Raw genomic sequence first — 55621 nt, 5'->3', positions numbered from 1 at the left:
TTCAAGACCGCCTTTGGCACCGGGCGGCAGCATCGATTTGCCCTGTCGGCCTGATCGCACGAAAACCCCAATCCCTCTCTGGTGATAGCGGGCGCGGCCCTGTAGGGTCGCGCCATGTCTATGCCCCCCGTGACCTTTTCCGAAGATCAGGCCGACGCCTATGACAGCATTGCCGAGATGCTGCGATCAGCCGGTGTTGACCTGGACGATGACGCCCTTCTGAAGCTGCCGGGGGCGGGGAAATCCGGTGTCATGGCGGTGATCGGCAAGGCGGGATCAGGCAAAACCTTGCTGCTGGCCGAGCTGTACAAGGCATTGGCCGAAACCGGGGCGCAAATCGTCTCGGGTGATTTCGAAAGCCGCAAGGCGAAGGAAAAGCGCAGTCTTGCAATTCTGGCACCCACCAACAAAGCGGCCAGCGTTTTGCGCCTGCGCGGCGTGCCTGCGACGACCATTCACCGCATCCTTTACACGCCGGTTTATGACCCGGAATACGAACGCATTGCCGAATGGCTGGCGGGTAACGACGAACGCCCCGAGATCGAAGGTCTGACGGATGAGGCGCTGGACCGCGCGGCGGCGTTTTATGAAAATAACAAATCTATCCCGGGTGCGCTGGCCGCTGCTGGTTTGCGCGGCTCGGATTTCATCACCGGCTGGAAACGCCGGGATGAGCCCTTGGATATCGGCTTCGTCGATGAGGCCTCGATGCTTGATGACCGCCAGTTCGAGGACCTGCAGGAAATCTTTCCGACTCTGCTGCTGTTTGGCGACCCGGCCCAGCTGGCCCCGGTCAACCAATCCGGTAGCATGGTGTTTGAGGCTCTGCCCGAGCCGCGCAAGCAGATCCTACATCGGGTTCACCGGCAGGACGCGGATAACCCGATCCTTGATCTTGCCCACGCGCTGGCCGACCCGCAAATGGGGTTTGAGGATTTCGAACGCCTGATCGAACAAACCGCCCGGCAGGACGACCGCGTGATCTGGGGCCAGCGGGTCGAGGTTGATCTGATGGCGCGCAGCCCGGTTCTGGTCTGGCGCAACGCGACACGCATCCGCTTGATTCAGGCGTTCCGGCATGTCCACGGCGCGCCGGATACCGAGTTGCTGGAAGGCGAGCCGCTGATCTGCGACGGAATCGAATTGCCTCTGAAACACCGTAAGAAACGGTTGGATCTTGAGGCGCGCGGGCTGATCAAGGGCGCCCAAGTCATCTATCTGGGGCCGGGGCGCAAGCCGGGGTTTTCGCGCCTGCACGTGATGGGGGCCGAAGACCCGCAGGTCAGCGCCGCCTCCATCGTCAAGATCGAGAAGCCGGATGAGGAAGAACCCTTTATCCCTTTTGCCGCCCGCATGGGCGCGACCTTTCTGCATGGCGCAGCGGTGACCATCCACAAGGCGCAGGGCTCGCAATGGGATACGGTGCAGGTGTTTGCGCCGGACATTTACGCCGCCGCCCGCATGGGTCGGACCGAGGCCGGACAGCCGCTGTGGAAGCGCTTGGCCTATGTGGCCATCACCCGCGCACAAGAGCGCCTGATATGGGTGGTGCGCAACCGTCTGGCTAAACCTACCCATCCATTGCGGGTGGACGACCTGCGCGCCGTCCCGGCGGCATCGTTGACTTTGGAGGCCGAAGAGACATGAGCACCATCATCGTAACCGGCGCAAGCTCGGGCATCGGGCGGGCCACGGCGGAACTGTTCCTGGCCGAGGGCTGGACGGTTGGTCTGCTGGCCCGTAGTGCGGATAAACTGCACCAGATGGCCTCTGGCCACGACACTGCCGTCCCGCTGGTTGCGGATGTGACCGATCCGGATGCGGTTCAGACCGCGTTCCAAACCTTTCAGGACAAGAACGGACGTCTGGACGTTCTGTTCAACAATGCAGGCATTTTCGCGCCCGGTGGCACGATTGATGAGATTGCGCTAGAGGACTGGTATCAAAGCGTCAACGTCAACCTGAACGGCATGTTCCTGAGCGCGCGCGAGGCGTTTCGGATCATGCGCCACCAGTCGCCCCAAGGTGGGCGCATCATCAACAACGGCTCGATTGCTGCCTATGTGCCGCGGCCAAACTCGGTGCATTACTCGGCCACGAAACATGCCATCACCGGTCTGACACGCAGCCTGTCTCTGGACGGGCGCGACTTCGGTATCGCCTGTGGTCAGATTGATATCGGCAATGCGCGCACGCAAATGGTACAGGGGTTGGTGGATGCAGCCGTCGAGGCCGGGCAGCAACCCGACCCGACCATGGCCGTCGAGGACGCGGCACGCTCGGTGCTGCATATGGCTAACCTGCCGCCCGAGGCCAATGTGCAGTTCATGACCGTGATGGCCACGACGATGCCCTATATCGGCCGCGGGTAGGCGTCAGTTTTCGCGCAGCAGTCGGAATGCGGTGGACGCGCCCCAACCGGCTGCAATGGCAATAACCAGTGACATCAGCCCGTACCAGACCGGTTGCTGGCGGGACAGGTTATAGAGGAACCTCTCCAACCCCACCTTGCGCACGTCGATTGTAGTCTCGAACTGCGAGACGACCTCTCTGCCGCGGGTCAGGAAAATACGCGCCTTGTAGTCGCCCTCGGTCAGGTCGGCGGGCATTGCGATCGAAGTACGGAACAGGGTCTGTTCGTCCACCGCCACGGTGTTTTCGCGGATCGAATACAGCCCCTCATCCTCGCGGATACGCACTACGGCGTCCGCGAAAGACTGTGCGCCACGGATATGCATTGCCGCCCCGACCGAGCGGATGGCCCGTTCAATTGAAATGCGATAGCGCAGGTCCTCGGTATCCGAGAGGATATCGTCCAGCGGCCCGCTGGTGGCTACGGCGTAAAAGCTGGGCGCAAGGTCGACCAGAACGCTATCGGTATTGACCCAGATCCCAAGTTTGCGAGCCTTGCGCCGGACCATCACCGGGCTGGACGGCCCAGCTACGGCCACGATCACCTCAAGCGGCGGGCCGGGCGGAATGGGTGTTTCCCGTTTGACGGCCCCAAAGATCAGAATTTCCGAGCCATCAAAGGTCGCGGTGATGGCAACGCGATCCTGGCTAAGACCCAGCACAACCTGCTCGTCCACCGCAAGGGCAGGGGTGCAGCACAGGACCAGCAGGGCAATCAGGCGTTTCAGCATGATCAGTGCCCCCCTTCGCTGCCGAGGGAATAGAGCTCGGACGGTTCAATCAGCAGGTCCAGCGCCAGCTTGCCGCAGACCACCAGAACCAAAGCTGCCAGAAGTACCCGCAGTTGCTCGGCCGGCATCCGCGCGCCGATCACCGTGCCGATCTGTGCGCCCACGACGCCCCCGACCAGCAGCAGAACCGCAAGAACGATATCGACCGTATAGTTCGTGGTGGCGTGCAGCATGGTGGTGAAAGCCGTCACGAAGATGATCTGAAACAGCGAGGTGCCAACCACGACCTTGGTGGGCATGCCCAGCAGGTAGATCATCGCAGGTACCATGATAAAGCCGCCGCCGACCCCCATGATCGCCGAAAGCACACCGACGCACAGCCCGACCATCATCGGCGGAATAACCGAGATATAGAGGCCTGAGGTGCGAAAGCGCATCTTGAACGGCATGGCATGAACCCAGCCGCGCTGACGTCGTTTTGCGGGCGCACCGCCGCCCTTTTTGGCCTTACGCAGCGCGCGCAGGCTTTCGATGAACATCAGGCTGCCGACCACACCAAGGAAGACGACGTAACACAGCGTCACCAGCAGATCGACCTGGCCCAGGCTTTTTAGATAGTTGAACACCACCACGCCAAGGGCCGCGCCCATTAACCCCCCGGTTAACAGGACAGTGCCCATTCTCAGGTCCACCGTCCTTCGTCGGAAATGTGCCAAGACACCGGAAAAGGATGAGGCAACGATCTGGTTGGCTTCGGTTGCGACGGCGACGGCTGGGGGGATGCCGATGAAAAACAGCAGCGGCGTCATCAGGAATCCGCCGCCCACGCCGAACATGCCGGACAGGATGCCGACCATCCCGCCTAGCCCCAACAGCAGAAAGGCATTGACGGAGACTTCGGCGATAGGAAGGTAAATCTGCATATGGAATTACCGGATGAGACCGGACGCGCCACCTTGGGTGACCCGGACTGTCTCAAACCATTGGGGTGAGGCGTTTATGCGGCGCACCGGGGACAAACCCCACGGCCACATGGCGAATATCGTACGCTCGGGTAGACACCCGAATTTCCGATTTGGCTGAAGAATAGGAAGACACCCGGAAGGCGGGCGTTCTTGTGTTTCCGGCACCCTGATGTGGGAAGATCCGATCTGGGCTATCAAAGGAAACACACTCATACCCCTTTAGAGCGGTTGCCGCATGCAAAATCAACTCTGCATGCGGCACTGCGGCGAACTGGACCGACAGGTGTTCGGAACTGGACCTGTCAGCGCTCTTTCACATATGGCTCGCCACCGGCGCGCGGTGGCACGGCTTTGCCGACGAACCCGGCCAGAATGACCACGGTCAGGATATAGGGCAAGGCGTCCATGACCTGAACCGGGATGACCACGCCGCCCAGATCGATGTTCTGGAACCGCAGCGCAATCGCCTGCAGCAGACCGAACAGAAGACAAGCCCACATCGCGTGCCATGGCCGCCACTTTGCAAAGATCAGCGCGGCCAGGGCGATGAACCCGCGACCGGCAGTCATTTCCTTGACGAAACCGGCCTGCAGGGCGGTAGCCAGATAGGCCCCCGCGATCCCGCACAGCACGCCGCAAATGGCGACGGCGGCAAAGCGCAGACCGACGACGGACACACCGGCGGTATCCACGGCTGCCGGGTTTTCTCCAACGGCACGAAGACGCAGGCCGAACCGGGTGCGGTACAGAATCCACCATGTCAACGGGACCATAAGGAAGGCCACGTAGACCAGAATGGAATGGCCCGAGAGCAGCTCGGAATAGATCGGGCCGATCACCGGGGCGTCGCTCAGCGCCTCGGCAAAGGGGAAGTTGATCGGCTCAAACCGGCCTCCGCCAAACAATGACGGGGTTCGACCGCCCTGTTTGAACCAACTTTGCGCGACCAGCACCGTCAGGCCCGAGGCCAGAAAATTGATGGCAACGCCCGAAATCAGCTGATTGCCGCGGAAAGTGATCGAGGCCACCCCATGCAACGCAGACAGGAGCAGCGACGCCCCGATCCCGGCCAGCAGCCCTAGCCAGACCGATCCGGTCACGGCGGCTACCGCAGCCGAGAAAAACGCCGACATAAGCATCTTGCCTTCAAGGCCAATGTCGAAAATGCCCGCGCGTTCGGAATACAACCCCGCCAGACAGGCCAGCAGCAGCGGCGTGGCCAGACGGATGGTTGAATCGAGGACCTGGATGAGTGTAATGAAGAACTCCATCACTCTGCCCCCTTCCGCAGGCTCAGGAACAGCTTTTCAAGCGGCATCCTGACCATGTTGTCCAACGCTCCGGTAAACAGGATCACCAGCGCCTGAATGACCACGATCAATTCACGCGGGATTGAGGTCCACAACGCCAGCTCGGCGCCGCCCTGATAGAGGAACCCGAACAGCAGCGCCGCCAGGAATACGCCAAACGGATGCGACCGCCCCATCAGCGCCACAGCGATGCCGATAAAGCCCGCGCCTTCGGTGGAATTGAGAACCAGCCGTTCGGCCTCGCCCATTACGTTGTTGATGGCCATCATGCCTGCCAGAGCGCCCGAGATCAGCATGGCGACGATGGTGATGCGAACCGGTGAAATCCCGGCATAGACGGCCCCGGTTTCCGAATGGCCATAGGCACGTATTTCATAGCCCAGCCGCGTTCGCCAGATCAGTGCCCAGACGACGAAACAGGCCAGAACCGCCACGAAGAACGAGATATTTGCAGGCGCACCCCGGAACACCACGTTTTCGGCGGTCGAGAACATCGACTGGAAGGTCGGAAGGTGCACCGCCTCGGGGAAACGTGCCGTTGCGGGGTCTTGCGAGCCTTGCGGGCGCATCACGTTGACCAGCATATAGTTCAGGAAGGCCGCCGCGATGAAGTTGAACATGATCGTAGTGATCACGATATGGCTGCCGCGTTTGGCCTGCAAATAGGCCGGGATCGCGGCCCAAGCGGCACCGAAAAGAGCTGCTGCAAGCCCGGCGCCAAGCAAGGCAATGCTCCAATGCGGCCACGGGATGTAGAGGCAGACCATGGCAACGCCAAGCCCGCCCAGCATCGCCTGACCTTCACCACCGATGTTAAACAGGCGGGCGTGGAAGGCCACGGCCACCGCAAGCCCGGTAAACATGAAGTTGGTCGCGTAATAGAGCGTATACCCCCAGCCATAGGTCGACCCCAACGCGCCGGTGACCATCAGGTTCACCGCCTCGACCGGGTTCTCACCGATGGCGAGGATCACCAGCGCTGAAAGGATTGTGGCCAGAATCAAGCTGATCAGCGGGATCAGAACGACATCGGCCCATTTGGGCATTTTATCCATGTTACGCGGCCTCTCCCGCAACACCGGCCATCAGCAGGCCCAGTTCTTTTTCATCTGTCTCATGAGGCAGGCGTTCGCCCATGATATGTCCGTCAAACATCACCGCGATCCGGTCGGACAGCGAGAAGATTTCCTCAAGCTCCACCGAGACCAGCAGGATCGCCTTGCCCTGATCGCGCAAGGCGACGATCTGTTTGTGAATGAACTCGATCGCGCCGATGTCCACACCACGGGTGGGCTGGCCGACCAGCAACAGGTCCGGGTTGCGTTCAATTTCGCGCGCGACGACGATTTTCTGCTGGTTGCCGCCCGAGAAGCTTTTGGCGGTCAGCCAGCCATTGGGCGGGCGCACATCGAATTTCTCGATTTTGGCTTCGGTGTCGGCGCGCAGGGCGGCGTTGTCCATGAAGATACCGCGCTGATAGGCGGGGTCGCGGTGATAACCGAAGGCCACGTTCTCCCACGCGTGGAAGTCCATGATCAGCCCTTCGCGCTGGCGATCTTCAGGCACGTGGGCGATGTGTTGCGCGCGGCGGGCCTGTCCGTCAGACCCGTGCCCGCTGAGCGCCAGAGGCGCGCCGTTCAGCTTGATCGAGCCCTGACCCGGACGCATCCCGCCCAGAACTTCCAGCAGTTCCGACTGGCCATTGCCTGCAACACCCGCAATGCCGACGATTTCACCGGCACGGACGCTCAGATCGATGCCCTTGACCCGCTCGACGCCTGCCTGATCGAAGACGCGCAGGTTTTCGACCTCAAGAATGGGTTTGCCGGGCTTCGCAGGCACCTTGTCCACCTGCAGCAGAACCTTGCGGCCGACCATCAGTTCGGCCAGCTCTTCGGGGCTGGTCTCAGCCGTCTTGACCGTCGCCGTCATCTGTCCGCGCCGCATGACCGAGACGGTGTCAGTGTTTTCCATGATCTCGCGCAGTTTATGCGTGATCACGATGATCGTTTTCCCTTCGGCCCGCAGCCGGTCGAGGATGCGGAACAATTGATCCGCCTCGGCCGGGGTTAGCACGCCGGTGGGTTCATCAAGGATCAGGATCTCGGCCTTGCGGTACAGCGCCTTCAGGATCTCGACCCGCTGTTGCATCCCCACGCCGATCTCGTCGATGCGTTTGTCGGGGTCGACGAACAGCTCGTATTCTTCTTCCAGTTCTTTCAGCTCTTTACGGGCCTTGGCCAGAGACGGGGCCAGCAGCCCGCCGTCCTCGGCACCCAGAACGATGTTTTCCAGAACGGTGAAATTCTCGACCAGTTTGAAATGCTGGAACACCATCCCGATGCCAGCCGCAATCGCGGCCTGACTGTCAGGGATATCGGTCTTGGTGCCGTTGATCCAGATCTCGCCTTTATCGGCTTTGTAAAACCCGTAGAGAATGCTCATCAGCGTTGATTTGCCCGCACCGTTTTCACCGATGATCCCGTGGATCGTGCCGGGGGCGACGCTGATGGAAATGTCTTTGTTGGCCTGAACCGGCCCAAAGGCTTTGGAAATCCCTTTGAGCTCAATGGCGGGGACGGTCATGTCTTGTCCTCAGATTGCCGAAGGGCCGCGCGAACCGCGCAGCAGAGTGGATGCGAGGCGGAGGTCAAACCCCCGCCCCGCGCGATATCAGAACTGCAGTGCCGGGCAGCTGTCGTTCTCGTAATAGCTGACAACGCTGACGTTGCCGTCGATGATGTCCTGACGGGCTTTTTCAACGGCTGCTTTCATCTCATCCGAGACCAGCGCGGCGTTGTTTTCGTCCATCGCGACACCAACACCGTCTTCGGCCAGACCCATGGCGAATACGCCGGTTTCCAGATTGTCACCTGCGTTCATCGCGTCGTAGACGGCGACGTCAACGCGTTTCAGCATCGAGGTCAGAACCTTGCCCGGGTGCAGGTGGTTCTGGTTGCTGTCCACGCCGATCGACAGGATACCTTCGTCGGCTGCGGTTTGCAGAACACCAACGCCGGTGCCGCCAGCCGCGGCATAGACCACGTCAGCGCCCTGGCTGATCTGCGCCTTGGTCAGCTCGGAACCCTTAACCGGGTCATTCCATGCGGCCGGGGTGGTGCCGGTCATGTTTGCAACCACGTTGATATCCGGGTTCACCGCTTTGGCGCCTTGCGCGTAGCCGCAGCCGAAGTGGCGGATCAGCGGAACATCCATACCGCCGATGAAACCAATGGTGCCGGATTCCGAGGCCATGGCGGCCATCATGCCGACCAGATACGAGCCTTCATGCTCGGCAAAGCCAACCTGACGCAGGTTCGGTGCGTCCAGCCAGTTCACGTCGACCACGACAAATTTCGTGTCGGGGTAATCAGCTACAACCGTGCTGAGCGGATCGGCCATTGCGAAACCCATGGTGATGATCGGGCTCAGACCAGCCTCGGCAAAGCGGCGCAGGGCCTGCTCGCGCTGGGCTTCAGACTGCAGTTCGATCTCACGGTAGGTGCCGCCTGTTTCTTCGGCCCAACGCGACGCGCCGTTATGCGCGGCTTCGTTGAACGACTTGTCGAACTTTCCGCCCAGGTCAAAGATCAGGGCCGGTTCGGCCAGCGCCGCACCAGCAGTCAGCGCGACGGCGGCGGCAGCGCCCATCAAGGATTTCATCAGGGTCATTTCATACTCCCGTTTGTTATTGTCGGTCGGGGCCAAGATAGCCCCGTTTACCCACTGTGAGCGAGCATAACTGTTGTGATGGCGGGAATTAAGGGCGTTTGCAACCGGTGCGGTCAACTGATTTTTGACCGAATGGTCGAAAAAATACAGCCTTGGCGCTCAGACCAGGTTGCATTCCATGACGATGGCGTCGATTTTTTCAGCGTTTTCCCGTAAATAGTAGCCCTTGCGCAGGCCGCAGGGCGTGTATCCACACCGCTCATACAGGGCAATGGCGGGGTAATTGTTTGACGCGACGTCCAGAAAGGCGCGGGTTGCGCCCAGATTACGGGCCTTCGCGTGCCATTCTCTTATTGATTTCAGCGCCAGACCCTGCCGTTGATGGCTGGGATGGGTCGCGATTGTCAGTAGTTCCGCCTCATCCGCTATGACTTGGAACAAGGCAAAAGATTCAGTGTTCCCAACAACATGGTTGAACCGGTTGTCCAGCAGATCGGCGAATTCCCGATCCGTCCAAGGGCGCGACTGGGTAAAGGCCGCCGCGTGGGTATGGGCCAGGTCCTGCGGGGTCATCCGTCCAGCAATGCGGGGGGCGTGTCTTTCGACGGGGCCGCATCCGCAGGCCGCACATACAGCGGGGCCGGGGGAGTTGTGACGCTCTGCCAGTTTTGCGCCGCCAGCCGGGCGATGGCCCGCACCTGAGCGTCTGCATCGTCGTTCAGGATCAGGTCCCCGAGTGATTCTGCCTGCTCCTGCGCTATTAGCGCCGGATCTTGCCCGTGCAGCGCGACATAGAACTGTTCGCGCGGGGCGCGGATTGCGGGCAGCCCGTCCCCGGTTGCGGCCAACGCGTCGAAGCCCGAAACTCCTACGGCCGGAATTCCAAGACCCAAGGCCAATCCCCGCGCGGCAGAGACCGAGATACGGATGCCGGTGAAATTCCCCGGACCGATCCCAACGCCAATGGCCGTCAGGTCGCGCCAGGTGCAGTCCGCTTCGGCCAGAACCTCTTCCAACAGCGGCATCAGCCGTTCGGCCTGACCGCGCGACATGGACTCGGTGCGGGACACAAGGATGCTGTCACCCCGCAACAAAGCGGCCGCGCAATGCGCGGCCGATGTATCAAACGCCAGAATCAGTGGATCAGACGGCAACGGGGCGCACCTCGGTCACCTCTGGGATGTAGTGGCGCAGCAGGTTCTCGATCCCCATTTTCAGCGTCAGGGTCGAGGACGGGCAGCCCGCACAGGCACCCTGCATGTGCAGGTAAACAACACCCCGGTCGAATCCGTGGAAGGTGATGTCACCCCCATCCTGAGCCACCGCTGGACGCACGCGGCTGTCCAGCAGATCTTTGATCTGATTGACGATTTCCGCGTCTTCACCAGTGTGTTCGGCATGACCCGATGCAGCCTGAGCGTCCGAGCCCAGAACTGGCTGACCGGACTGGAAATGCTCCATCACTGCGCCCAGAATGGCGGGTTTGATGTGATCCCACTGAACGTCGTCAGATTTGGTCACGGTCACAAAGTCATTGCCCAGGAAAACGCCGGTCACACCGTTGACTGCGAAGATGCGCTTGGCCAGGGGCGATCTCTCGCCGGCTTCCGCCGAAGGGAAGTCTGCGGTTCCGGCCTCCAGAACGATCTGGCCGGGCAGGAATTTCAGCGTTGCGGGGTTCGGCGTGGATTCGGTCTGGATGAACATGTCACGGCTCCGTTTCAGTTGTGACTGATATGCGGGCCCGCGCCGGGGAAGTCAAGATTTGGAACCGTTCTAAATTTCGCCCGCCAGTTGCATGGCTTCATCCAGCCGATCATCGCCCCAGAACAGTTCGTCCCCCACCAGAAAGCTGGGTGCCCCGAAAATCCCCTTGGTCTGGGCCGTCTTTGTCTGTTCAATCAGGGCCGCCTTGATGTCCGGGTCCTGACAGCGGGCCAGTGTTTCGGCCGGCAGGCTGGCCTGCGACAGGCAATCGACCAGCACATCGTCGTCCGAGATGTTCAGACCATCGACAAATTCCGCGGCATAGACGGCACGTACAAACGCAGCCCTTTGCGGTTGGGCATCCATCGACAACACAAGCCGCGCGGCCTTCAGGCCGTTTTGAGGAAATGGGTCAGGCCGGGAGAACGGCAGGCCGCGCCGGGCCGACAACCGCTCCATATCCCGCCACATATAGCGCCCTTTGGCCGGGTAGATGTTGAACGGGGAATTGTCCCAGCCTTGCGCAGCGAAAATAGGACCCAGCAAAAAGGGATGCCATTCGACCGAGATCCCGTGCTGGGCCGCCAAATCCTCGATCCGCACCGCGCTGAGGTAGGAATAGGTCGAGGCGAATTCGAACCAGAACTGGATGCTGCGCGACATAAGACTGCCTCAGGTGATCTCTTCCAGCTTTTCCTTGCTCAGGTCGCCGGGAACGATGGTGATCGGGATCGGAAGGCTGCCCGAATTCTTGGTCAACTGCGTCACCAGCGGGCCGGGGCCTTTCTTTTCAACTCCGGCGCCCAGCACCAGCACCCCGATCTCGGGGTCGGATTGCACGTGTTCGATGATTTGCGGAACAGGATCGCCTTCGCGGATCGCCAGTTCGGGGTCAACGCCCTGCTTGTCGCGCATCCACTTTGCGAACACCTCGTAGTGGGCGTGGATACGCTCGCGCGATTCTTCACGCATGGTTTCGGCCACACCGATCCAGTGGTTGAACTCATCCGGCGGGATGACCGACAGGATTGTCACGCCGCCCCCGGTATGGGCAGCACGCATGGCGGCAAAGCGCATCGCGTTCAGGCATTCGCGACTGTCATCCAGAATGACAAGGAATTTGCGCATGAAGTGTCCTCAGTTGTTTCAGGCGATCATGCCCGACCAGATGCGCGCTGGCAACCAGAGCCTAACGCGTGCTGGTTGCCCAATCCCAATACAGCTCGCGCGCGCGGCGGGCGATGGGGCCGACCTGATATTGGGTGTCTTCAATCGCGGTGACCGGGGTGATCTTGCTCATGTTGCCGGTCATGAAGACCTCATCCGCCTTGTGGAAGTCCTCAAAGCTGAGGATGGCTTCGTGCACAGACACGCCGTCGGCGCGCAGGTTCTTGATATGGCGCGCGCGGGTGATACCGGCCAAAAAGGTGCCGTTGGGGGTGGGGGTGAACACCTCACCATCCCGGACCATGAAAATATTGGCGGTAGCGGTTTCGGCGACATGGCCAAGGGCATCAGCAACCAGCGCGTTAGAAAACCCGTTCGAGCGCGCCTCCTGCAGCATCCGTGCGTTGTTGGGGTAGAGGCAGCCGGCTTTGGCGTTCACGACCGAGGATTCCAGAACCGGGCGGCGGAACCGTGTATATCCCAGCGTGACCGACGCGGTTTCGGGAGCCATCGGAATCTCTTCCAGACAGATTGCAAAGCCGGTGCTGTTTTCCAGCGGAACGATGGCCGTCGCGTCGCCGTCGATGCCCCAGTACATCGGACGGATGTATACGGCTGAGCCGGGGCCGAAGGTTTGCAGCCCTTCGCGGACGATCTCGACCATTTGTTCGGTCGTCACCGAGGGCGTCAGCATCAGCGCCTCGGCGGACCGATTTACGCGGGCGCAATGCGCCTCAAGGTCCGGGGCCATGCCTTCGAAGTAACGCGCGCCGTCAAAGACCGACGATCCCAGCCATGATCCATGATCCGCGGCGCGCATGATCGGGGCGTTCCCGTCATGCCATTGACCTTCGAAATAGGTGCGGATGTTCTTGCCGACTGCCATGACGCCCTCCCAAGCTTTTGCGCAAACCTAGGAAGGCGTTGAGGCAAGGTCCAGAGCAATCAGCCTTGTTTTGCGCCGACCATACCCACGATTTCGTAGGTCTGCTGCAGGATCGGGGCCGCGATTGCGCGCGCTTTTTCTGCGCCTTTGGCCAGAATCCGGTCAATCTCCGCCTGTTCCCCCATCAAGCGGGCCATTTCGGACGAGATCGGTGCCAGTTTCGCAACCGCCAGCTCGGCCAGCATCGGTTTGAATTCACCGAATTGCTTGCCGCCGACATCGGCCAGAACCTGCTCGGCCGTCTGGTCGCTGAGCGCGGCGTAGATGTTCACCAGATTGCGTGCCTCGGGGCGTTCGTCCAGTCCGTCGAGCTCCGAAGGCAAAGCTTCTGGGTCTGTCTTGGCCTTGCGAATCTTCTTGGCAATCGTGTCGGCGTCATCGGTCATGTTGATGCGGCTCATGTCCGACGGGTCGGATTTCGACATCTTCTTGGACCCGTCGCGCAGGCTCATGACACGAGTCGCGGCCCCTTCGATCACAGGTTCGGTGATCGGGAAGAAATCAACGCCATAATCATGGTTGAACTTGATCGCGATGTCGCGGGTCAGCTCAAGGTGCTGTTTCTGGTCGTCGCCCACCGGTACGTGAGTCGCGTGATAGGTCAGAATGTCAGCGGCCATCAGCGAAGGGTACGCGAACAGGCCCAGCGAGGCGTTCTGCTGGTTCTTACCCGCCTTGTCCTTCCACTGGGTCATTCGCTGCATCCAGCCCATGCGGGCGACGCAGTTGAAGATCCACGCCAGTTGCGCGTGCTCTGGCACCTGGCTTTGGTTGAACAGGATCGACTTTTCCGGGTCGAGTCCGGCGGCGATGAAGCCTGCGCAAAGCTCACGCGTCGAATGTGCCAGTTCCTTGGAGTCCTGCCAGACGGTGATCGCGTGCAGATCGACCATGCAATAGATGGTCTCCATATCAGGCTGCTGCATATCCACGAACCGCTTGAGCGCACCCAGATAGTTGCCAAGGTGCAGGTTTCCCGACGGCTGGATGCCGGAAAACACGCGCGGTGTGAACTGGGTCTCGGTCATCGAAGGGAACTCCCGTCTGGAAAAATCAGCCCCCGTCGCTTACCCATGAGGCCAAGGGACGTCAACAGCCGCGAAAGGCCAGCCCAATGAGCAGTGAGAATTATACACCCGCCGTGAACCCTCTGCCGCCTGTTGTGATGGCTTTGGTGCTGTTCATCATTGGGATCGAGATAGCCTTCACCCTGGGCGCGCGCGGGTTGGTCGGCGGACCATCGGCGGTGGGTTGGCGGCTGGATGCGTTGCAGAGCTATTCCTTCTCGCCCGACATCTTCAGCTGGATGATCGAGAACGGGCGCTGGCCGTTTGAACATGTGATCCGGTTCGTGACCTACCCGTTCGTGTCCGGCAACTTCACACAGGCCGTCTTTGTCTGCGTTTTCCTGCTGGCCATGGGTAAAATGGTGGCCGAGGTCTTTGGCGGGTTCCAGATGCTGGTCGTCTTTGTGCTGTCCGGCGTGGGCGGCGCGCTGGCTTATGCGCTGCTGTTGGACCCGAGCTATCCGCTGGTTGGAGGGTTTCCCCCGGTCTACGGCCTGATCGGTGCCTTCACATGGCTGCTGTGGCGCAAGCTGTCACTGGTTGGCGAAAACCAACATCGTGCCTTTAGCCTGATCGCTGCACTGATGGGTATTCAGCTTGTCTTTGGTCTGATTTTCGGCGGCACCTCGGATTGGGTGGCCGATCTGGGCGGGTTTGCGACCGGGTTCGGTCTATCCTTCATACTGGCCCCCGGCGGCTGGGCGCGGATCGTGCGGCGTATCCGCCGCGACTGATCACGAGCGGCGCAGGGCCTTTTTGAATTCGGACACTTCGAACGCGCCGAACAGGTGTCCGAGGAAGAAATAACTGGCCGCCGCAACCTTGATCAGAAGGATCAGCGCCAGATAGCGCCAGCCGGGCAGCTGGAAGGTCCAGCCGAACAGGTGAATGGCGGCATAGAGCACAACGCCCATTCCCAACGATGCCGCCACGATACGCCATGCCCGGCGTTTGAAGCGGGCGTCGAACCGCGCCTCTTCGCCCATGCGGCGTGCACCAATGGCCAACAACGCGACCATGACCCACCCGGCGGTCGAGGCCGCAATGGCAGGGGCAATCCATCCGACCAGCGGATAAAGACCAAAGGCCAGCCCTGCGTTCACGATCATGGCGACAATGGCATAGTGGAACGGGGACTTCGTATCCTCGCGTGCGAAGAATAGTGGTTGCAGCAGTTTTTGCAGCATGAAGGCAGGCAACCCGATGCCATAGACAGCCACCGCCAGCGCCGTGGCCGTGGTGTCTTCGGCACTGAACTGGCCGCGCTCGAACAGGACTGAGACGATCGGGTTGGGCAAAACGATAAAAGCCACCGTCGACGGGATGGTCAGCAGCAGAGTGAACTCTCCGGCGCGGGAAAAGGCGTTGCGGGCACCGTCCTTATCCCCGGCCCGCAGACGCCGCGACAGATCGGGCAGCAGTACGATACCGACCGCAATGCCCACCACACCCAAAGGCAATTGATACAGCCGATCCGCCGCAAACAGCCAGCTAACCGCCTTTTCGGTTTTCGAGGCCACAAGCTGCCCCACCACCAGATTGACCTGCGTGACGCCCATAGCGAGCGCTGCGGGAACGGCGATGCGCACCATGCGGCGCATTTCGGGGCTGAGTTTCGGCAGGCCGGGGCGGATGCGAATACCGGCGCGTTCGGTGGCGATCCAGACCAGCGCCAACTGCGCGATGCCCGCCAACGGGATGACGGCGATCAGCCACCGGATCACATCGCCGCCCATTGCCGCCGCGGCAATCAGGGCGGTGCAGGCAAAGATGTTCAGCAATACCGGTGCAGCGGCGGCAGCAGCAAAGCGTCCGGTGGCGTTCAGAACGCCCGAAAACAACGCTGCCAGTGACATGAACAGGATGTAGGGGAAGACAACGTAGCCATAATCGACCGCCAGATCGAACCGTTCGTCGCCATAGAAGCCTTCGGCGGTGATCCAGACCAAAGCGGGCATGAACACCATCGCCAGACCGACCAGCACCAGAACCGCCACAGCCAGCAGGTTGAACGCGTCCTGCGCAAAGCCCTCGGCGTTTTCATCCCCTTCCAGCCGTTTCGAGAACATCGGCACAAAGGCGGCGTTGAACGCGCCTTCGGCAAAGAAGCGGCGGAACATGTTGGGCAGGCGAAAGGCGGCGACAAAGGCATCCATCACCGGCCCCGGCCCGATATAGGCGGTCAGCAGGATTTCCCGCAAGAAACCCAGTATGCGGCTGGCCAGAGTCCAGAACCCGACCGTGAACAGGCCTGAAAACAGCCGGATCTGCTTCATGAGGCCGCGCGCTCGGCGCCTTCGGTGATGGCTTTGCGCAGCTTGCCTTCAAGCGTGCGCTGCTTGCTTTCCGAATGGTATTTCAGCCCGAACATGTCCTTGACGTAGAACGTGTCCACCACCTGCTCGCCATAGGTCGCGATTACGGCGTTGGCGATATAGACATTGGCCGCAGCCAAAGTGCGCGTCAGATCAAACAGTAGGCCGGGACGGTCGCGGGTATCGACCTCGATGATCGTGTAGATCTCGGACCCGTCATTGTCGAAGGTGATATGGGTCGGCACGTTGAAGGCGCGTTCCCGTTTCTTGATCTTGTCGCGCGATTTCAGTGCGTCGCGGGCGACCACTTCACCTTTGAGCGTCTTGTGGATCATCTGGGTCAGGCGCGGCAGGCGGCTGGCCTCGAACGGGTGGCCCTCGGCATCCTGAATCCAGAACGCATCGGTCACGTAACCGTCCTTGGTGGTATAACTGCGCGCATCCACCACGTTGGCCCCGACCAGCGCCAGAGCCCCCGCGATCCGTGCGAAAATCCCCGGATGGTCGCCCATCGCGAAACATGCCCGCGTGGCGTCGCGGTCTTCGTCGGGATGCAGGCGGATTTCCATCTCGCCCGGGTCGCCGCTGTGTTCCAGCGTCCGCAGCATCTCGGCAAATTCAACATGGGTCGACAGGTTCAGACCCTGCCAATAGGGCGGGTAATGTCGCCCGGTCTCGGCCTTGAGGTCTGCTTTGGACCATTCGGCCAGTTCGGCGCGCAGGGCCTTTTTGGCCTCGGTGCCACGATTGGCGCGGTTGAGGTCCTCCATCCCGGTCTCAAGCGCGCGTTTGGTTTCGGCGTGCAGGGCGCGCAGCAGGGTGGCCTTCCAGTTGTTCCACGTATTTGGCCCGACGCCGCGAATGTCGCAGACGGTCAGCACCGTCAGCAGGTCCAGTCGCTTGACCGTCTTCACCGCCTTGGCGAAATCGCGCACCGTGCGAGGGTCCGAGATGTCGCGTTTCTGCGCCATGTCCGACATCAGCAGGTGATAGCGCACCAGCCATTCCACGGTTTCCGAATCCGCCTTGTTCAGACCTAGCCGGGGCGCAACCTTGCGGGCAATCTGCGCGCCGAGGATCGAGTGATCCTCGGGCCGCCCCTTGGCGATGTCGTGCAGTAGCAAGGCGACATAAAGAACCTTGCGATTGACCCCGCCCTTCAGGATCGAAGAGGCCAGAGGCAGCGATTCCACCAGCTCTCCGCGTTCGATCTGGTTCAGGTTGACGATGCACTGGATGGTGTGCTCATCCACCGTATAGCTGTGATACATGTTGAACTGCATCATCGCCACGATGTGTTCGAACTCGGGCAAAAAGGCCGACAGGACGCCCAGTTCGTTCATCCGGCGGAGGGCGCGTTCTGGGTTGCCGTGTTTCAGCATCAGATCAAGGAAGATACGCTGCGCTTCCTTGTTTTCGCGCATCTCTTCGTCGATCAGGTTCAGGTTGGCCGTGACCAGCCGCATTGCGTCCGGGTGGATCAGCATGCCCGTCCGCAATCCTTCTTCGAACAAGCGCAGCAGGTTCAGCTTGTCGGCCAGAAACGTATCAGGGTCGGCGATGTCCAGACGGCCATGTACCACTTGGTACCCGGCTTTCACACGGGGGCGGCGGCGAAAGATGCGCTCTAACAGGGCGGCACCTTTCATATGGGTCGCTTCAAGCTTGGTCAGAAAGATGCGCGTCAGCTCACCCACCCGCGTGGCCTCGCGGAAATAGCGCTGCATGAAGACTTCGACGCCGCGACGTCCGGCGCGGTCCTCGTACCCCATGCGGGCTGCGACCTCGACCTGCATGTCAAAGGTCAGCTGTTCCGTGGCGCGCCCGGTGACCAGATGCAGGTGTGACCGCACTGCCCAGAGGAAATCTTCGGCCTTCACAAAGGTCTCGAACTCGTCCGGTGTGAACAGGCCCAGCGGCACCAGTTCTGCCACATCCTGAACGCCATAGATGTATTTCGCGATCCAATAGAGCGATTGCAGATCCCGCAGCCCGCCCTTGCCCTCTTTGACATTGGGTTCGACCATATAGCGCTGGCCTTGCTTCAGGTGACGCTCGTCGCGCTCCTGCAGCTTGGCTTCAATGAATTGCCGCTCGCTGCCCTTGAACAGGTCGGACTTCAGACGGGTGTCCAGTTCAGTCCCAAGTTCCTTATCCCCGGCCAGATACCGCTGTTCCAGCATCGCGGTGCGGATGGTGAAATCCTCGGTGCCCAGCCGCAGGCAGTCCTTGATGGTGCGCGAGGAATGGCCGACCTTCAGCCGCAAATCCCACAGGATATACAGCATGGATTCGATCACGCTCTCGGCCCAGGCGGTAATCTTGTAAGGCGTCAGGAACAGCAGGTCGACGTCAGAAGCCGGAGCCATCTCACCCCGCCCATAACCTCCAACTGCCATCACGGCGATCTTTTCCCCCTGGGTCGGCGTGGCCAAAGGGTGCAGAACTTCGCTGGACACCTGCATCGCCGTGCAGACAAGACCGTCGGTCAGGTAGGTGTAGGAATGGGTCAGCGGCCGCGCGTCAAAGGGGCGTTTGGCAAAGGCATCGGCAATGGCCTGACGCCCGGCTTTCTGGGCGTCACGCAGAATGCGCACAGTCTCATTCCGCCGTGCGCCATTGTCCGAGGTCTTGTCGAAGGCTTCCGACAGCTGCGCCATGACGGCGGCGCTGTCGAATATTTCATCGGCCGGGCAAATCAACTCACCCTTCGGGGTGAGCGTCAGCACCGGTTGATCAGAAACCGGCGCCTGTGAAGCTTTGTGGGGCAGGGTCAATCACTACTACCTGTTTATTCTGGATCGTGGCGACTGCCAGACCGCGTTCATTCGTACCGTTCGGACGCAGGCGGAAGATGCCGCCGACGCCCTGGAAACCGGCGTTCTGTGTGAGCGCCGAGGCGGTCAGCGCGTTGGATTTGCCCTGGCTGACCAAAGCGGCGATGGCTGCGATACCGTCATACGCCAGGCCGCTGATCGGATGCGGGGCTTCACCATAGGTGTTGTTGTACCGCTGGCGATAGGCCTGCGCCTTGGATGGATCAGGCAACGCGAACCAACCGCCCTGTACGCCCGGCAGGTCCAGTGTCTGCGGTGGGATATCCCAGCGTGTCAGGCCAATAAATTGCGTGTTCGCCGGAGATACGCCCGCTTCTGGCAACAACTGGGTGAAAAGCGGCAATGCACCAGCCGTGGTGGCCGTCAGGAACAGGGAATCCGCGCCCGACGCGTCCACGGTGGCTTTGACATTTGGAACTGCGTTGATCACACCCTGTTGCGACCGATCGTAGCCAATCGAGCCCGCGTTGTTCACGCGGCTGCTGGCCAGTGCATTGGCAATGGCGCTCTGGCCCAGCCGACCGGCAGCATCATTGCTGTGGACGATGACCATCCCGTTCTTGCCTTGCGAACCGGCAAAGCTGACCAGCCGATTGGCCGTGTTGTCAAAGGTCGGGCCCAAAACGAATACGTTGCCGCCTGCAATGCTGGTGTTGTTCGAGAAGGACAACACGTTGACGTTGTTGTTTAGCACGGCCAGGCCTGCGGAATTTGCCGCTTGCGCATAGACCGGGCCGAGAATGATCTTAGCCCCATCCGAAACCGCGCGCTGCGCAACTTCGGCGGCTGTATTCGAGCTGCCGCGCGTATCATAGACACGAAGATCGATCTTCACGTTCTGCAGGTCGGCCATCGCCAGACGGGCCGCGTTTTCAAGGCTGCGTGCCAGTTCTGCATCGCCCGCCTGACCCGATCCGGCGGGCACCAGCAAGGCGACGGGGACAGGTTCGGAAGTGTTGATCGAAGGCCCGCCGCCAATGCCGGTTGTCTCACAAGCGGCCAGAAATGCTGCGGTTGCCAGTACGGCGGCGGTACGCGCCAGTTTGCGAACGGGCTTGCAAACGGTAAACATCTGAATGAAAACTCCCTGTCCCGGCGGCTTGGGCTACCACCAATCTATTGCGCCGCGATAATAAACGTCACGCTGTGAGGGTCCAGCTTTGAATTTCCAAAAAGTCAGATTGGGCGCTGGCCTGTATTTTGTTGCCACTCCGATTGGAACGGCGCGCGATATCACGCTCAGGGCTCTGGACGTGCTGGCCTCGGCGGATGTGATTGCCGCCGAAGACACCCGCAGCTTGCGTCGATTGATGGAGATTCATGGCGTCCCCCTCGAAGGGCGGCGCATCCTAGCCTATCACGACCACAGCGGCGCAGGTGCGCGCGGCAAGATTCTGGACGCGCTGAGTGAAGGAAAATCAGTCGCCTACGCATCCGAGGCCGGAATGCCACTGATCGCTGATCCCGGCTATGATCTGGGGCGGCAGGCGGCTGAGGCCGGGCACATGGTGACCTGCGCGCCGGGGCCGTCGGCGGCCCTGATGGCGCTGACCTTGGCGGGTTTGCCGACGGATGCGTTCTTTTTTGCCGGATTTCTGCCTAACGCCTCCGGTGCCCGCCGAACACGGATCGAGGCCCTGCGCGACGTGCCCGGGACACTGGTGTTTTACGAATCGCCGAAACGTGTGGCCGCCTGCCTGTCGGATCTGGCCGAGGTGCTGGGAGAAGCCCGCCCCGCTGCGATGTGCCGCGAGTTGACCAAGAAGTTTGAAGAAGTTCGGCGCGGGTCTCTGGGCGAACTGGCGGCAAACCTTCAAGGGCAGACGGTCAAAGGTGAGATCGTCCTGCTTGTGGACCGCGGACATTCGGAAACTGTTAACGAATCCGACGTAGAAGAAGCATTGAAACGGGCCTTGGAAACGCATTCGGTTCGGGATGCGGCGGATTTGGTGTCGGAAATGTACAAGCTGCCGCGTCGTCCGATCTATCAGAAGGCTCTGAAACTGGGAAAGGGATGACATGACCGCACGTTCCGTCCGAAGTTCGGTTTCCTATCATGCCGGACAGGCGGCGGAGCAACAGGTGGCATCCGAATACGAACGGCGCGGGTTCTCAATCGCGCATCACCGCTGGCGAGGAGCCGGGGGTGAGATCGATTTGATCGCCCGCAATGCAGACGGCGTCGTTTTCATCGAGGTCAAGAAAAGCACCAGTTTCGAGACGGCCGCAGCCCGGATCAGCCGTCGCCAGATGGATCGTATCTGTGCCTCTGCCGCGCAGTTTCTGGAAACGCAGCCGGGCGGACAACTGACGAATGTCCGGTTTGATGCGGCCCTAGTGGACGCCTCGGGCGCTGTTCAAATCATCGAAAACGCCTTTGGTCAGGCCTGACCCCCATTGAACCCATGGCCCCGCTGGGCCATGTATCTGGCGTGAAACTGAGGGACACGCCATGAAAATCGCCTTTCAGATGGACCCGATCGGGGCCGTGGATATCAATGCAGACAGCTCCTTCCGTCTGGCCGAAGAGGCGCAGGCGCGCGGGCATTCGCTGTTTTTCTACGGGCCTGACCAACTGGCCTATCAGGAAGAGCGCATCACCGCACGCGGCCACGATATGAAAGTGCAGCGCGTGGCGGGCAACCCGGCCGAGCTGGGACCTGAGCGAGAGGTTGATCTGGCCGAGTTCGACGTGATCTGGCTGCGTCAGGACCCTCCGTTCGACATGCATTACATCACGTCGACCCACTTGCTGGACCGTCTGAAAGGACAGGCATTGGTGGTCAACGATCCGTTCTGGGTGCGCAATTACCCGGAAAAACTACTGGTTCTGGATTTCCCGGACCTGACGCCTCCGACAACGGTTGCGCGTGATCTGCAGACCATCAAGGCGTTCAAGGAAAAGCACGGTGACGTCATCCTGAAACCGCTTTACGGCAATGGAGGTGCGGGCGTGTTCCGGCTGGATGCGAACGACCGCAACCTGACCTCGCTGCACGAGTTGTTCACCGGCTTCTCGCGCGAGCCATTGATCGTTCAGAAGTTCCTGCCCGATGTCAGCAATGGCGACAAACGAATTATTCTGGTCGATGGCGACCCGGTCGGTGCCATCAACCGCGTACCCGCTGCGGGCGAAACACGCTCGAACATGCATGTGGGTGGCCGTCCTGAAAAGATCGGCCTGTCCGAACGTGATCTTGAGATTTGTGCTGCGATTGGTCCATTGCTGAAGGAAAAAGGACAGGTCTTCGTGGGGATCGACGTGATCGGCGATTACCTGACCGAGATCAACGTGACTTCTCCGACCGGTATTCAGGAACTGGAACGGTTCGACGGCGTGAACATCGCCGAAAAGATCTGGCAGGCGATCGAGGCCAAGCTTTAAGCCGCGACCTTGGCGCTGATGCGAAAGCTCAGCGCCTCGGCCACATGCGGGCGTCGGACATCCGGCGCGCCCTCCAGATCGGCAATTGTTCGCGCCACCCGCAGAATGCGGTGAAAGGCGCGGGCCGACAGGCCGAAACGCTCGGCAGCTTTCAGCAGCAGCTCTTTGCCCTCGGTGTCAGGGGCGGCGATCTCTTCCAACACATTGCCTTCGACATCGGCGTTTTGCCGGGTCGTCGTGCCAGCGAAACGGTCCGCTTGGATGGCACGGGCCGCTTCGACACGCGCCGCCACAGTGGCCGAACTGTCACCTGAAGGCGGCAGGTCCAGATCGGTGAACCCCACGGGGGGAACCTCAATCCTCAAGTCGAACCGATCCATCAACGGGCCGGATATGCGGCCGAGATAATCCTCGCCGCACACAGGCGCGCGCGAACAGGCGCGGGCAGGGTTGGTCAGATACCCGCATTTGCAGGGATTGGCGGCGGCCACCAACATGAACCGACAGGGGTACTTCACATGGGCATTGGCGCGGGCGACCATGACCTCGCCTGTTTCGATCGGCTGGCGCAGGGTTTCCAACACGGTGCGTGGGAACTCGGGAAATTCATCCATGAACAGAACGCCATTATGAGCGAGTGAGATTTCCCCCGGTTTCGCCCCCTTGCCGCCGCCGACGATAGCGGCCATCGAGGCAGTATGGTGCGGCTCGCGAAACGGGCGAGTGCGGCTGATTCCACCTTCGTCCAGCAATCCGCATAGGGATTGGATCATTGAGGTTTCCAGTGCCTCTGTCGGAGTCAGTGGCGGCAAAATTCCGGGTAGGCGCGCGGCCAGCATGGATTTACCCGACCCCGGCGTGCCGATCATGATCAGGTGGTGACGCCCGGCGGCAGCGATTTCTAACGCGCGTTTGGCGCGTTCCTGTCCCTTCACATCGCGCAGATCTCGCGCGCTTGGGGTAAGGTTCACCTCACCGGGTTGAGCAGCAGGCAAGGGCGATTGGCCCGAGAAATGGCGCACCACATCCCCCAGCGACCCGGCTCCGATCACCTGCGTGGCGTCGACCCAAGCAGCCTCTGCGCTGGAGGCTTTGGGGCACAGCAGCGTACGGTCCTCGGCCGCGGCTGTCATGGCGGCGGGCAGGGCGCCGACCACCGGAACCAAGGAGCCGTCCAGTGATAGCTCGCCCAGCGAAACCGCCCCTTCGGCGGCATCGGGCGGGATGATCTCGAGCGCCGACAGTAGTGCGACCGCGATGGGCAGGTCGAAATGGCTGCCCTCTTTCGGCAGATCGGCAGGAGACAGGTTGATGGTAATCCGTTTCGACGGCAAAGCGATGGCCATCGAGCTTAGCGCGCTGCGGACGCGGTCGCGAGCCTCGGAGACGGCCTTGTCGGGAAGGCCGACGATGGAAAAGGCGGGCAGGCCTGGCGAGACGGCGCATTGCACCTCGACCGGGCGGGCATCGACCCCTTGGAAAGCAACGGTATGAGAACGGGCGACCATGAACGACCTTTTTGGTTAACAGGTCGTTGCTGCCATGGCTGCGGTTTAAGAATCGTTAACGGCTTTTCTCATTGCGGTGAATTTTGGCCACGCGCCCGGGTCCGCGATGGTTTTGTCACGGCAGAACGCATTGCAGAACCCCCAACGCCGCCCGTTCAATTCCAGAAAATGCGTGACCAGTTTGCCGGAATAGGGGCATGTGGCGTTGACCGAGGGGCCATCTTCGACAGGGCGTGCGTCCGAAGGCCCGCCGATTGGCCAGGGTTGCGATGGCAGGTCCATCGCATAGGGAAAGGGGTCATACGTCACGGTCAGCCCCATCGCGCGCCATTGCCGAACCGACGTGTCTGCCAGCAGTTCCAGACAATAGGTGCGATTGGAATCGGACACCGGCAATCCATACCCGATGATCCGCGCGGCAACTGGCGTGTAAAACAGGTCCGCCAGTGAATAATCGCCGAACAGCGGACCGGATTCTGAACCGGATACAGCGCGCGCATGGGTCCAGAGCGTTTCGATCCGGTTCAGATCGGTCAACGTCTCGGGGGACGGGTCAAACCCTTGCCAGCAGTGCTTAAGCTGCATCGGGCATTCCCCGCGCAAGGCGTTGAACCCGGCTACCATCTCAGCGCAGAGCCACCGGGCGGTGGCACGTGCAGCGGCATCCCTTGGCCACATCCCGGCCTCGGGGTGGCGTTCGGCCAGGGTCTCGGCCATAGCGAGGCTTTCACCCACGACCGTACCGTCGGGCAGGCGTAGAGCGGGCACGAGGCGCGCAGGGGCAAGGGCTTTCATATCCTCGGCCATGGTGCCGGAATAAAGGCCGATCATGTGGCTTCGATAGGGCAGGCCAAACTTTTCCAGCATCAACCAGCCGCGCATGGACCAGCTGGAAAACAGGCGGTCTCCGATAAACAAATCATAGGTCATGCCGTAACGATGGCGTGGTATGATCAATCAGTAAATCAGTGATTTGTGCGGGGTATGATCACGGGAGGTGATTGATCCGCCCCACCGACCAGCGGTTGCCATGATGAGTGATATCGGTGACCGAGAGATTGTCGATCCGGTGGCTGAACGCCTCGTAGGCCGAGATATCAAGGGCGCGCTGGACCTGCGTCAGAATCACACCGAAATGGGCAACAATGACCAGATCGCGCCCGGTATGGTCGGCGATCAGGCGGTCGATCACGGCGTCGACGCGGGCGCGTACCTCGTTCCAGCTTTCGCCCTCGGGCGGGCGCACATCGCCGGGATTGTCCCAATAGGCAAAGGCAAGGTCGGGGTCTTCGGCCTCAATGTCTTTGAAACCGCGCAACTCCCACGTGCCAAAGTGAATCTCGCGCAGGTCACGGTGATGCGACAGGCGCTGGCGTGTGCCTTGGATGGCCGAGGCCGTATCAACAGCGCGGGACAGGTCGGACGAAATGACCAGCGCGCCCTCTGGCAGGTGGTCGTGCAGCCGCGCAATGGCCGCCTGATCGCTGAGGTCGGCGGGAATGTCGGACCAGCCGACCATGGTTTTTGCATGGGTCGGCCCGTGGCGCACAAGGTGCAGGCGGGTCACGGTAACTGTCCTTTCAGAACCAGCGGCAGACCCGCGGTGATCTGCACCGCCAGATCGGCCTGCGCCGCTAAGGCGATGTTCAGCCGCCCCTGCGCCTCGCGGAACCGGCGGGACAGGGCGTTGTCGGGCACGATGCCGTGGCCGACCTCGTTCGAGACGATCACGATGGGCGCGCGGCAGGCGCGCAACGCCTGCAAAAGCGCTGTCTGAGCTGCCTCCAGATCGTTTTCAGCCAGCAGGTGGTTGGACAGCCACATGGTCGCGCAGTCGATCAGGCAGATATGGTCAGGGTTCAGATCGGCCAAAGCCTGACCAAGATCCAAGGGGGCCTCGACAGTCGCCCACCCTTCGCCGCGCTGGGCGATGTGGCGCTGCACCTTGTCGCGCATCTCGTCATCAAACACTTGTGATGTGGCGAGATATACTCGGTTTTTTCCTGATGAAACAACAAGTTGCTCGGCAAATGCCGACTTGCCCGAGGCCGCGCCGCCCAGCACAAAGGTTAAATCCGGATACACTATAATTACCTTTCATGTGATCCGCTCGGTTTTGTTCTGCGTATCGACCATAGGTCGGCAAGGCAAGTCCGGCCACGCGCCTGCGAAAAGGGGAGATTTCCATGGCACTGGACAATGCGAACGATTTCTCGATGTCCCGGCAAGCGATGAAGGCCGAACTGCTGGACGCAGAGACAGAATTGCGGCTCGCTTACGCTTGGCGTGATGAGCGCGACGAACAGGCGCTTCACCGGCTGATCACCGCCTATATGCGGTTGGCAATTTCGATGGCGGCCAAATTTAAACGCTATGGCGCGCCGATGAATGATCTGATCCAAGAGGCTGGTCTGGGCCTGATGAAAGCCGCCGACAAGTTTGATCCCGACCGCGGCGTACGTTTTTCGACCTATGCCGTTTGGTGGATCAAGGCCAGCATTCAGGATTATGTAATGCGCAACTGGTCGATGGTGCGTACCGGTTCCACCTCTTCCCAGAAATCTCTGTTCTTCAACATGCGCCGCGTTCAGGCCCGGTTGGAGCGTGAGGCGGCGACTGAGGGGATGGAGCTGGACCGCCACCAGCTACATCAGAAGATCGCCGCCGAAATCGGAGTGCCCCTGCGCGATGTTGAGATGATGGAAGGGCGACTTTCGGGCTCTGATTTCTCGCTGAACGCAGTGCAATCTGCCGATGAAGACGGGCGTGAGTGGATCGACGCGCTGGAGGATGACCGTGAACAGGCCGCCGAGACAGTGGAAAACAGCCACGATACTGAACAGCTGCGTGAATGGCTGGTGACGGCGATGCAGGCGCTGAATGACCGCGAAAGGTTCATCGTGCGTGAACGCAAACTGCGTGAACCGGCCCGGACGCTGGAAAGCCTTGGGAAGGAACTTGGCTTGTCCAAAGAGCGCGTGCGTCAGCTCGAAGCTGCGGCGTTTGTGAAAATGCGCAAGAGCCTTGAAGCTCAATCGCGTGAGGTGCAACACTTCATCGCATGAGACAGCTTGCGATTCTGCTTTGTGCACTTGTGGTTATGGTCCGTCCCGGCCATGCCGAGGATTTGATACCCGATGACGTTCTGACCGCGATGATGTCGGCGGATGTGGTCATTCTGGGCGAGGTCCACGACAATCCCCAACACCATGTTATTCAGGCCGAGGCCCTAAAAGCCGTGAAACCCTCGGCCGTCGTGTGGGAGATGGTGACCGAGGAAGGTGCGCAACGCCTTGCTGACAAGGCTTTATCCGACCCCGAGGAACTAGCACGGATTCTGGAATGGCTCGAATCCGGCTGGCCGCCGCTCAGCATGTATTACCCAGTGTTTCAGGCTTCGGACGCGCCAGTTTATGGCGCCATGGTCCCGCGTACAGCTGCCCGTGCGGCGATGGAGCGGGGCGCGGCCATCGCTCTTGGTGCAGATGCCGCACGCTATGGTCTGACCGTTCAGCTGCCAGCCGAGGAACAGATCGCGCGCGAGGCCGATCAACTCGCCGCGCATTGCAATGCGATCCCGGAAAGTGCATTGCCACAGCTGGTCGCCATACAGCGGCTGCGCGACGCGGTGCTGACCCGCGCAATCCTGCGCGCCACCGATGAGACCGGCGGACCGGTCGCGGTGATCACCGGGAACGGCCACGCCCGAAAGGATCGGGGCATTCCGACCTTTCTGTTCCGCCTGCGCCCGGGGTTGAAAGTGTTCGTACTGGGCCAATCCGAGGACGGTATCGTCGAGGGAGAATTTGATGCCGTGATCGACAGTCCGGGCGTTGAACGTGAAGACCCTTGTCTGGCCTTTGAAACTCAGAATTAACCGCTGGAACTGTCCGGCCCGCTTGCCTAATGTCGGGGCCGACCGGGACGGGAAGGGTACAACATGCTGGCATCGAAACGCATTCTGCTGATCATCGGCGGCGGGATCGCGGCGTATAAGTCGCTGGACCTGATCCGGCGTTTGCGAGAACGCGGTGCGGCTGTGACGCCCGTGCTGACCCGCGCGGCTGAAGAGTTTGTGACGCCCCTGTCGGTGTCTGCTTTGGCCGGAGAGAAGGTCTATCGCGATTTGTTTGACCTGACGGATGAGGCCGAGATGGGGCATATACAATTGTCCCGTTCGGCTGATCTGATTGTTGTGGCACCGGCGACGGCCGATCTGATGGGCAAGATGGCCGGGGGGTTGGCCAATGATCTGGCCTCGACCCTACTGATGGCAACCGACACACCGGTTCTGTGTGCGCCTGCGATGAATGTGCGGATGTGGGATCACCCGGCCACTCAACGCAACCTGAAACAGTTGCAAGCGGATGGCATCCGTTTTGTGGGCCCGAACGAGGGCGATATGGCCTGCGGTGAATATGGTCCCGGTCGCATGTCGGAGCCGTTGGAGATTGTGGCCGCGATCGAAGCGGAACTAGGTGATGGTCCACTGAACGGCAAGCGTGTGCTGGTGACCTCGGGGCCGACGCATGAACCCATCGACCCGGTACGATATATCGCCAACCGCTCGTCCGGGGCGCAGGGCGCGGCGGTCGCGCGTGCGCTGGCCGCGCTGGGGGCCGAGGTGGTGTTTGTAACCGGCCCGGCAGATGTGCCGCCGCCCGAAGGGGTGCAGGTCGTGCCGGTTGAAACCGCCCAGCAGATGTCCGACGCGGTGGATGCGGTGCTGCCTGTTGATGCGGGTGTATTTGCGGCGGCTGTTGCCGACTGGCGCGTGGCCAGTGCCTCGGACAAGAAACTGAAGAAAAGCCGCGACGGATTGCCCGTGCTGGAGTTTGCCGAAAACCCGGACATCCTGAAGCGTGTCTCGCATATGGACGCAGGCCGCCCCGCGCTGGTCGTTGGGTTCGCGGCTGAAACCGACAATGTGGTCGAACACGCCACCGCCAAACGAGGGCGCAAGGGCTGTGACTGGATCGTAGCCAATGATGTCAGCCCGGCGACGGGGATCATGGGCGGGTCCGAGAACGCGGTGATCCTGATTTCAGACGACGGCGCCGAGGAATGGCCGCGCATGGGCAAGGATGAAGTGGCCAAGCGTCTGGCACGTAAGATCGCCGACGCGTTGACCAGCTAAACCAAAGGAGCAGTGATGGTTGCTATTCGTGTGATCCGAGAGGAAGGGTCTGATCCGTCGGTCCCACTGCCGTCCTACGCAACCTCTGGGGCGGCTGGTGCCGACGTGCGGGCGAACCTGCCGAATGGGACCTCGATCACGCTGGAACCCGGTCAGCGCGCCCTGGTGCCCACCGGGTTGCGTATCGAAATTCCGCAGGGGTTTGAAGTTCAGGTGCGTCCCCGCTCCGGCTTGGCGCTGAAACACGGCATTACTCTGCCTAACACTCCCGGCACGATCGACAGTGACTATCGCGGTCCGCTGGGTGTAATCGTCCTGAACGCCGGGCAAGAGGCGTTCGAGGTCACCCATGGCGAACGCATCGCCCAACTGGTCGTCGCCCCCGTGGTGCAGGCCGCGTTCGAGCCGGTGGGGGCGCTCAGCGACACAGTCCGCGGTGCGGGCGGGTTCGGCTCGACCGGGCGAGGCTGATGCTGCTGGTCCTGATCCTGGCTGCGGGTCTGTGGGGCATCGGCTATATGGCCAGAGTGTCCCGGACTGCCCGCATGACCTCGGTCGGGGTTCTGCTGTTGGGCGTGATTACGGCTCAGCTGGTTCTGCCGGATGGCCATCCGTTGCGTGAGGCGACTGGCGGCTCTGCGGCGCTGTGGCTGATCTTGGGTGGCGCGGCCATTCTGGTTCTGGTTTACGGGAGGGTGCTGAAAGCGCTGCGAAACCGCGCAGCCCCTGCCGCAGCCAAGGAGCCCGCTATGCCATCCGATCAATTCTCTGAAACCGAACTGGAACGCTATGCCCGCCACATCGTTTTGCGTGAGCTGGGCGGGCCAGGTCAGAAGAAAATGAAGAAGGCCCGCGTGCTGGTCATCGGTGCCGGAGGGCTGGGTGCGCCCGCCCTGCAATACCTGGCCGCTGCGGGAGTGGGCACGATCGGCGTGATCGACGATGATGAGGTCGAAAACGCCAACCTACAACGGCAGGTGATCCACCGCGATGCCGATATCGGGATGCCCAAGGTCTTCTCGGCCCAGCAGGCGATGGAGGCGCAGAACCCCAACGTCACCGTTCTGCCTTATCACCGTCGCCTGACCGAAGAGGTCGCCTACGACCTGTTCACCGACTTCGATCTGATCCTCGACGGCACCGATAACTTCGACACCCGCTATCTGGCCAACCGAACAGCGGTGGTGCTGGGCAAGCCGCTGATCTCGGGCGCCTTGTCGCAATGGGAAGGGCAGCTCAGCGTTTTTGATCCCGCCAATGACGCGCCCTGCTATCAGTGCATCTTCCCCGAGGCCCCGGCCCCCGGTCTGGCCCCCTCGTGCGCCGAGGCGGGGGTGATTGGCCCGCTGCCCGGCGTGGTTGGCTCGATGATGGCGGTTGAAGCGATCAAGGTGATCACCGGGGCCGGGCAAGCCCTGCGCGGCGAGATGCTGATCTATGACGCGCTCTATGGTGAAAGCCGCAAGATCACCCTGTCGCGCCGTGCCGATTGTCCGATTTGTGGCGCTGGGGCGTAACCCGCTCTGGATCATCTGGCCTGCCGTTCCTAACTCTGTGGTCAAAGGAGACATGCATGACCAATCCGATCCTGTCCGACTGGACCACGCCATTTGAAATCGCACCTTTTGCCGACATCGCGGATGACGATTTCGCCCCCGCTCTGGATCAGGCAATGCAGGCCCATAACGCTCAGATCGATGCGATTGCTGGCAACCCGTACGCGCCCACATTTGCCAACACGATCGAAGCGCTTGAGGCGGCAGGCGAGGAAATGGACAAGGTTCTGTCGGTGTTCTTCACCGTCGCCGGGGCCGACAGCAATCCGGCGCGCGAGGAATTGCAGCGCGAGTTCTCGCCCAAGTTGGCCGCGCATTTTTCTGGTATTTCCTCGAACAAGGCTCTGTTTCAGCGGGTGGCCGACCTGTGGGCGTGTAGGGACGAACTGGACCTGACCGACGAACAGGCGCGGGTTCTGATGCTGACCCATCGGGGGTTCGTACGGTCCGGCGCGGCGCTTGAGGGTGATGAGGATGCCCGGATGCAAGAGATCAAGGCGCGGCTGGCCTCGTTGGGGACCTCGTTTACCCAAAACCTGCTGGCCGATGAGCGCGACTGGTTCATGGACCTGTCCGAGGATGATTTGGAAGGTCTGCCGGGTTTCGTGGTGGATGCGGCCCGTGCCGCGGGGCAGGATAAGCGCGCGGCGGGACCGGTGGTAACCCTGTCCCGGTCCCTGATCGTGCCGTTCCTGCAATTCTCGTCCCGCCGAGACCTGCGGGAAAAGGCCTATCTGGCCTGGACCGCGCGGGGGGCCAACGGTGGAGAGACAGACAACCGCGAGATTGCCGCCGAAATTCTTCAGCTGCGCGAGGAACGGGCCAAGCTGCTGGGCTATGACAGTTTCGCGGCCTACAAGCTGGAAACCGAAATGGCCCGCACCCCGGACAAGGTCCGAGATCTGCTGATGCAGGTGTGGGAGCCGGCCAAGACCCGCGCTGATGCGGACGCTGAAATCCTGACGCAGATGATGCAGGAAGACGGCGTCAATGGTCCGCTGGAGGCTTGGGACTGGCGCTACTACGCCGAGAAACGCCGCAAGGCCGAGCATGATCTGGATGAGGCCGCGCTGAAACCCTACTTGCAGTTGGACCGTATGATCGAAGCGTCGTTTGTCTGCGCCAATCGCCTGTTTGGATTGGAGTTCGCGCCACTGGACGTACCACTCTATCACCCCGATTGTCGGGCATGGGAGGTGACGCGTAACGGACAGCATATCGCGGTGTTCATCGGTGACTACTTTGCGCGCGGATCGAAACGCTCGGGCGCATGGTGCAGCGCGATGCGGTCGCAGGCCAAATTCCCCAAGGTGCAGGCTCCGGTCGTGATCAATGTCTGCAACTTTGCCAAGGGGGACCCGGCGCTGTTGTCCTATGACGATGCGCGCACGCTGTTCCACGAATTCGGGCACGCTCTGCACCAGATGCTGTCCAACGTGACCTATGAAAGCATCTCGGGCACGTCGGTCGCGCGGGACTTCGTCGAACTGCCCAGCCAGCTTTATGAACACTGGCTGGAAGTGCCCGAAGTTCTGGCCGAGTTCGCCACCCATGCCGAAACCGACGAGCCGATGCCGCAGGACATGCTGGAGAAAGTTCTGAAGGCTGCCAATTTCGATCAGGGGTTCCAGACGGTGGAATATGTCGCCTCGGCGCTGGTTGATCTGGCGTTCCATGATGGTGCAGCCCCGGTTGATCCAATGGCGAAACAGGCCGAGGTGCTGGCCGGGATCGGGATGCCGCAGGCCATCGGGATGCGCCACGCCACGCCGCATTTTGCGCATGTCTTTGCGGGCGACGGATATAGCTCGGGCTACTACAGTTATATGTGGTCCGAGGTGATGGATGCCGACGCCTTTGCCGCGTTTGAAGAGGCGGGTGGGGCTTTTGACCCTGAACGCGCCAAGGCGTTGGAGGACAACATCCTGTCCACCGGCGGTTCGCGCGAGGCCGAGGACCTGTACCTGGCCTTCCGCGGACGCCTGCCGGGCGTCGAAGCCCTGCTGAAAGGACGCGGGTTGATCGCTGCCTAGTATCCCAAAGAACGATCAACGAGGTGCAGGAAGGGCGCGCCTTCCTCACCCCGCCGGACGTTTTCGCAAATCACCTGCGCTGCCGTCACGGGCCGCGTTTCCGATGCGATGTGCGGTGTCACCGTCACATTCGGGTGCGCCCAATAAGGGTGGTCTTCAGGCAAAGGCTCGACCCGGAACACGTCCAGCGTTGCGTGGCCGACCCGACCCGAATTCAGAGCCTCAAGCAGTGCATCGTCGTCGATCAGCGGCCCTCGGCCGGGATTGATGATGCGTGCGCCATTGGGCAGCAGGGCCAGTGTTTCGGCGTTCAGAGTGTTTGTAGTTGCCAGTGTGTCCGGCAACAGCAGGACAACGATTTCGGCCTGTGACAGGGCGGCGCGCAGCCCGTCTTCGCCATGCAAACAGGTGACGCTGGGAATGTCCTTGGCGGAACGGCTCCAACCGGTGACGTCAAAATTCAGCGCGGTCAACGCGCGGGCCGCAGCCTCGCCCAACGCGCCAAGACCCAGAATGCAAACCCGGCGTTCGGTGGCCAATGGCGGCGCGTCAGGTGTCCAGACGCCGTCCTGAACCGTTATGTGCTGATCCATCCCAAGGTGATAGCGCAGCACGTGGCCGACCGCCCATTCGGTCATGCCCTGTGTCAGGCCATGGTCTACCATCCGCGCCAGCGGGACGGTCAGGGTGTCGTTGTCCGCGATCTTCTCGACCCCGGCCCAGAGGCTGAGCACGGCCTTCAGCCGCGTGTAGGGAGTGAAATCCAACAGCCCGCCATTCGGGGCATAGACCACATAGTCGACCTGATCCGGCTCCAACTCGGTGCTCAGGCGAAAGTCCAGCCCCTCTTCGGTCAGGTACTTGGTCAGCAGCGGCTCATAGACGGGCCACAGGGCAGGGCGCGCGGAAAACAGGATATTCACGGGCATGAGGGGCCTTTCGGATCAGCGAGGGCGGTGGACATGGGCGCTTTGGACAATACCGAATGCGGCCATCAGAACCAGCATGGCCGAGCCACCATAGCTGACCATCGGAAGCGGTACGCCCACAACAGGGGCAAGCCCCATCACCATCGACATATTGACGGCAAAGAACAGGAAGAAGTTCAGCGCGATGCCCAGAGTGACCAGCGACGAGAACCGATCCTTGGTCGACAGCGCGGTGACCAGACAGAAGATCAGGATCAGGCCATAGAGGGTCAGCAGGGTGATGCCGCCGACAAACCCAAATTCTTCGGCAAGTGTGGTGAAGATGAAGTCGGTGTGTTTTTCGGGCAGGAAGTTCAGCCGCGATTGCGTGCCCTGCATGAACCCGCGCCCGTTCCAGCCCCCGGACCCCAGCGCGATCTTGGACTGGGTGATGTGATACCCCGCGCCCAGCGGATCGGTTGAGGGGTCAAGAAAGGTGTCGATCCGGCGGAACTGATAATCCTTGAGCAACTGCCACTCGGTCCCGCGGCTGTTGAACACGGTGGCGATCAGGCCGACCACGGCGGCGATGACAGCGGCGAAATAAGCCCAATGGACCCCGGCCAGGAACATCAGTCCGCCACCCGCTGCCAACAGTAGGATCGAGGTGCCGAGGTCCGGCTGTTTCAAAACAAAGAACGTAGGGATCAGAACCAGGACAACCGGGATCAGCACCCAAAGTGGGCGTGACGTTTTATGTGATGGCAACCAGTCGTAATAGGCCGCCAAAACCATGACGAGCGCGACTTTCATGACTTCGGAGGGTTGAAGTCGCATGAAGCCAAGGTCGATCCAGCGCTGCGCACCCATGCCGACCGTTCCGAAAAACTCCACAAACACCAGCAGGGCGATCGAGACGAGATAGGCCAGCACCGACATGTTGCGCCAGAACCAAATGGGCACCAGCGCGATGATGAACATCACCGCAAGGCCCAGCCCGAAACGTTCCATTTGTGGCTCGGCCCACGGGGACCAAGACCCACCGGCCACGGAATACAACATCAGGAACCCGGCGCTGGCCACGCTGATCAGCAAAAGGGTCAGCGGCCAGTTCATATACAGGAACTTGCGGAACCCCGAGGGCGTGGATTTGACGGCGTATTCAAGATAGCTCATGCGCGGTCCTTCTCGGTCGGACGCGCTTTGGGGCGGCGGTCGCCTTCCAGCTGTTTTTGCTGTTCCTTGATACGGTCCCGGTCGGCGGTCGGATAGGCCTCAAGCGGGGGCGTGCCGTTATAGAGCGCCTGCAGCATGATATCGCGGGCCACTGGCGCAGCCGCTTTGGAGCCGCCTCCGCCATGTTCGACTACCACGGCCACGGCATATTTCGGATTGTCATAAGGCGCAAAGCTGACGAACAGGGCGTGATCCCGGCGTTCCCAAGGCAGGTCTTCGTTGCGGATCACGCCCGCGGCACGTTCCGCCTTGGTGATGTTGCGGACCTGACTGGTTCCGGTTTTACCTGCCATGCGGAACTCGTCCGCGATGATGCGGCTGCGATACGCAGTGCCGCGCCGGTCGTTCGAGACCGAGAACATCGCTTGGCGCACCTGTTCTAGGTTATTACGGTTCACCGCCAGCGGCTCACCCGCGCCTGAGGGTTGTTCAACGCCGTTTACCGACCGCACAAGGCGCGGTGTCACCGCGCGCCCGGTTGCAATGCGCGCCGTCATCACCGCCAGTTGTAGCGGTGAGGCCAGCATGAAGCCCTGACCAATCGAGGCGTTTGCCGTATCGCCCACCAGCCAGTCCTGCCCGTGCACGCGCTGCTTCCATTCCTGGTTCGGCGCAAGCCCGGCAGCCACGGCGGACATCGGAATGTCGTGTTTGACGCCCAGTCCGAAGGTGCGCGCCATGTCCGAGATATTGTCGATCCCTACCTTCAGGGCCACTTCGTAATAATACACGTCGCAGCTGCGTTTCAGCGAAGTTTCCAGATCAACCGTGCCATGCCCGCCTCGTTTCCAGCAGTGGAAGCGGCGGCTGCCCACCTTCAGGTGGCCGGGGCAATAGACGGTGTTCGAGGGGCCGATCACCCCGGCCTCAAGCGCGGCCATGGCGGTGATCATCTTAAAGGTCGAGCCCGGGGGATAGGTGCCCTGCACTGTCTTGTTCGCCAGCGGACGGTAGTTGTCCTGCGTCAGCGTCCGGTAGTCGGCGACCGAGATGCCGCGCACGAACAGGTTCGGATCGAAACTGGGGGCGGAACTGATGGCGCGGATGTCGCCGGTTTCACAGTCGATCACCACGGCGGCGGCGCTTTCACCGGCCAGCCGGGCCTGCGCGTATTGTTGCAAGTCGGCGTCCACCGAAAGCTGCAGATCGGCTCCGGCGGTGCCTTCCTGCCGGTCCAGTTCGCGCATCACGCGGCCGGTGGCGTTGACCTCGACCCGCTTGGCCCCGGCCTTGCCGCGTAAAGCGATTTCCTGCTTGGCTTCCAGCCCGACCTTGCCGATCTGGAACCGGGGGATGCGCAGCACCGGTTCGGGGTCTTCGATTTGGCTGAGGTCATAGTCGCTGACCGGGCCGACGTAGCCGACCACATGGGCGAAGTCCTCATATCGCGGGTATTGCCGGGTCTGCCCCACTTCGGGGATCACGCCGGGCAGGGCCGGGGCGTTGACGGCAACCTTCGAGATATCTTCCCAGGTGACCTGATCGGCCAGCGTCACCGGCAGGAATGGGGCTGACCTGCGCATCTCAGTTTTGGCCCGCGCGATCTCATCCTCGGTCAGGGGGATCAATTGGGACAGTTTGGCAATCACCTCGTCCACATCACCCGCATCCTCGCGCACCATGACGATCCGGTATGAGGGTGAGTTCTGACCGATAATTTCTCCGTTCCGATCATAGATCCGGCCACGGGTGGGCGGGATCAGGCGGATGTTGATCCGGTTTTCCTCGGCCAGCAGGCGGTACTCATCGGCCTGATCCACCTGCATGAACCGCATTCGCGCGGCCAGCCCGCCGATAAAGGCGGCCTGCAACCCACCCAGTATCAGTGCCCTGCGAGGCAGGCGTTTATAGGCGAGGCCTTGGGCTTTGGGTTTGCGCTGCTTCATCCCCGCGCCCCCATTGCGCCGGTTTCGGCCGAGGATTTACGCCGCACCCCGAATCCGTTCTGGCTGAGCAGAACGATCAAAGGATAAACCGCAATTGTCAGAACCACTTGGATCACCACGGGCCCCAATGCTGCCTGTTGCACCGACAGAATAGCAAGAATGATGCGATTCAGCATAAAAACAGCCGTGATCGCCACGGCGACGGTGGTCCACTCGCCGACAAAGCCCGAGTCCCGCAAACCAAACGCGGCCGAGCGCAGGTAAGCGGTGCCCAGAACCACCAGCGCCGCCAGCAGGCCGGGCGGGCGTTGCAGCAACAGATCAGCCATCAGCATGACGATGGCGACCAGCAGCGTCGGCACATACTCGGGCCGCCGCAGCACCCAGGCAAAGGTCAGCGCGATCAGCAAGTCCGGAAAGGGCCAGCGATCCGGTTTTGTATCCAGCGGTAGAAGGTGCAGGAACAGGATCAGTGCGGCCAGAAACAGGTACAGGCCCCGCTTGGACCAAAGCTGCGAGGTCTGACTATCCATCACCAACCTCCACCGGAGGCAGCGCTGCTGCGGGCTGGGTGGGGCCAACGATGCGGCCCGGATCCCGAATGGTGGGGGCTGACTGGTACCGCAACACACGCAAGAATTCGAGCCGTTCGAAGTCTGCCGACAGACGTACCCGCAGGCGGCCTCCGGGATCGGCGGTGATCTGGCCGATCAGCAGGCCGGCCGGGAATACGCCACCATCGCCTGAGGTCACAACACGGTCACCGGGACGAACCAGTTCGCGGTTCTCCAGAAACTCGACGGCGGGGGCTGGGGTATTGTCGCCAGTGATCAGGGCGGTTTGGCCCGAGGGCTGAATAGTTGCCGGGATCGCGCTGGAGGCGTCGGTCATCAGGATCACCCGGGCCGTATCCGGGCCCACGCCCGAGATGCGCCCAACCACACCGATCCCGTCCATCGTGGCCCACCCATCGGTGATGCCGTCGCGTTCACCCACGTTCAACAGCACGGACTGCCGGAAGGGCGAGCCGCTGTCGGCCATCACAACGCCGGTGATATAGGTCAGGCGCGGATCGAGGCGGACGTTGTTCAAATCCAGCAGCCGGGCGTTTTCCTGCTCCAGCTGCAAAGCGGCCTCTTTCCAGGCGCGCATCAGGCGCAACTCGCTGCGCAATTCCTGGTTCTGTTCGCTCAGGCGCTGATAGCTTTGGAAATCGCGGGCCAGATTGACCACGGCGGTGACCGGGACCATCGCCCATTCCATCGACGGCACGACCCGGTCGACGACCTGTGCACGGAACCGTTCAACCCGCGGGCTGTCGATACGCCAGACCAGAAAGATGGCCAGCAGGCACAGCACCACGATCCCCAGCAGCAGGCGGCGCAAGGGGGTGGTGTATTCGTCGCGCTGTGATCGGTCTTTTGCCACAGGTTACCTTCCCGTGCTGCTCGTGCCGAGTTTACCCTATTTGCAAAGGGTGCGCGCCTTAGCTTTCGTAGTCAATCGCGTGGCGCAGCTGTTTTTCGTATTCCAAGGCCTTGCCAGTACCCAAAGCCACACAATTCAGGCTTTCATCGGCAATCGACACGGCCAGACCGGTCTGTTCACGCAGCGCCAGATCCAGATCACCTAACAGCGCGCCGCCGCCGGTCAGCATCACGCCCCGGTCCACGATGTCGGCGGCCAGATCGGGCGGCGTGGTTTCCAGCGCGGTCATCACCGCCTCGCAAATCTGCTGCACGGGTTCCGAAAGCGCCTCGGCCACCTGGGCCTGGCTGATCTCAATCTCTTTCGGCACGCCGTTCAGCAGGTCGCGGCCACGGATATGCATCGACTGACCACGGCCATCGTCGGGCATCCGTGCGGTACCGATGGTGGTCTTGATGCGTTCAGCCGTAGATTCACCTACCAGCAGGTTCTGCTGACGACGCAGGTACGAAATAATGGCCTCGTCCATCCGGTCTCCACCAACACGGACCGAGCGGGCGTAGACGATATCACCCAGTGACAGAACCGCGACCTCGGTTGTGCCGCCGCCGATATCAACGACCATGTTCCCGGTCGGATCCGTGATTGGCATCCCGGCGCCAATAGCCGCAGCGATGGGTTCCGCGATCAGGCCCGCGCGGCGGGCGCCTGCGGACAGAACCGACTGACGGATCGCACGTTTTTCAACCGGTGTCGCGCCATGGGGGACGCAAACGATAATCTTGGGTTTCGAAAAGGTCGAGCGTTTATGCACCTTGCGGATGAAGTGCTTGATCATCTCTTCGGCGGTGTCAAAATCGGCAATCACACCTTCGCGCATTGGGCGGATCGCCTCGATCGAACCGGGGGTCCGGCCCAGCATCAGCTTGGCGTCTTCGCCAACGGCCAGCACTTTTTTCACACCGTCTTTGACGTGATAGGCCACCACGGACGGCTCAGACAGGATCACGCCACGCCCTTTGACATAAACCAGCGTGTTCGCTGTCCCAAGGTCGATAGCCATGTCCGCTGTGAACAGGCCGCCCAGATTGCCAAAGATCCCCATGATTCCCCTGATCCTGTATGTCGATTTTTCTACTGCCCGCGACTCGACGGTTCCGGGACGGATGACTTATAGGGTGCCAGCACGCCCGGTAAAAGGGCTGATTCCGCGACAATCAGCACCTTTCCGCCTTATTGAGAGGGACTTTAGAAGGCAACATGCTCTCTTATCAACACATTTACCACGCCGGGAATCTGGCTGATGTGCAAAAGCACGCTTTATTGGCAATTGTGCTGGAGTATCTGACCCGTAAAGACAAACCGCTGACCTATCTGGAAACCCATTCGGGCCGGGGTTTGTACAAGCTGGACGCGGCCGAAGCGGTTCGCACTGGCGAGGCCGAGGCCGGCATCCGGCGCGTCCAACAGGCCAAGTGGTTTGACGCGGACCATCCGCTGGAACAGGCGATCCGCGCTGTTCAGAATAGGCATGGGGCTGAGGCCTACCCCGGATCGCCGCTGATCGCCGCCAATTTGCTGAGAGATCAGGACAGCCTGCATTTTGCCGAGCTGCACCCGCAGGAACATTCCGCGCTGGCCATGGCGATGTCATCTTATGGGGCCAAGGTGTACCAGCAGGACGGGTATGAATTGGCCCAGTCTCTGCTGCCCCCGACGCCTCGACGCGGTGTGGTGCTGATTGACCCGAGCTATGAGGTGAAGTCGGAATATGACCGACTGCCGGGAACAATCGGCAAGCTGCATTGCAAATGGAATGTAGGTGTGATTGCGCTGTGGTATCCGATCCTGACGGACAAACGCCACACTGCGATGATTTCCGCCCTGAAATCTCTGAATCTGCCGAAAATCCTGTGTCACGAAGTCAGGTTCGACCCTGTGAGGGAAGGGCATCGCATGGTGGGGTCGGGTATGTTCATCATCAACGCGCCCTATGGGCTCGAGGATGAAATGGCCCGCCTGTCAACGCTGTTCAAATCTCTGAGAGCTTAATTTTTGAAAAAGGGGTGGTGCTCCCGCCTCGCTTGCCCGCATCAAAGATGCAGCCAACCGAGTTGGGCCCGGCAGCGCGCCTGCGGCGCGCTGCCGGGCCCAAAACCCAAGAAGGGTCGGCGAAGCCGGGCCGCCGCGGGTGCGGGAGCCCCTGCCTTTCGTTTAGGTCAGGTCCTTGTAGCTGATCTCGCGCGCGTCAGCGCCGGGGCCGGTTTTCTCGCGACGTACCTTCAGGCGGTTCAGTGCGTGGATATAAGCCTTGGCCGAGGCCACCACCGTATCGGTGTTGGCGGATTGACCGGTGGCGATCATACCATCCTCTTCCAAGCGCACCGAAACCGTGGCCTGCGCATCGGTGCCTTCGGTCACCGCATGCACCTGATAGAGCTGCAGCCGGGCGGTGTTCGGATAGATCACGCGGATCGCCTTGAATGTCGCATCCACCGGCCCGTCGCCGTGTTCGGTGGCGATGACATCCTGGCCGTCCACTTCCAGTTCGACTGTCGATTCCGCCTGACCGCCGGTACCGCAGGTGACCTTCATCGACACCAGCTGCAGGTGGTCGTTGCTCTCGTCATCATCCAACGTCATCAACGCAATGAGGTCGTCGTCGAACACCTCTTTCTTGCGGTCGGCCAGATCCTTGAACCGAACGAAGATGTCCTTGAGCTGGTTGTCTCCGACCTCATACCCCAGCGTTTCCAGCTTATCGCGCAACGCGGCCCGACCCGAGTGCTTGCCCAAGGGCAGAGATGTCCCCGACAACCCGATATCCTCGGGGCGCATGATCTCGAAGTTTTCGCGGTTCTTCAACATCCCGTCTTGGTGGATGCCGCTTTCATGCGCGAAAGCGTTCTTGCCGACGATGGCCTTGTTGAACTGCACGTTGAAGCCCGACACCGTCGCCACGCGGCGCGAGATGTGCATGATCTTGGTGGTGTCGATGCCCGTGTTCCACGGCATGATGTCGTTGCGGGTGCGCAGCGCCATCACCACTTCTTCCAAAGCGGTGTTGCCTGCCCGCTCACCCAAGCCATTGATGGTGCATTCGATCTGACGCGCACCGCCAGCCACGGCGGCCAGAGAGTTCGCGGTCGCCATGCCAAGGTCGTTGTGGCAGTGGGTGGCAAAGATTACCTCATCCGCGCCCGGAACAGTTTCGATCAGTCGCTTGATCAGATCGGCGGATTCCAACGGGGCGGTATAGCCGACAGTGTCGGGGATGTTGATCGTGGTCGCGCCGGCCTTGATCGCAATCTCGATCACGCGGCACAGGTAATCCCATTCCGTCCGGGTCGCGTCCATCGGCGACCACTGCACGTTTTCGCAGAGGTTGCGCGCGTGGCTGACGGTTTCGTGGATTTTCTCGGCCATCTCGTCCTGGGTCAGGTTCGGAATGGCGCGGTGCAGCGGAGAGGTGCCGATGAAGGTGTGAATCCGGTTCTTCCCGGCGTGTTTCACCGCCTCCCAGCAGCGATCGATATCGGCGAAGTTGGCGCGGGCCAGACCGCAAATGCGGCTGTTTTTCGATCGTTGGGCGATTTCCGAAACCGCTTTGAAATCACCCTCGGATGCGATGGGGAAACCGGCTTCGATGATGTCGACGCCCATTTCGTCCAGCAGCTCGGCGATCTCGAGCTTTTCGTCATGGGTCATGGTTGCGCCGGGGCTCTGCTCGCCGTCGCGCAAAGTGGTGTCGAAGATCAAGACGCGGTCTTGGTCGGTCACGTTGGTCATGGGATTCTCTTTCTTCTTCTGTCCTAAAGCCTATGGCGCGCGGGCGTCCTCCTCTGAGCGGGCGCGCCGGATGGCACGCTCAGAGGCGGATTAGGATCAGTAGGCCACGCAGAGACGCACCGCGAATGGCGGTGTCGGCAATCAGGATATCTGCGCGGTTGATCATGGGATTGAGGTTATACAGAGCCGCCCCGGAATGAAAAGAGCAATTTGCGACGTAACTGCAGGTGAGCGGTTTCTTTTCCGTGCCGCATTGATCCGTGCGGGCAGGCGGCTAGGTGGTTCGCCATGGAAAAAGCACTGATCATCGGCGCATCAGGAGGGATCGGACGGGCAGTGTGCCAGCGCTTGCGCGGGCAGGGCGTGGCGGTGACTGGCCTGTCACGTTCGACAGACGGCTTTGACCTGACTGACCCTGATGGTGTGGATCGCACTCTGAGTGCACTCACTGGGTTGTTCGATCTGATCCTTGTTGCGACTGGCGCGCTGGAGATCAACGGCGCGGCCCCGGAAAAGACCATCCGCGCCGTATCTGCACAGGCGATGATGGACCAGTTCGCCTTGAATGCCGTAGGCCCGGCCTTGGTTCTGAGCCATGCGGCACGCCTGTTACCTTCTTATCGTCGCGCGGTCTTCGCCGTGCTTTCGGCGCGCGTGGGCTCGATCGGGGATAATCGGCTGGGCGGTTGGGTCAGCTACCGGGCGGCGAAAGCGGCAGTAAACCAGATCATTCACACGGCAGCCATCGAACTGGCCCGCACGCACAAACAGGTGATCTGTGTTTCGCTGCATCCCGGAACGGTGAAAACGGACTTTACCAGGAAGTATCTCGGGCGACATCCTGCTGTAACCACGGACGAGGCTGCATCGAACTTACTGAAGGTGATGGCGCAACTGACCCCGGCGGATACCGGCGGGTTTTTTGACTGGGCGGGAAAACCGGTGCCGTGGTAGCGGTTCTGCTTCAGCCGTCAGAGCTGTCTGGGTTCGACGGGGCCGTTTCAGCGGGCACCACGGAAGGAGCATCATCCGCCGTTGCCAGCGCGCCGTTGTCCCAAGTGCCGGTTTCTGTTTCGCCGTTGGCATAGCGTACCGTACCTGCGCCATGGCGTTTCGCGTCGACGAAATGACCCTCGTAGACATCGCCGTTGGGATAGGTTGCAACCCCCTCTCCGGTGATCTTGCCTTCGGTCCATTGACCCGAATAGGAGAACCCGTTCGCCATGATGATTTCGCCCTGCCCGTGTCGTTTGCCCGCGTCGAAATCGCCGGAATAGGTGGTGCCGTCCGGATAGGTGGAAAGCCCGTTGCCCTGCCGCAGACCATCTGCCCAATCCCCCTCATAACTGGACCCGTCGGCTGAGGTCAGAATGCCATTGCCATGCGGCTTGGCGTTCTTGAACTGGCCCTTGTAGACGGTGCCGTTGGGATAGGTCGAAACGCCTTGACCCTCGATCACCCCGGCGATCCAGTCGCCATCATAGGTTGAGCCGTCCGTATAGGTGATGCGGCCCTTGCCCTCGGCCAGATCGGCCTTGAAATCACCTACGTAAATCGAACCGTCGGGATAGGTTACCTCGCCCAAACCTTCAATCAGGCCGCTGGTCCATTGGCCGGTGTAAACATACCCGTCGGTCCCGGTATAGGTCCCCTGACCGTGGCGTAAGTCATCGGCATAGTCGCCTTCGTAGACATCGCCATTGGCATAGATCACCTTGCCCTTGCCCTGACGCCGCCCGTCGACCAGCTCGCCTTCGTAAATGTCCCCGTTGACATAGGACAAGCGCCCGGTTCCGGTGATGCGGTCCTCGGCCCAGCCACCGGCATAGGTCATTCCGTCGGGCAGGGTCAGGCTGCCCTGACCATGGCGCTGACCATCCTTGACGTCGCCTTCATAGACACCGCCTTCGGCATAGGTGATCTTGCCGTTGCCCTGCTTGACACCATCGACCCAATCGCCGTCAAAACTGTAGCCGCTGGGGTCGGTCATCACTCCCTTGCCGTGATAGCGGGCGTTCTGAAAGCCACCTTCGTAACGTGCGCCATTGGCGTAGATCGCAACACCGGTGCCGTTGATCGACCCGTTTGACCATTCGCCGTCATAGCTGCCGCCATCGGCATAGATGATCTTGCCGCGCCCCTCGGGCTGACCCTTGGCAAACATCCCCTCATAGACCGAGCCATTTACATAGAGGGCGATGCCCGCGCCTTGTATCTCGCCCTCGACCCATTCGCCGCTGTATTCGAACCCGTTTGGCAGGCGGTAGGTGCCAGTCCCGTGGCGCAGGCCGTTTTCAAAGGTGCCTTCGTAGACGCCCCCGACCTCATCATCCTTGGTGATCACCTGACCGTTCTGAGCGGCGGCACCCGCGGCGATCAGGGCCACGGCGGATGCGGCAATTGAAATGCGGAAAGCGTTCATGATCGGTCCTGCCTGTCCGGGGTTCTTCCTTTTGCGCAAAACTACGGCACGCGCAGGGGCAGAGCAACGGGTTTTGCCGCATTTGCCTTTCACTCACGCAATGATCTGCTAAATGGCAGTAAGACCGACGAGGGCAAGAGGGCAGCATGGCCGACCGTTTCCGCATCACTCTGGCGCAACTCAACCCCACCGTGGGGGACATCGAAGGTAATGCCGCCAAGGCGTTAGCCGCGTGGGATCAGGCGCGCGAGGCCGGCGCCGATCTGGTGGCGTTCCCCGAGATGTTCATCACCGGGTACAATACGCAGGATCTGGTGATGAAGCCGGTGTTTCATCAGGCGGCAATGGCAGCGGTCGAAAAGCTGGCCGCGCAATGTGCCGACGGCCCGGCGGTGGCGATTGGAGGTCCCTGGGTCGAGGGTGGCAGCCTATACAATGCCTACCTGATCCTCAAAGGTGGCCGGATCGGCAGCAAGGTGCTGAAACATCACCTGCCCAACGAAACGGTATTCGACGAGGTGCGCCTCTATGACTCTGGTCCGTTGGGTGGACCTTATGCGGTTGGCAATACGCGCATCGGCAGCCCGATCTGCGAGGATGGCTGGCACGCGGACGTGGCCGAAACGCTCGAAGAGACCGGAGCCGAGTTCCTGCTGATCCCCAATGGCTCGCCCTATTTCCGCAACAAATACGATGTCCGCCTGAACCATATGGTTGCCCGCGTGGTCGAAACTGGCCTGCCGTTGATCTACCTGAACATGGTGGGCGGGCAGGATGATCAGGTCTTTGACGGGGCCACCTTCGGCCTGAACCCGGGCGGAGAGCTTGCGTTTCGGATGCCGGTTTTCGACGAGGTCGTGGCCCATATCGACCTTGAGCGCGGCGATGACGGCTGGCGCATCGTGCCAGCCGAGATCGTGCCGCAGCCCGATGAATGGGAGCAGGACTATCGCGCGATGGTGCAATCGCTGCGCGATTACATGGGCAAGACCGGGTTCAAGAAGGTTCTGCTGGGTCTGTCGGGTGGGGTCGATTCCGCCTTAGTCGCCACCATTGCCGTGGATGCCATCGGGGCCGAGAATGTCCGCTGTGTGATGCTGCCATCGGAATATACCAGCCAAGCGTCATTGGACGATGCCGAGGTCGTCGCCAAGGCGTTGGGCGTTCACTATGACTATGTGCCGATCTCGGACAGCCGGGCGGCGGTGACCGAGACTTTGGCCCCGCTGTTTGCTGGTCGAGATGAGGACCTGACCGAAGAGAATATCCAGTCCCGCCTGCGTGGATTGCTGTTGATGGCGATCTCGAACAAGTTTGGCGAGATGTTGCTGACCACCGGGAACAAATCCGAGGTCGCGGTGGGCTATGCCACGATCTACGGCGACATGAACGGTGGATACAACCCGATCAAGGACCTGTACAAGACCCGCGTGTTCGAGACCTGCCGCTGGCGCAATGCCAATCACCGCGACTGGATGATGGGCCCTGCGGGTGAGGTGATCCGCCCCTCGGTCATCGACAAACCCCCCAGCGCTGAACTGCGCGAAGATCAGAAGGACAGCGATAGTCTGCCCGATTATCCGGTTCTGGACGCGATTCTGGATATTCTGGTCGATCAGGAGGGCTCGATCGCCGATTGCGTGGCCGCCGGTTTCGACGAGGCTGACGCGCGGCGGGTCGAGCATCTGATCTATATCAGCGAGTACAAGCGCTTTCAGTCCGCCCCGGGAACGCGGCTGACCAGCCGGGCGTTCTGGCTGGACCGCCGGTATCCGATTGTGAACCGCTGGCGGGACCGGGGCTGAACTGAGCGGGAGTCGCTTAAAGACGTCAACAATGATGTTTCGTAATTCGATCTATTTTTCCAATGATTGGATTATTGTTTCCCGAAAGCGGATAACGTTTTGATTTTCCGGGCGGTCAGGGAACTGATCGCTTGAAATTGAGACATTTTTTTGCCACATTTTGGCTTAATTGACGCCTCACATGGGGCGGTGTGACCTCAATTCGTTGTGTGAACTGTGTCGCACATATGGTGAATATCTGAGTTAACGATTTGGTGTTATTATGTATGAGGGATATGACAAGCCGCTTCACCCACCGTTAAGGTACAAGTCGATGGAATCCGAAGCCCGGGTTCTGGACGAGGCCAAGCTTGACTCGGCGATTGCTGATCTTCTTCGGGAAGAAGAAAGCGAAGAGCCCGAGCCTGCGGCCGAGGCAGCGAAACCCAAAACGACCTTCCCGATTCTGCCCGAACAAGCGGAAATGGACGAAGAGGTGCAGCCCCGCAATACTGGCCTTGCGGCAACCTTGCGCCAGAAATGGGCCGAACTGAGCGGCGCAGCGTAAACTTCCAGTGAATTCAAGCAGTGCGGCGCGGGTTTTCTCGCGCCTGTTGGCGTGTGCGCCACAGCTGTCAAAAAACATCTCGCCTGCGGCAGAAGGCATGTTGCCTAGGCGCCCGTCCCACGCATTCATGGCGGCCCGAGCCATGATGTAAGAGCGGTTGATGCCCGGTCCCAAACCAACCCCCGTCGAACCCGATCTGCACCTGCCCAAAACCGTAGACGTCGTTGTCATCGGCGGCGGTATCATCGGTGCATCGACCGCGTTGGAACTGGCGGAACGCGGGGCCTCGGTGCTGTTGTGCGAAAAGGGGCAGATTGCGGGCGAGCAAAGCTCTCGTAACTGGGGGTGGGTCCGTCTGGGGATGCGTGACCCGCGGGAGATTCCGTTGATGGTCGAGTCGCTGCATCTTTGGCAGGGGCTGGATCAGCGCATCGGGCGCGAAACGGGCTATACGCGCGCGGGCATCCTGTTTGGCGCTTCGGGCAAGCGCGGCAGAGGCAACCTGGAGCGGTGGTTGCGCCACGTGAACGGGTTGCAGACCGGTGCGAAGCTGGTTTCGGGGTCCGAGTTGAACGATCTGCTGCCGGGCAATCAGGTCTCTCATGAGTGTGCCCTTTTCATGCCGCAGGATGGCCGCGCGGAACCGCAACTGGCCGCCCCCGCAATTGCCGAGGCAGCGCGAGATCGCGGTGCGGTTCTGATGACCAATTGCGCCGTCCGCAGCGTCGATGCCGGCGATGGTCGCATCGCAGGAGTATTCACCGAACGAGGCCGCGTGGCCTGTGACTACGTCGTTCTGGCGGGCGGCGCCTGGTCGCGCCTGTTTGCCGGGAACGCGGGGATCGACCTGCCGCAATTGAAGGTTCTGAATACGGTTCTGCGGACCTCACCGGTGGAAGGACCGGACGCGGCGCTCTGGTCCGACGATTTTGCCATGCGGAAACGGGCGGACGGGGGCTATTCCATCGCGTCGGGGCATGAAAACACGGTGGATATCGTGCCTGACAGTTTTCGGCTGGCGCGGCAGTTCCTGCCCGCATTTGCACAGGAATGGCGATCGCTGCGGTTTCGTCTGTCAAAGCGTTGGAGCATCGAAGCGCAGCAGGACCGAACCTGGCTGCCCACAGATGTCTCTCCGTTCGAACACTGCCGCGTGCTGGACCCCGAGCCCTCGCCCAAAGCTCTGCGGCAGGCCTGGGCCGCAGCGCGCAAAGGGTTCCCGGTGTTGGAGCAGACCGAGCTTGTCCAAAGCTGGGCCGGCCTGATTGACGTCACACCGGATGCGGTACCGGTGATCTCGGGCGTGAATCACTTGCCGGGCATGTTCATCGCAACAGGGTTTTCGGGCCATGGGTTTGGTATCGGCCCGGCAGCGGGCCGTTTGATGGCTGATCTGGTTGCTGGAACCACGCCCTGCGTCGATCCGGCCGCCTTCCGCCTGTCCCGTTTCACGGATGGCTCAAAGGTGCGGCCGGACCCCGGATACTGAAGGCCTAGCCCATCATCTGATAGCTGACCGGCACAAAGCGGAACCCGTCACCGCGGGTTTCGACAAAGCCAGCGGCAGGGAAGGGCATGTGATAGCCGATCATCGGCACTTTGTCGGCAGCCAGCATTCCCAGAACATTGCGCCGCGATGCGGTGGCCGCCGCCTTGTCCATGTCAAACCTCACTTCCCATTCCGGATGGGCAAAGGACCAGACATAGTGGTTGGCCAGGTCGGCGGTCAGAACCAGCCGCTGACCGTTGCTTTCCAGATGATAAACCGTGTGGCCGGGCGTGTGCCCATAAGCCGCGACGGCGGTGATGCCCGAGGCAACTTCACCGCCGTCTTCGACAAAGGTCATTTTCTCGGCCAGCGGTGTCACCTTGGTGGCCACCAGATCACCGACCCGGTTTCCTGACTCTTGCGCCGCCCAGAAATCATACTCGGGTGATGCGGTGACATAACGTGCATTTGGGAAGGTCGGCGCGTCATTCGTGGTCATACCACCGATATGGTCGGGGTGCATGTGGGTGATGACAACGACGTTGATCTGATCCGGGGTGACACCCGCATCCGCCAGCGCAGCCTGAATGCCACCTTTACCAAGGCCAGTGTCGAACAGCACCAGTTCGGACCCGGTATTGACCAGCGTGGGGGTGAAGAAGAACTGCGCCACGTCCGACGAGATGAAGTTGTCGGCCGACACCTTGGCGAAATCCTCATCCGAGGCGCCACCGCCGAAAATCTCTTTGGCACCGTCACGGGGCAGGCTGCCATCCAGCAACGTGGTGACAGTGAAATCACCAAGTTTGAAGGATTTGGCGATGGTCGAGTTCGCCTTGGTCTCGGTTCCCGCAGCCAAAAGCGGGGTCGCTGCTGCAGCAAACGGCAAAGCAGCCGCGGAGCCCAGTGCAGCGCGGCGTGTGAGTTTGATGGTCATTGTGGTTCTCCCTGTCAGAACACCTGTAGGTGAGTTAGGACGGCAAGAGGTCCTTGCCAGACTATACCCCTATGAAGTGGGCTGCGTGGATGAACATGTCGTGTTAATTCTTTTTCATGCCCCGATCAGAAAACAAAACTGTCCCAACTGGCGAAAGTGTCGAGCGCTTTTTGTCGGCCGTGGAACCGGCGTCAAAAGCCGCCGACGCGCAGGTGCTGAACGCCCTGTTCCGCAAAACAACCGGGTTCGAGCCGGTCATGTGGGGCCCATCGATCGTGGGCTACGGCCGCTATCACTACCGCTATAAATCCGGACGTGAGGGCGACTTTCTGGCCACAGGCTTTTCGCCGCGCAAGGCGGCGCTGTCGATCTACATCATGCCCGGCTATGCGGATTTCGGCGATATCCTGACCCGACTGGGCAAGCACAAACTGGGCAAGTCCTGCCTTTATGTGAACAAGCTGGCGGATATTGATCTGGACGTTCTGGCCGAGTTAATCCGCGCCGGGCTTGAGGATCTCGAGCAGCATTGGCCAGTCGAACCGACCTGAATTGCTTGCCGGACAATTCTCTAACCGGGAAGCTGAAAAGGGCGTTCGTCTGGACAATTGACCAATCCTGTGACATGAGCCGCGCCAACAGGAGACACCCATGACCACCACCCGTTTTGCCCCGTCGCCCACCGGTTACATCCATGTGGGCAACCTGCGCACCGCCCTGATGAACTATCTGATCGCCCGCAAGGCCGGCGGCACGTTCATCCTGCGCATCGACGACACTGATCCTGAGCGGTCGAAAGAAGAATATGTCGACGCCATCAAACAGGATATGGAGTGGCTGGGCCTGCATTGGGACCGGATTGAACGTCAGTCCGACCGGCTGGACCGCTATGCCGAGGCCGCCGATAAGCTGCGCGAAATGGGCCGGTTTTACGAGGCGTTCGAAACGCCGACCGAGCTGGACCTGAAGCGCAAGAAGCAACTGAACATGGGCAAGCCGCCGGTCTATGACCGCGCCGCGCTGAACCTGTCGGACGCCGAGAAAGAGGCCCTGCGCGCCGAGCGTGGCAATGGCGTCTGGCGCTTCAAGCTGGATCATGAACGGATCGAGTGGAATGACGGCATTCTCGGCGACATCTCGATCGATGCGGCCTCGGTCTCTGACCCGGTGCTTATCCGCGGTGACGGTCAGGTTCTCTATACGATTGCGTCGGTGGTGGATGATACCGAGATGGGCGTGAGCGATGTTGTGCGCGGTTCGGACCACGTGACCAATACCGCGACGCAGATTCAGATCATCGAGGCGCTGGGCGGAACCTGCCCGCGTTTCGCGCACCATTCATTGCTGACCGGCCCGCAGGGTGAGGCGCTGTCGAAGCGTCTGGGCACGCTGGCCTTGCGTGACCTGCGCGAACAGGGCGTGCAGCCGATGGCGCTGCTGAGCTTGATGGCGCGCCTGGGTTCGTCTGATCCGGTTGAGCTGCGTTCGGATATGGCGGAACTGATCGAAGGGTTCGACGTCAACCGTTTTGGCGCGGCGCCGACCAAGTTCGACGTGCAGGACTTGTTCCCGCTGACCGCCAAGCACCTGCAATCGCTGCCGCTGGCCGATGTTGCGGATGCCGTCGCCGAGGCTGGCGTGCCAGCAGAGTTGGCCGAACCCTTCTGGGCGATGGCGCGTGAAAACATCACCACTCTGGGTGATCTCAAAGGCTGGTGGGAGCTGTGCCGCGACGGGGCGGAGCCTCTGATTGCTGATGAGGACCGCGACTTCATCGCTGAAGCCGTGGCTCTGCTGCCCGAAGGCCCGTTCGATGGCGAGACCTGGGGCACCTGGACCAAAGCCGTGAAAGAGGCCACTGGTCGCAAGGGCAAAGGTCTGTTCATGCCGCTGCGCAAGGCGCTGACCGGGATGGAGCGTGGGCCGGAAATGGCAACCCTGCTTCCGCTGCTACAGGTAATCCGCGCGCGCGGCTGATCACAACAGAACAGAATTCAGAAAGGCGGGGTTCAATGGCCCCGCCCTTTTCTATGCGGTCTGTACGATCGAAACCGACAAACGATTTAGACGGTCATCGACGAATTCCGTCTCGGTCGGTTTCAACTGCTGGTGCCGGGGATAGCGCGGTTCCGCCCTGTCGTTCAAAATCGGCGCGTCCCATCCATCGGTCGTGGCAAAGAACCGGTCCGCACCGTCCTCGCCAAAGGTGCGCAGATACCCCTGCACGACCACGTCGATATAACTGAGTAACAGCGGATGGCGATTGCTCGGTTCGGCGTGACGGCCCTGCGGCACCGCGTAAACGGCGATTTCAACATCATGGGTCAGGGGATGCGTGACGGCGTGGGTCGTGGGAACCCGGTCATAGGCCCATTCCCGTTCGTCCAGTGCTGCCCAGTCGTTTTTCGGAACATGGGCGATCATCCCCTCGATCAGGGATTCGGGGTCCGGGATTGCGGTCAGAAAGGCCACGGGGCGCAGGTCGGTGTGCCGCCACGCCCGTCGCCAACCCTTCAATTGCGCTGGATGTGGGTCGGGAAAATCATGGGTCGCAAGGTTCACGAGGCTGCCATAGCCAAAGAAATAGGGGTCTGCCATGCGCCGTCAGGTCCTTTTTGAGCGATTGATGTATGTCAAACCGCTTTTTTGCCGGACATGCAATAAGGTCGCATCTTGAAATTTGGGAGGTCTCGATGAGGATTACCAAACGGACAAATATCGCGGTGCGCCTGTTGATGTATTGCGCGGCGCATCAGGATCGGCTGGTGACAAAGGCCGAGATCGCCGATGTGTGCAACATCTCGGAAAACCATTTGGCGCAGGTGATCAACCAACTGAGCCAGCTGAACTACCTGAGCACGCAACGCGGTCGCAACGGTGGCATGTCTCTGGCACGTCCGGCTGATCAAATTCGCATCGGCTCGGTGTTCCGCCATGTCGAAGGCAACCTGCCGATTGCCGAGTGCTTTGCTGATGCAGACAACACCTGCCCCCTGACGGATGCCTGCCGGTTGCGGCTGGCGCTGCAGGACGCGGCCGAGGTGTTCTATGCCTCGTTGGACGAGATCACGCTAGACGCGCTGGTATGCGACAACGACCACTTGCTGCAAATCCTGCAACCGGTCGCCTGCGTGCGCTGAGATCAGTCGGTGGCCCGCAGAATGCGGGCCGGACGTACGGCCAAGGGACGCAGGGCAAAGGCAAGGCCCGCGCCCAAGGTCACCAAAATGCCGGCAAGAACGATGCTCAGGGCTGAGGTCCAGATGACCGAGAAGCCGGTGTCGAAGATGTAAGTGGCAACGGCCCATCCGCCCAAAATACCGGTCAGCAACGCAACGGCCCCGGCCGCCGCCCCAAGCAGGGCCGAGCGCAGGGCAAAGCTGATCAATATGCGCCGCCGGTCCGCGCCCAGCGTCTTCAGGATCGCGGATTCGTAACGGCGTGCGGTTTCACCCGCGGCGGCGGCTCCGATCAGCACCAGAAAACCGGTCAGCAAGGATATTCCCGCTCCGTAAGACGTCGCGGCGGCCAGCCCGCCCAGCAGACCCGAGACGCGGTCAATCGCGTCCCGCACCCGAATTGCGGTGATGTTGGGGAACTGGCCTGCCAGATCGCGCAGAATGTCTGCCTCGGCCTGTTCTTCGGCATAGACGGTGGCGATAAAACTGTGCGGCGCACCGGCAAGGGCGGAGGGATTCATCGACATGATGAACCCTATGCCAGCGGTCGAAAAATCAACCTCGCGGAAAGAAGTGATTTCGGCGGTGATGTCGCGGCCCAGAATGTTCACGGTCAATTCGTCGCCAAGGGTCAGGCCCATTTCCTCGGCTTCTTCTGCGGCGAAACTGACTTGTGGAGCGCCGGAGTAATCCTTGGGCCACCATGCGCCTGCGGTGATGCGGGTGTTTTTGGGCGGTGTGGCGGAATAAGTCACGCCGCGATCCCCATCCAATACCCAGTGATCGCCCGCGACATCGCGGGCGGGCTGGCCGTTGATCTGGGTGATGATCCCACGCAGCATCGAAGCGCTTTCGATGCGGCTGACGGCGGGGTCGGCTTCCAGCCGTTCGGTAAAACCGGGCATCTGGTCTTTTTGAATGTCGACAAAGAAATACGACGGGGCCACGTCGGGCAGGTTGCCCGAGATTGCATTGCGCAAGGTGCCGTCGATCTGGCCAACAGCGGCAAGCACCGAAAGGCCAAGCCCCAGCGATAGCACGACCGAAGCGGCCCCTTCACGCGGGTCCGAGATCGCCGACAAGGCCCATCGCAGGGCAGGGCGGCCACGGGCGGCTGTGGTGCTGATGCGGGCCAGTTTACGGATCGCAAGGGCCGAAAGGGACAGCAGAACCAGCGCGCCCACCAGCCCTGCGGACGTCCAGAGCGTCAGGCGTACCGAACCGCTGAACCAAGCGGCGGACGCGATCAGCAGAGACAGTCCGAACCCGGTTGCAACCACGAAAGCTGTACGGGGAAGGGCGCGCGCCGATGACAACGCATCGCGGAACAGGGTCGCGGCCCGGACCTCCTCGGTCCGGGCGAGGGGCCAGAGGGTGAACAGGAACGCGGTCAGCAACCCATAGAGCGCGGCCTCGGCCAGAGGGCGTGGGTAAAGCCTGAAAACCGCAGGGACGGGCAGGCGGGCCTCGATCAGCGGGGCCAATAACAGGGGCAATGCCGCCCCCAGCGCGATCCCCAACGCGATGCCGATCCCCGACAAAACCCCGATCTGGATCATATAAGTTTGGAATATCGTGGCACGATCCGCGCCCAACGTGCGCAGTGTGGCGATGGTTTCGGTCTTCTGCGCCAGATAAGCGCGGACGGCGGCTGATACGCCTATGCCACCTACCGCCAGACCGGACAGGCCGACCAGAACCAGAAAGGCACTCAGGCGCGCGACAAACTCGGCAATCCCCGGCGCTCCGTTGCGGGCATCTGTCCAGCGCATTCCGGTGCCTTCGAAGCTTTGTTTGGCTTCGGCGGACAGCAGTTCGAGGTTGGCCTCTGGTGGCAGGTTCAGTCGGTATTTGGTGGAAAACAACGTCCCCGGTGTCAACAGGCCGGACGACTGCAGATCCGCGGTTCGGACCAAAGTGCGTGGCCCCAAGCCAAAGCCATCTGCAGCACCGTCGGGTTCATGGATCAAGGCAGCCGTCAGCACGAAGTCCTGTGTGCCAAGCGCAAAGCGGTCTCCGACGGATAGGCCCAGCCGGTCCATCAGCACCGGGTCCAAGACCGCTCCGGGTAGGCCCTGTTGGTCGGCCAGCGCTGTGGAAAGCGATTGGTCGGGCTCCAGCTTTGGCGTGCCCAGTAGAGGATATGCTACATCCACGGCTTTCACCTGTGTCAGGGCCCGCTGGGTTTCGCCTCCCTGTTGCGCCACGGCCATTGAGCGGAAATCCACAACCTCGGACACTTCGGTCGCGGTTTGTTGCATCCACGCGCGCTCATCTTCGCTGGCGAAGCGGTAGGTGAATTCCAGCTGCGCGTCCCCGCCCAGCAGGGCCGCGCCTTCCTGCGTCAACCCGGTCTGTATTGCAGATCGCACCGACCCAATAGCGGCAATGGCAGCCACCCCAAGCGCAAGACAGGCGAGAAACACCCGGAAACCCCGCACACCGCCGCGCAATTCCCGGCGCGCCAGACGCCCGGCCAGATGCAGGCTCATTCTGCGGCCTCTTGGTTCGCGTCCTCCGCGATGGTGCCATCCCGTAACCGGATCACTCGGTCACATTTGCGCGCCAGACTGTGGCTATGGGTGACCAGAACCAGCGTGGCGCCGTGCCGGTCACGCAAATCGAACAACAGGTCGACAATGGCCGCACCCGTTGTTTCGTCCAGGTTCCCAGTCGGCTCATCTGCCAGAAGGATCTGGGGGCGCGGGGCCGAGGCGCGCGCCAACGCCACCCGCTGCTGCTCACCCCCAGACAATTGCGCGGGGTAGTGGTCGCGCCGATGCGACAGGCCGACCGCGTCCAGTTCGGCCTCGGCACGGGCAAAGGCATCCTTGTGCCCGGCCAGCTCCAGCGGAGTGGCCACGTTTTCCAGCGCCGTCATGGTGGGGATCAGGTGAAAGTTCTGAAACACCACCCCCATGGTGTCGCGCCTGAATCGGGCCAACGCGTCTTCGTCCATTCCGGTCAGATCATGGCCCAAAGCAGTGATTTCACCCCCGGTCGCCTGTTCCAACCCGCCCATCAGCATCAGCAGTGAAGATTTGCCGGACCCCGACGGCCCCACCAAGCCAAGCGTTTCGCCCTTGGTGACGGTCAGAGTGATGTCGTGCAGGATATTCACCCGACCGGCATTGCCATCCAGCGACAAAGCGGCATTTTGGAGCGAAAGAACGGGTGTCGTCATGGGATTTTCCGGATGGGGGCGGTCAACTTGGATATGGAGCGGTTCAGATGTTGCGCAAGACTT

Annotated in this window: 54 protein-coding genes (2 of these 54 only partly in view); 22 read left to right on the top strand and 32 right to left on the bottom strand. The window is 61.2% G+C overall.

Translation table 11 applies throughout. The features are described 5' to 3' along the window. The 3 genes in view from ACR0KW_RS13570 to ACR0KW_RS13560 are tightly spaced (at most 60 nt apart) and all read left to right on the top strand, a layout consistent with a single transcriptional unit that may run on beyond the window. Positions 1 to 54, top strand: the 3' end of a protein-coding gene (locus ACR0KW_RS13570) for an acyl-homoserine-lactone synthase (RefSeq protein WP_480805465.1). The gene continues 585 nt to the left of window position 1, outside the view; 54 of the gene's 639 nt are visible here — the last part of the coding sequence; its start codon lies off the left edge, out of view; the stop codon is at positions 52 to 54. Between the two features lie 60 nt (positions 55 to 114). Then, positions 115 to 1647 carry an ATP-dependent DNA helicase gene (locus tag ACR0KW_RS13565; RefSeq protein WP_480805464.1) on the top strand — a complete coding sequence of 511 codons (1533 nt, stop codon included), beginning with the start codon at positions 115 to 117 and terminating at the stop codon, positions 1645 to 1647. Next, a complete protein-coding gene (locus ACR0KW_RS13560; protein ID WP_480805463.1) occupies positions 1644 to 2372 on the top strand; it encodes an SDR family oxidoreductase in 729 nt (242 codons plus the stop codon). Before ACR0KW_RS13565 ends, ACR0KW_RS13560 begins: the two co-directional genes overlap by 4 nt. A gap of 3 nt (positions 2373 to 2375) precedes the next feature. On the opposite strand, the gene ACR0KW_RS13555 is transcribed toward ACR0KW_RS13560, so the two are convergent. The 13 genes from ACR0KW_RS13555 to trpS all read right to left on the bottom strand — a co-directional run bounded on the left by ACR0KW_RS13555 (position 2376) and on the right by trpS (position 13938). Then, the gene (locus tag ACR0KW_RS13555) at positions 2376 to 3143 is read right to left on the bottom strand and encodes a TIGR02186 family protein (RefSeq protein ID WP_480805462.1); all 768 of its coding nucleotides are present in this window, start codon (positions 3141 to 3143) and stop codon (positions 2376 to 2378) included. Between the two features lie 2 nt (positions 3144 to 3145). After that, on the bottom strand, positions 3146 to 4066 hold the full coding sequence (locus ACR0KW_RS13550) for a sulfite exporter TauE/SafE family protein (protein ID WP_170327158.1): 921 nt from the start codon (positions 4064 to 4066) through the stop codon (positions 3146 to 3148). Between the two features lie 344 nt (positions 4067 to 4410). Continuing rightward, entirely contained in the window at positions 4411 to 5379 is a 969-nt protein-coding gene (locus ACR0KW_RS13545) for an ABC transporter permease (protein WP_480805461.1), read from the bottom strand. Beyond that, entirely contained in the window at positions 5379 to 6473 is a 1095-nt protein-coding gene (locus tag ACR0KW_RS13540; RefSeq protein WP_480805460.1) for an ABC transporter permease, read from the bottom strand. Before ACR0KW_RS13540 ends, ACR0KW_RS13545 begins: the two co-directional genes overlap by 1 nt. A gap of 1 nt (position 6474) precedes the next feature. Further along, complete coding sequence (locus tag ACR0KW_RS13535; protein WP_480805459.1) at positions 6475 to 8004, bottom strand: ABC transporter ATP-binding protein; 1530 nt, start codon at positions 8002 to 8004, stop codon at positions 6475 to 6477. Between the two features lie 87 nt (positions 8005 to 8091). Further along, positions 8092 to 9090, bottom strand: coding sequence for a BMP family lipoprotein (locus ACR0KW_RS13530; RefSeq protein WP_480805458.1), 999 nt, complete (start codon positions 9088 to 9090; stop codon positions 8092 to 8094). Positions 9091 to 9249: 159 nt separating this feature from the next. Next, positions 9250 to 9663 carry a GNAT family N-acetyltransferase gene (locus tag ACR0KW_RS13525; protein WP_480805457.1) on the bottom strand — a complete coding sequence of 138 codons (414 nt, stop codon included), beginning with the start codon at positions 9661 to 9663 and terminating at the stop codon, positions 9250 to 9252. Further along, entirely contained in the window at positions 9660 to 10244 is a 585-nt protein-coding gene (tsaB, locus tag ACR0KW_RS13520) for a tRNA (adenosine(37)-N6)-threonylcarbamoyltransferase complex dimerization subunit type 1 TsaB (RefSeq protein ID WP_480805456.1), read from the bottom strand. Before tsaB ends, ACR0KW_RS13525 begins: the two co-directional genes overlap by 4 nt. Beyond that, on the bottom strand, positions 10234 to 10797 hold the full coding sequence (locus ACR0KW_RS13515) for a NifU family protein (RefSeq protein WP_170327151.1): 564 nt from the start codon (positions 10795 to 10797) through the stop codon (positions 10234 to 10236). The genes tsaB and ACR0KW_RS13515 overlap by 11 nt, the downstream gene beginning before the upstream one ends. A 69-nt stretch (positions 10798 to 10866) precedes the next feature. Beyond that, complete coding sequence (locus ACR0KW_RS13510; RefSeq protein WP_480805455.1) at positions 10867 to 11460, bottom strand: DsbA family protein; 594 nt, start codon at positions 11458 to 11460, stop codon at positions 10867 to 10869. Positions 11461 to 11469: 9 nt separating this feature from the next. Beyond that, entirely contained in the window at positions 11470 to 11925 is a 456-nt protein-coding gene (locus ACR0KW_RS13505; RefSeq protein WP_170327149.1) for a universal stress protein, read from the bottom strand. A 61-nt stretch (positions 11926 to 11986) separates the two neighbouring features. Beyond that, positions 11987 to 12850, bottom strand: coding sequence for a branched-chain amino acid aminotransferase (locus ACR0KW_RS13500; protein WP_480805454.1), 864 nt, complete (start codon positions 12848 to 12850; stop codon positions 11987 to 11989). A gap of 59 nt (positions 12851 to 12909) precedes the next feature. Continuing rightward, complete coding sequence (gene trpS / locus ACR0KW_RS13495) at positions 12910 to 13938, bottom strand: tryptophan--tRNA ligase (RefSeq protein WP_480805453.1); 1029 nt, start codon at positions 13936 to 13938, stop codon at positions 12910 to 12912. Positions 13939 to 14024: 86 nt separating this feature from the next. On the opposite strand from trpS, the gene ACR0KW_RS13490 reads away from it, so the two are divergent. Beyond that, positions 14025 to 14711, top strand: coding sequence for a rhomboid family intramembrane serine protease (locus ACR0KW_RS13490; protein WP_480805452.1), 687 nt, complete (start codon positions 14025 to 14027; stop codon positions 14709 to 14711). On the opposite strand, the gene murJ is transcribed toward ACR0KW_RS13490, so the two are convergent. Genes murJ through ACR0KW_RS13475 form a run of 3 tightly spaced genes read right to left on the bottom strand, consistent with a single transcriptional unit; the run spans position 14712 to position 20201 of the window. Continuing rightward, positions 14712 to 16253, bottom strand: coding sequence for a murein biosynthesis integral membrane protein MurJ (murJ, locus tag ACR0KW_RS13485; protein WP_480805451.1), 1542 nt, complete (start codon positions 16251 to 16253; stop codon positions 14712 to 14714). Further along, positions 16250 to 19069 (bottom strand): [protein-PII] uridylyltransferase, encoded by a 2820-nt coding sequence (locus ACR0KW_RS13480; RefSeq protein WP_480805450.1) that lies wholly within the window; start codon positions 19067 to 19069, stop codon positions 16250 to 16252. The genes murJ and ACR0KW_RS13480 overlap by 4 nt, the downstream gene beginning before the upstream one ends. Continuing rightward, positions 19029 to 20201 carry a penicillin-binding protein activator gene (locus ACR0KW_RS13475; protein WP_480805449.1) on the bottom strand — a complete coding sequence of 391 codons (1173 nt, stop codon included), beginning with the start codon at positions 20199 to 20201 and terminating at the stop codon, positions 19029 to 19031. Before ACR0KW_RS13475 ends, ACR0KW_RS13480 begins: the two co-directional genes overlap by 41 nt. 88 nt (positions 20202 to 20289) lie before the next feature. Here ACR0KW_RS13475 and rsmI point away from each other — a divergent pair, with 88 nt between their 5' ends. The 3 genes from rsmI to gshB all read left to right on the top strand — a co-directional run bounded on the left by rsmI (position 20290) and on the right by gshB (position 22514). Continuing rightward, positions 20290 to 21147 carry a 16S rRNA (cytidine(1402)-2'-O)-methyltransferase gene (gene rsmI, locus ACR0KW_RS13470; RefSeq protein WP_480805448.1) on the top strand — a complete coding sequence of 286 codons (858 nt, stop codon included), beginning with the start codon at positions 20290 to 20292 and terminating at the stop codon, positions 21145 to 21147. Position 21148: 1 nt separating this feature from the next. Next, the gene (locus tag ACR0KW_RS13465) at positions 21149 to 21520 is read left to right on the top strand and encodes a YraN family protein (protein WP_480805447.1); all 372 of its coding nucleotides are present in this window, start codon (positions 21149 to 21151) and stop codon (positions 21518 to 21520) included. Positions 21521 to 21581: 61 nt separating this feature from the next. Beyond that, on the top strand, positions 21582 to 22514 hold the full coding sequence (gene gshB, locus ACR0KW_RS13460; RefSeq protein WP_480805446.1) for a glutathione synthase: 933 nt from the start codon (positions 21582 to 21584) through the stop codon (positions 22512 to 22514). Here the strand turns inward: gshB and ACR0KW_RS13455 are convergent. From ACR0KW_RS13455 to cobU, 4 genes are read right to left on the bottom strand one after another with little or no spacing between them, the layout of a single operon-like run. After that, complete coding sequence (locus tag ACR0KW_RS13455) at positions 22511 to 24022, bottom strand: YifB family Mg chelatase-like AAA ATPase (RefSeq protein WP_480805445.1); 1512 nt, start codon at positions 24020 to 24022, stop codon at positions 22511 to 22513. The genes gshB and ACR0KW_RS13455 overlap by 4 nt on opposite strands. A gap of 45 nt (positions 24023 to 24067) precedes the next feature. Continuing rightward, the gene (locus ACR0KW_RS13450; RefSeq protein ID WP_480805602.1) at positions 24068 to 24952 is read right to left on the bottom strand and encodes a glutathione S-transferase N-terminal domain-containing protein; all 885 of its coding nucleotides are present in this window, start codon (positions 24950 to 24952) and stop codon (positions 24068 to 24070) included. A 58-nt stretch (positions 24953 to 25010) separates the two neighbouring features. After that, positions 25011 to 25589, bottom strand: coding sequence for a histidine phosphatase family protein (locus ACR0KW_RS13445; protein ID WP_480805444.1), 579 nt, complete (start codon positions 25587 to 25589; stop codon positions 25011 to 25013). Then, entirely contained in the window at positions 25586 to 26107 is a 522-nt protein-coding gene (gene cobU, locus ACR0KW_RS13440) for a bifunctional adenosylcobinamide kinase/adenosylcobinamide-phosphate guanylyltransferase (protein ID WP_480805443.1), read from the bottom strand. The genes ACR0KW_RS13445 and cobU overlap by 4 nt, the downstream gene beginning before the upstream one ends. Before the next feature lie 101 nt (positions 26108 to 26208). On the opposite strand from cobU, the gene ACR0KW_RS13435 reads away from it, so the two are divergent. From ACR0KW_RS13435 to ACR0KW_RS13410, 6 genes are all read left to right on the top strand, one after another. Next, positions 26209 to 27087 carry an RNA polymerase factor sigma-32 gene (locus ACR0KW_RS13435; RefSeq protein WP_480805442.1) on the top strand — a complete coding sequence of 293 codons (879 nt, stop codon included), beginning with the start codon at positions 26209 to 26211 and terminating at the stop codon, positions 27085 to 27087. Next, positions 27084 to 27899 carry a ChaN family lipoprotein gene (locus ACR0KW_RS13430; RefSeq protein ID WP_480805441.1) on the top strand — a complete coding sequence of 272 codons (816 nt, stop codon included), beginning with the start codon at positions 27084 to 27086 and terminating at the stop codon, positions 27897 to 27899. The genes ACR0KW_RS13435 and ACR0KW_RS13430 overlap by 4 nt, the downstream gene beginning before the upstream one ends. A 63-nt stretch (positions 27900 to 27962) precedes the next feature. Further along, a complete protein-coding gene (gene coaBC / locus ACR0KW_RS13425; RefSeq protein ID WP_480805440.1) occupies positions 27963 to 29159 on the top strand; it encodes a bifunctional phosphopantothenoylcysteine decarboxylase/phosphopantothenate--cysteine ligase CoaBC in 1197 nt (398 codons plus the stop codon). Between the two features lie 15 nt (positions 29160 to 29174). Beyond that, a complete protein-coding gene (dut, locus tag ACR0KW_RS13420) occupies positions 29175 to 29630 on the top strand; it encodes a dUTP diphosphatase (RefSeq protein WP_480805439.1) in 456 nt (151 codons plus the stop codon). Beyond that, the gene (locus tag ACR0KW_RS13415) at positions 29630 to 30676 is read left to right on the top strand and encodes a HesA/MoeB/ThiF family protein (RefSeq protein ID WP_480805438.1); all 1047 of its coding nucleotides are present in this window, start codon (positions 29630 to 29632) and stop codon (positions 30674 to 30676) included. Before dut ends, ACR0KW_RS13415 begins: the two co-directional genes overlap by 1 nt. Positions 30677 to 30732: 56 nt before the next feature. Beyond that, complete coding sequence (locus tag ACR0KW_RS13410) at positions 30733 to 32748, top strand: M3 family metallopeptidase (protein WP_480805437.1); 2016 nt, start codon at positions 30733 to 30735, stop codon at positions 32746 to 32748. Here the strand turns inward: ACR0KW_RS13410 and ACR0KW_RS13405 are convergent. The 6 genes from ACR0KW_RS13405 to ACR0KW_RS13380 are packed head-to-tail and all read right to left on the bottom strand — an operon-like array spanning position 32745 to position 39311. Continuing rightward, on the bottom strand, positions 32745 to 33677 hold the full coding sequence (locus tag ACR0KW_RS13405; protein WP_480805436.1) for a 2-hydroxyacid dehydrogenase: 933 nt from the start codon (positions 33675 to 33677) through the stop codon (positions 32745 to 32747). The genes ACR0KW_RS13410 and ACR0KW_RS13405 overlap by 4 nt on opposite strands. 15 nt (positions 33678 to 33692) lie before the next feature. Further along, positions 33693 to 34832 carry a rod shape-determining protein RodA gene (gene rodA, locus ACR0KW_RS13400; protein WP_480805435.1) on the bottom strand — a complete coding sequence of 380 codons (1140 nt, stop codon included), beginning with the start codon at positions 34830 to 34832 and terminating at the stop codon, positions 33693 to 33695. Beyond that, positions 34829 to 36778, bottom strand: coding sequence for a penicillin-binding protein 2 (gene mrdA, locus ACR0KW_RS13395; protein WP_480805434.1), 1950 nt, complete (start codon positions 36776 to 36778; stop codon positions 34829 to 34831). Before mrdA ends, rodA begins: the two co-directional genes overlap by 4 nt. Next, the gene (locus ACR0KW_RS13390; protein WP_480805433.1) at positions 36775 to 37311 is read right to left on the bottom strand and encodes a rod shape-determining protein MreD; all 537 of its coding nucleotides are present in this window, start codon (positions 37309 to 37311) and stop codon (positions 36775 to 36777) included. Before ACR0KW_RS13390 ends, mrdA begins: the two co-directional genes overlap by 4 nt. Then, positions 37304 to 38206: a rod shape-determining protein MreC gene (mreC, locus tag ACR0KW_RS13385; protein ID WP_170402564.1), complete on the bottom strand. Its 903-nt coding sequence runs from the start codon at positions 38204 to 38206 to the stop codon at positions 37304 to 37306. The genes ACR0KW_RS13390 and mreC overlap by 8 nt, the downstream gene beginning before the upstream one ends. 58 nt (positions 38207 to 38264) lie before the next feature. Then, the gene (locus ACR0KW_RS13380; RefSeq protein WP_039523195.1) at positions 38265 to 39311 is read right to left on the bottom strand and encodes a rod shape-determining protein; all 1047 of its coding nucleotides are present in this window, start codon (positions 39309 to 39311) and stop codon (positions 38265 to 38267) included. 155 nt (positions 39312 to 39466) lie between these two features. Here ACR0KW_RS13380 and ACR0KW_RS13375 point away from each other — a divergent pair, with 155 nt between their 5' ends. Beyond that, positions 39467 to 40258 carry a 23S rRNA (adenine(2030)-N(6))-methyltransferase RlmJ gene (locus ACR0KW_RS13375; RefSeq protein WP_480805432.1) on the top strand — a complete coding sequence of 264 codons (792 nt, stop codon included), beginning with the start codon at positions 39467 to 39469 and terminating at the stop codon, positions 40256 to 40258. 162 nt (positions 40259 to 40420) lie between these two features. Here the strand turns inward: ACR0KW_RS13375 and ACR0KW_RS13370 are convergent, their stop codons facing one another. After that, positions 40421 to 41995: a 2-isopropylmalate synthase gene (locus ACR0KW_RS13370; RefSeq protein WP_170327125.1), complete on the bottom strand. Its 1575-nt coding sequence runs from the start codon at positions 41993 to 41995 to the stop codon at positions 40421 to 40423. 288 nt (positions 41996 to 42283) lie between these two features. Here ACR0KW_RS13370 and ACR0KW_RS13365 point away from each other — a divergent pair, with 288 nt between their 5' ends. Next, complete coding sequence (locus ACR0KW_RS13365) at positions 42284 to 42949, top strand: SDR family NAD(P)-dependent oxidoreductase (protein ID WP_480805431.1); 666 nt, start codon at positions 42284 to 42286, stop codon at positions 42947 to 42949. Between the two features lie 10 nt (positions 42950 to 42959). On the opposite strand, the gene ACR0KW_RS13360 is transcribed toward ACR0KW_RS13365, so the two are convergent. Further along, on the bottom strand, positions 42960 to 44417 hold the full coding sequence (locus ACR0KW_RS13360) for an MORN repeat-containing protein (protein ID WP_480805430.1): 1458 nt from the start codon (positions 44415 to 44417) through the stop codon (positions 42960 to 42962). Positions 44418 to 44563: 146 nt separating this feature from the next. Between ACR0KW_RS13360 and ACR0KW_RS13355 the strand changes: the two genes are divergently transcribed. From ACR0KW_RS13355 to ACR0KW_RS13345, 3 genes are all read left to right on the top strand, one after another. Further along, a complete protein-coding gene (locus tag ACR0KW_RS13355; protein WP_480805429.1) occupies positions 44564 to 46222 on the top strand; it encodes an NAD+ synthase in 1659 nt (552 codons plus the stop codon). A 313-nt stretch (positions 46223 to 46535) separates the two neighbouring features. Next, entirely contained in the window at positions 46536 to 46769 is a 234-nt protein-coding gene (locus ACR0KW_RS13350) for a hypothetical protein (protein WP_480805428.1), read from the top strand. A gap of 160 nt (positions 46770 to 46929) precedes the next feature. Beyond that, positions 46930 to 48258 (top strand): NAD(P)/FAD-dependent oxidoreductase, encoded by a 1329-nt coding sequence (locus ACR0KW_RS13345; RefSeq protein WP_480805427.1) that lies wholly within the window; start codon positions 46930 to 46932, stop codon positions 48256 to 48258. 4 nt (positions 48259 to 48262) lie between these two features. On the opposite strand, the gene ACR0KW_RS13340 is transcribed toward ACR0KW_RS13345, so the two are convergent. Continuing rightward, entirely contained in the window at positions 48263 to 49195 is a 933-nt protein-coding gene (locus ACR0KW_RS13340) for an MBL fold metallo-hydrolase (protein WP_480805426.1), read from the bottom strand. Between the two features lie 116 nt (positions 49196 to 49311). On the opposite strand from ACR0KW_RS13340, the gene ACR0KW_RS13335 reads away from it, so the two are divergent. Then, positions 49312 to 49746 (top strand): DUF1801 domain-containing protein, encoded by a 435-nt coding sequence (locus ACR0KW_RS13335; protein WP_480805425.1) that lies wholly within the window; start codon positions 49312 to 49314, stop codon positions 49744 to 49746. A 100-nt stretch (positions 49747 to 49846) separates the two neighbouring features. Further along, complete coding sequence (gltX, locus tag ACR0KW_RS13330) at positions 49847 to 51172, top strand: glutamate--tRNA ligase (protein WP_480805424.1); 1326 nt, start codon at positions 49847 to 49849, stop codon at positions 51170 to 51172. Between the two features lie 51 nt (positions 51173 to 51223). Here the strand turns inward: gltX and ACR0KW_RS13325 are convergent, their stop codons facing one another. Continuing rightward, entirely contained in the window at positions 51224 to 51793 is a 570-nt protein-coding gene (locus ACR0KW_RS13325) for a gamma-glutamylcyclotransferase family protein (protein WP_480805423.1), read from the bottom strand. A 95-nt stretch (positions 51794 to 51888) separates the two neighbouring features. On the opposite strand from ACR0KW_RS13325, the gene ACR0KW_RS13320 reads away from it, so the two are divergent. Then, positions 51889 to 52335 (top strand): RrF2 family transcriptional regulator, encoded by a 447-nt coding sequence (locus ACR0KW_RS13320; protein WP_170327115.1) that lies wholly within the window; start codon positions 51889 to 51891, stop codon positions 52333 to 52335. Positions 52336 to 52337: 2 nt separating this feature from the next. Here the strand turns inward: ACR0KW_RS13320 and ACR0KW_RS13315 are convergent, their stop codons facing one another. Both ACR0KW_RS13315 and ACR0KW_RS13310 read right to left on the bottom strand, forming a co-directional pair. Next, positions 52338 to 54866 carry an ABC transporter permease gene (locus ACR0KW_RS13315; protein ID WP_480805422.1) on the bottom strand — a complete coding sequence of 843 codons (2529 nt, stop codon included), beginning with the start codon at positions 54864 to 54866 and terminating at the stop codon, positions 52338 to 52340. Then, on the bottom strand, positions 54863 to 55558 hold the full coding sequence (locus ACR0KW_RS13310; RefSeq protein ID WP_480805421.1) for an ABC transporter ATP-binding protein: 696 nt from the start codon (positions 55556 to 55558) through the stop codon (positions 54863 to 54865). Before ACR0KW_RS13310 ends, ACR0KW_RS13315 begins: the two co-directional genes overlap by 4 nt. A 47-nt stretch (positions 55559 to 55605) precedes the next feature. Between ACR0KW_RS13310 and ACR0KW_RS13305 the strand changes: the two genes are divergently transcribed. After that, on the top strand, positions 55606 to 55621 hold the 5' portion of the coding sequence (locus ACR0KW_RS13305) for an arylesterase (protein ID WP_480805420.1). Its footprint extends 623 nt past the window's final position; 16 of the gene's 639 nt are visible here — the first part of the coding sequence; its start codon is at positions 55606 to 55608; its stop codon lies beyond the right edge, outside the window.

This window comes from Ruegeria sp. CG11 (assembly GCF_056537245.1).
The sequence above is the reverse complement of the archived record's forward strand: the minus strand, read 5'-3'. Positions and strand labels throughout refer to the sequence as shown.

What these genes read in the sequence shown, in the direction of transcription:
- ACR0KW_RS13545 (WP_480805461.1), bottom strand. Translation starts at nt 5,379, where the DNA reads ATGGAGTTCTTCATTACACTCATCCAGGTCCTCGATTCAACCATCCGT.
- ACR0KW_RS13340 (WP_480805426.1), bottom strand. Translation starts at nt 49,195, where the DNA reads ATGACCATCAAACTCACACGCCGCGCTGCACTGGGCTCCGCGGCTGCT.
- ACR0KW_RS13350 (WP_480805428.1), top strand. Translation starts at nt 46,536, where the DNA reads ATGGAATCCGAAGCCCGGGTTCTGGACGAGGCCAAGCTTGACTCGGCG.
- gshB (WP_480805446.1), top strand. Translation starts at nt 21,582, where the DNA reads ATGAAAATCGCCTTTCAGATGGACCCGATCGGGGCCGTGGATATCAAT.
- ACR0KW_RS13535 (WP_480805459.1), bottom strand. Translation starts at nt 8,004, where the DNA reads ATGACCGTCCCCGCCATTGAGCTCAAAGGGATTTCCAAAGCCTTTGGG.
- ACR0KW_RS13530 (WP_480805458.1), bottom strand. Translation starts at nt 9,090, where the DNA reads ATGACCCTGATGAAATCCTTGATGGGCGCTGCCGCCGCCGTCGCGCTG.
- ACR0KW_RS13310 (WP_480805421.1), bottom strand. Translation starts at nt 55,558, where the DNA reads ATGACGACACCCGTTCTTTCGCTCCAAAATGCCGCTTTGTCGCTGGAT.
- ACR0KW_RS13365 (WP_480805431.1), top strand. Translation starts at nt 42,284, where the DNA reads ATGGAAAAAGCACTGATCATCGGCGCATCAGGAGGGATCGGACGGGCA.
- ACR0KW_RS13315 (WP_480805422.1), bottom strand. Translation starts at nt 54,866, where the DNA reads ATGAGCCTGCATCTGGCCGGGCGTCTGGCGCGCCGGGAATTGCGCGGC.
- ACR0KW_RS13390 (WP_480805433.1), bottom strand. Translation starts at nt 37,311, where the DNA reads ATGGATAGTCAGACCTCGCAGCTTTGGTCCAAGCGGGGCCTGTACCTG.
- ACR0KW_RS13500 (WP_480805454.1), bottom strand. Translation starts at nt 12,850, where the DNA reads ATGGCAGTCGGCAAGAACATCCGCACCTATTTCGAAGGTCAATGGCAT.
- ACR0KW_RS13510 (WP_480805455.1), bottom strand. Translation starts at nt 11,460, where the DNA reads ATGTCGCGCAGCATCCAGTTCTGGTTCGAATTCGCCTCGACCTATTCC.
- ACR0KW_RS13465 (WP_480805447.1), top strand. Translation starts at nt 21,149, where the DNA reads ATGACCGCACGTTCCGTCCGAAGTTCGGTTTCCTATCATGCCGGACAG.
- rodA (WP_480805435.1), bottom strand. Translation starts at nt 34,832, where the DNA reads ATGAGCTATCTTGAATACGCCGTCAAATCCACGCCCTCGGGGTTCCGC.
- ACR0KW_RS13555 (WP_480805462.1), bottom strand. Translation starts at nt 3,143, where the DNA reads ATGCTGAAACGCCTGATTGCCCTGCTGGTCCTGTGCTGCACCCCTGCC.
- ACR0KW_RS13490 (WP_480805452.1), top strand. Translation starts at nt 14,025, where the DNA reads ATGAGCAGTGAGAATTATACACCCGCCGTGAACCCTCTGCCGCCTGTT.
- ACR0KW_RS13320 (WP_170327115.1), top strand. Translation starts at nt 51,889, where the DNA reads ATGAGGATTACCAAACGGACAAATATCGCGGTGCGCCTGTTGATGTAT.
- ACR0KW_RS13505 (WP_170327149.1), bottom strand. Translation starts at nt 11,925, where the DNA reads ATGCGCAAATTCCTTGTCATTCTGGATGACAGTCGCGAATGCCTGAAC.
- ACR0KW_RS13325 (WP_480805423.1), bottom strand. Translation starts at nt 51,793, where the DNA reads ATGGCAGACCCCTATTTCTTTGGCTATGGCAGCCTCGTGAACCTTGCG.
- coaBC (WP_480805440.1), top strand. Translation starts at nt 27,963, where the DNA reads ATGCTGGCATCGAAACGCATTCTGCTGATCATCGGCGGCGGGATCGCG.
- ACR0KW_RS13370 (WP_170327125.1), bottom strand. Translation starts at nt 41,995, where the DNA reads ATGACCAACGTGACCGACCAAGACCGCGTCTTGATCTTCGACACCACT.
- ACR0KW_RS13430 (WP_480805441.1), top strand. Translation starts at nt 27,084, where the DNA reads ATGAGACAGCTTGCGATTCTGCTTTGTGCACTTGTGGTTATGGTCCGT.
- mrdA (WP_480805434.1), bottom strand. Translation starts at nt 36,778, where the DNA reads ATGAAGCAGCGCAAACCCAAAGCCCAAGGCCTCGCCTATAAACGCCTG.
- ACR0KW_RS13380 (WP_039523195.1), bottom strand. Translation starts at nt 39,311, where the DNA reads ATGGGGATCTTTGGCAATCTGGGCGGCCTGTTCACAGCGGACATGGCT.
- trpS (WP_480805453.1), bottom strand. Translation starts at nt 13,938, where the DNA reads ATGACCGAGACCCAGTTCACACCGCGCGTGTTTTCCGGCATCCAGCCG.
- ACR0KW_RS13550 (WP_170327158.1), bottom strand. Translation starts at nt 4,066, where the DNA reads ATGCAGATTTACCTTCCTATCGCCGAAGTCTCCGTCAATGCCTTTCTG.
- murJ (WP_480805451.1), bottom strand. Translation starts at nt 16,253, where the DNA reads ATGAAGCAGATCCGGCTGTTTTCAGGCCTGTTCACGGTCGGGTTCTGG.
- ACR0KW_RS13540 (WP_480805460.1), bottom strand. Translation starts at nt 6,473, where the DNA reads ATGGATAAAATGCCCAAATGGGCCGATGTCGTTCTGATCCCGCTGATC.
- ACR0KW_RS13560 (WP_480805463.1), top strand. Translation starts at nt 1,644, where the DNA reads ATGAGCACCATCATCGTAACCGGCGCAAGCTCGGGCATCGGGCGGGCC.
- ACR0KW_RS13450 (WP_480805602.1), bottom strand. Translation starts at nt 24,952, where the DNA reads ATGACCTATGATTTGTTTATCGGAGACCGCCTGTTTTCCAGCTGGTCC.
- ACR0KW_RS13375 (WP_480805432.1), top strand. Translation starts at nt 39,467, where the DNA reads ATGCTCTCTTATCAACACATTTACCACGCCGGGAATCTGGCTGATGTG.
- ACR0KW_RS13355 (WP_480805429.1), top strand. Translation starts at nt 44,564, where the DNA reads ATGGCCGACCGTTTCCGCATCACTCTGGCGCAACTCAACCCCACCGTG.
- ACR0KW_RS13360 (WP_480805430.1), bottom strand. Translation starts at nt 44,417, where the DNA reads ATGAACGCTTTCCGCATTTCAATTGCCGCATCCGCCGTGGCCCTGATC.
- ACR0KW_RS13455 (WP_480805445.1), bottom strand. Translation starts at nt 24,022, where the DNA reads ATGGTCGCCCGTTCTCATACCGTTGCTTTCCAAGGGGTCGATGCCCGC.
- ACR0KW_RS13405 (WP_480805436.1), bottom strand. Translation starts at nt 33,677, where the DNA reads ATGCCCGTGAATATCCTGTTTTCCGCGCGCCCTGCCCTGTGGCCCGTC.
- ACR0KW_RS13335 (WP_480805425.1), top strand. Translation starts at nt 49,312, where the DNA reads ATGCCCCGATCAGAAAACAAAACTGTCCCAACTGGCGAAAGTGTCGAG.
- ACR0KW_RS13415 (WP_480805438.1), top strand. Translation starts at nt 29,630, where the DNA reads ATGCTGCTGGTCCTGATCCTGGCTGCGGGTCTGTGGGGCATCGGCTAT.
- gltX (WP_480805424.1), top strand. Translation starts at nt 49,847, where the DNA reads ATGACCACCACCCGTTTTGCCCCGTCGCCCACCGGTTACATCCATGTG.
- dut (WP_480805439.1), top strand. Translation starts at nt 29,175, where the DNA reads ATGGTTGCTATTCGTGTGATCCGAGAGGAAGGGTCTGATCCGTCGGTC.
- ACR0KW_RS13410 (WP_480805437.1), top strand. Translation starts at nt 30,733, where the DNA reads ATGACCAATCCGATCCTGTCCGACTGGACCACGCCATTTGAAATCGCA.
- ACR0KW_RS13345 (WP_480805427.1), top strand. Translation starts at nt 46,930, where the DNA reads ATGCCCGGTCCCAAACCAACCCCCGTCGAACCCGATCTGCACCTGCCC.
- ACR0KW_RS13515 (WP_170327151.1), bottom strand. Translation starts at nt 10,797, where the DNA reads ATGTTCATCCAGACCGAATCCACGCCGAACCCCGCAACGCTGAAATTC.
- ACR0KW_RS13475 (WP_480805449.1), bottom strand. Translation starts at nt 20,201, where the DNA reads ATGTTTACCGTTTGCAAGCCCGTTCGCAAACTGGCGCGTACCGCCGCC.
- ACR0KW_RS13565 (WP_480805464.1), top strand. Translation starts at nt 115, where the DNA reads ATGTCTATGCCCCCCGTGACCTTTTCCGAAGATCAGGCCGACGCCTAT.
- ACR0KW_RS13525 (WP_480805457.1), bottom strand. Translation starts at nt 9,663, where the DNA reads ATGACCCCGCAGGACCTGGCCCATACCCACGCGGCGGCCTTTACCCAG.
- ACR0KW_RS13435 (WP_480805442.1), top strand. Translation starts at nt 26,209, where the DNA reads ATGGCACTGGACAATGCGAACGATTTCTCGATGTCCCGGCAAGCGATG.